The sequence below is a fragment of the Chryseobacterium piscicola genome (assembly GCF_900156685.1).
GTDB lineage: Bacteria > Bacteroidota > Bacteroidia > Flavobacteriales > Weeksellaceae > Chryseobacterium > Chryseobacterium piscicola.
On record NZ_FTOJ01000012.1, the window covers coordinates 1 to 57,671 of the forward strand.

Annotated in this window: 50 protein-coding genes (1 of these 50 running past the window's edge); 23 read left to right on the top strand and 27 right to left on the bottom strand. The window is 34.2% G+C overall.

Translation table 11 applies throughout. The annotated features are described in order from the left end of the window. Positions 1 to 214: 214 nt before the first annotated feature. Both BW939_RS14550 and BW939_RS14555 read left to right on the top strand, forming a co-directional pair. Positions 215 to 1,336 carry a vWA domain-containing protein gene (locus BW939_RS14550; protein WP_076452751.1) on the top strand — a complete coding sequence of 374 codons (1,122 nt, stop codon included), beginning with the start codon at positions 215 to 217 and terminating at the stop codon, positions 1,334 to 1,336. Positions 1,337 to 1,400: 64 nt separating this feature from the next. Then, on the top strand, positions 1,401 to 2,840 hold the full coding sequence (locus BW939_RS14555) for an AAA family ATPase (protein WP_076452752.1): 1,440 nt from the start codon (positions 1,401 to 1,403) through the stop codon (positions 2,838 to 2,840). A 211-nt stretch (positions 2,841 to 3,051) separates the two neighbouring features. On the opposite strand, the gene BW939_RS14560 is transcribed toward BW939_RS14555, so the two are convergent. The 3 genes from BW939_RS14560 to BW939_RS14570 form a co-directional block, all read right to left on the bottom strand. Next, on the bottom strand, positions 3,052 to 3,516 hold the full coding sequence (locus BW939_RS14560; RefSeq protein ID WP_159439281.1) for a VanZ family protein: 465 nt from the start codon (positions 3,514 to 3,516) through the stop codon (positions 3,052 to 3,054). 247 nt (positions 3,517 to 3,763) lie between these two features. Next, positions 3,764 to 4,426, bottom strand: a complete 663-nt coding sequence (locus BW939_RS14565; RefSeq protein WP_123891548.1) for a hypothetical protein — start codon at positions 4,424 to 4,426, stop codon at positions 3,764 to 3,766. 149 nt (positions 4,427 to 4,575) lie between these two features. Then, positions 4,576 to 6,204, bottom strand: coding sequence for an acyl-CoA carboxylase subunit beta (locus BW939_RS14570; protein WP_076452755.1), 1,629 nt, complete (start codon positions 6,202 to 6,204; stop codon positions 4,576 to 4,578). Between the two features lie 370 nt (positions 6,205 to 6,574). On the opposite strand from BW939_RS14570, the gene BW939_RS14575 reads away from it, so the two are divergent. The 3 genes from BW939_RS14575 (at position 6,575) to BW939_RS14585 (ending at position 9,542) form a co-directional block, all read left to right on the top strand. After that, a complete protein-coding gene (locus BW939_RS14575) occupies positions 6,575 to 7,453 on the top strand; it encodes a DMT family transporter (RefSeq protein ID WP_076452756.1) in 879 nt (292 codons plus the stop codon). Positions 7,454 to 7,465: 12 nt separating this feature from the next. Next, entirely contained in the window at positions 7,466 to 8,548 is a 1,083-nt protein-coding gene (locus BW939_RS14580; RefSeq protein WP_076452757.1) for a putative type IX sorting system protein PorV2, read from the top strand. A 178-nt stretch (positions 8,549 to 8,726) separates the two neighbouring features. Then, positions 8,727 to 9,542, top strand: a complete 816-nt coding sequence (locus tag BW939_RS14585; protein WP_076452758.1) for a hypothetical protein — start codon at positions 8,727 to 8,729, stop codon at positions 9,540 to 9,542. Positions 9,543 to 9,596: 54 nt separating this feature from the next. Here BW939_RS14585 and uvrC read toward each other — a convergent pair whose 3' ends face one another. Further along, entirely contained in the window at positions 9,597 to 11,393 is a 1,797-nt protein-coding gene (gene uvrC / locus BW939_RS14590; protein ID WP_076452759.1) for an excinuclease ABC subunit UvrC, read from the bottom strand. A 270-nt stretch (positions 11,394 to 11,663) separates the two neighbouring features. Between uvrC and hutH the strand changes: the two genes are divergently transcribed. Continuing rightward, a complete protein-coding gene (gene hutH / locus BW939_RS14595) occupies positions 11,664 to 13,154 on the top strand; it encodes a histidine ammonia-lyase (RefSeq protein WP_076452760.1) in 1,491 nt (496 codons plus the stop codon). A gap of 9 nt (positions 13,155 to 13,163) precedes the next feature. Further along, complete coding sequence (locus BW939_RS14600) at positions 13,164 to 13,649, top strand: DUF2059 domain-containing protein (RefSeq protein WP_076452761.1); 486 nt, start codon at positions 13,164 to 13,166, stop codon at positions 13,647 to 13,649. 342 nt (positions 13,650 to 13,991) lie between these two features. Here the strand turns inward: BW939_RS14600 and ygiD are convergent, their stop codons facing one another. The 3 genes from ygiD to BW939_RS14615 all read right to left on the bottom strand — a co-directional run bounded on the left by ygiD (position 13,992) and on the right by BW939_RS14615 (position 15,996). Then, positions 13,992 to 14,816 (bottom strand): 4,5-DOPA-extradiol-dioxygenase, encoded by an 825-nt coding sequence (ygiD, locus tag BW939_RS14605; protein WP_076452762.1) that lies wholly within the window; start codon positions 14,814 to 14,816, stop codon positions 13,992 to 13,994. An 86-nt stretch (positions 14,817 to 14,902) separates the two neighbouring features. Then, a complete protein-coding gene (locus BW939_RS14610; RefSeq protein WP_076452763.1) occupies positions 14,903 to 15,415 on the bottom strand; it encodes a YceI family protein in 513 nt (170 codons plus the stop codon). Between the two features lie 389 nt (positions 15,416 to 15,804). Continuing rightward, the gene (locus BW939_RS14615; RefSeq protein ID WP_076452764.1) at positions 15,805 to 15,996 is read right to left on the bottom strand and encodes a cold-shock protein; all 192 of its coding nucleotides are present in this window, start codon (positions 15,994 to 15,996) and stop codon (positions 15,805 to 15,807) included. 578 nt (positions 15,997 to 16,574) lie between these two features. Between BW939_RS14615 and BW939_RS14620 the strand changes: the two genes are divergently transcribed. Further along, positions 16,575 to 18,716 carry a S9 family peptidase gene (locus tag BW939_RS14620; protein WP_076452765.1) on the top strand — a complete coding sequence of 714 codons (2,142 nt, stop codon included), beginning with the start codon at positions 16,575 to 16,577 and terminating at the stop codon, positions 18,714 to 18,716. 202 nt (positions 18,717 to 18,918) lie between these two features. Beyond that, positions 18,919 to 19,938 (top strand): LLM class flavin-dependent oxidoreductase, encoded by a 1,020-nt coding sequence (locus BW939_RS14625; protein WP_076452766.1) that lies wholly within the window; start codon positions 18,919 to 18,921, stop codon positions 19,936 to 19,938. A 58-nt stretch (positions 19,939 to 19,996) separates the two neighbouring features. Here the strand turns inward: BW939_RS14625 and BW939_RS14630 are convergent, their stop codons facing one another. From BW939_RS14630 to BW939_RS15965, 3 genes are read right to left on the bottom strand one after another with little or no spacing between them, the layout of a single operon-like run. Further along, complete coding sequence (locus BW939_RS14630; protein WP_076452767.1) at positions 19,997 to 23,035, bottom strand: SbcC/MukB-like Walker B domain-containing protein; 3,039 nt, start codon at positions 23,033 to 23,035, stop codon at positions 19,997 to 19,999. Between the two features lie 57 nt (positions 23,036 to 23,092). Further along, on the bottom strand, positions 23,093 to 24,292 hold the full coding sequence (sbcD, locus tag BW939_RS14635; RefSeq protein WP_076452768.1) for a metallophosphoesterase family protein: 1,200 nt from the start codon (positions 24,290 to 24,292) through the stop codon (positions 23,093 to 23,095). Beyond that, entirely contained in the window at positions 24,289 to 24,459 is a 171-nt protein-coding gene (locus BW939_RS15965; protein ID WP_165787321.1) for a hypothetical protein, read from the bottom strand. The genes sbcD and BW939_RS15965 overlap by 4 nt, the downstream gene beginning before the upstream one ends. 561 nt (positions 24,460 to 25,020) lie before the next feature. Between BW939_RS15965 and BW939_RS14640 the strand changes: the two genes are divergently transcribed. Further along, positions 25,021 to 25,272: a VF530 family protein gene (locus BW939_RS14640; RefSeq protein ID WP_076452769.1), complete on the top strand. Its 252-nt coding sequence runs from the start codon at positions 25,021 to 25,023 to the stop codon at positions 25,270 to 25,272. Between the two features lie 104 nt (positions 25,273 to 25,376). Continuing rightward, positions 25,377 to 25,877, top strand: a complete 501-nt coding sequence (locus BW939_RS14645) for an FKBP-type peptidyl-prolyl cis-trans isomerase (protein WP_076452770.1) — start codon at positions 25,377 to 25,379, stop codon at positions 25,875 to 25,877. A gap of 169 nt (positions 25,878 to 26,046) precedes the next feature. Here the strand turns inward: BW939_RS14645 and BW939_RS14650 are convergent, their stop codons facing one another. Then, a complete protein-coding gene (locus tag BW939_RS14650; protein WP_228417249.1) occupies positions 26,047 to 26,487 on the bottom strand; it encodes a YchJ family protein in 441 nt (146 codons plus the stop codon). A gap of 274 nt (positions 26,488 to 26,761) precedes the next feature. Next, entirely contained in the window at positions 26,762 to 28,903 is a 2,142-nt protein-coding gene (locus tag BW939_RS14660; protein ID WP_076452772.1) for a M3 family metallopeptidase, read from the bottom strand. 340 nt (positions 28,904 to 29,243) lie between these two features. Between BW939_RS14660 and BW939_RS14665 the strand changes: the two genes are divergently transcribed. Then, a complete protein-coding gene (locus BW939_RS14665; protein WP_076452773.1) occupies positions 29,244 to 30,053 on the top strand; it encodes a head GIN domain-containing protein in 810 nt (269 codons plus the stop codon). A 1-nt stretch (position 30,054) separates the two neighbouring features. On the opposite strand, the gene BW939_RS14670 is transcribed toward BW939_RS14665, so the two are convergent. From BW939_RS14670 to BW939_RS14690, 6 genes are all read right to left on the bottom strand, one after another. Further along, complete coding sequence (locus BW939_RS14670) at positions 30,055 to 31,932, bottom strand: monovalent cation:proton antiporter-2 (CPA2) family protein (protein ID WP_076452774.1); 1,878 nt, start codon at positions 31,930 to 31,932, stop codon at positions 30,055 to 30,057. 1 nt (position 31,933) lies between these two features. After that, on the bottom strand, positions 31,934 to 32,455 hold the full coding sequence (locus tag BW939_RS14675) for an NAD(P)H-dependent oxidoreductase (protein WP_076452775.1): 522 nt from the start codon (positions 32,453 to 32,455) through the stop codon (positions 31,934 to 31,936). Positions 32,456 to 32,595: 140 nt separating this feature from the next. Beyond that, positions 32,596 to 32,763, bottom strand: coding sequence for a hypothetical protein (locus BW939_RS15895; RefSeq protein ID WP_159439282.1), 168 nt, complete (start codon positions 32,761 to 32,763; stop codon positions 32,596 to 32,598). 261 nt (positions 32,764 to 33,024) lie between these two features. Next, positions 33,025 to 33,825, bottom strand: coding sequence for a TPM domain-containing protein (locus BW939_RS14680; RefSeq protein ID WP_076452776.1), 801 nt, complete (start codon positions 33,823 to 33,825; stop codon positions 33,025 to 33,027). Further along, complete coding sequence (locus tag BW939_RS14685; RefSeq protein ID WP_076452777.1) at positions 33,806 to 34,234, bottom strand: TPM domain-containing protein; 429 nt, start codon at positions 34,232 to 34,234, stop codon at positions 33,806 to 33,808. The genes BW939_RS14680 and BW939_RS14685 overlap by 20 nt, the downstream gene beginning before the upstream one ends. 10 nt (positions 34,235 to 34,244) lie before the next feature. After that, entirely contained in the window at positions 34,245 to 34,853 is a 609-nt protein-coding gene (locus BW939_RS14690; protein ID WP_076452835.1) for a LemA family protein, read from the bottom strand. 76 nt (positions 34,854 to 34,929) lie between these two features. On the opposite strand from BW939_RS14690, the gene BW939_RS14695 reads away from it, so the two are divergent. Together BW939_RS14695 and BW939_RS14700 are read left to right on the top strand one after the other, a co-directional pair. Beyond that, a complete protein-coding gene (locus BW939_RS14695; protein ID WP_076452778.1) occupies positions 34,930 to 35,421 on the top strand; it encodes a dihydrofolate reductase in 492 nt (163 codons plus the stop codon). A 512-nt stretch (positions 35,422 to 35,933) separates the two neighbouring features. After that, positions 35,934 to 36,497, top strand: coding sequence for a hypothetical protein (locus tag BW939_RS14700; protein WP_076452779.1), 564 nt, complete (start codon positions 35,934 to 35,936; stop codon positions 36,495 to 36,497). A 45-nt stretch (positions 36,498 to 36,542) separates the two neighbouring features. Here the strand turns inward: BW939_RS14700 and BW939_RS14705 are convergent, their stop codons facing one another. From BW939_RS14705 to BW939_RS14715, 3 genes are all read right to left on the bottom strand, one after another. After that, positions 36,543 to 37,175 (bottom strand): trimeric intracellular cation channel family protein, encoded by a 633-nt coding sequence (locus tag BW939_RS14705; protein ID WP_076452780.1) that lies wholly within the window; start codon positions 37,173 to 37,175, stop codon positions 36,543 to 36,545. Positions 37,176 to 37,253: 78 nt separating this feature from the next. Continuing rightward, positions 37,254 to 37,718 (bottom strand): pantetheine-phosphate adenylyltransferase, encoded by a 465-nt coding sequence (coaD, locus tag BW939_RS14710; RefSeq protein WP_076452781.1) that lies wholly within the window; start codon positions 37,716 to 37,718, stop codon positions 37,254 to 37,256. A gap of 251 nt (positions 37,719 to 37,969) precedes the next feature. Next, entirely contained in the window at positions 37,970 to 38,959 is a 990-nt protein-coding gene (locus tag BW939_RS14715) for a D-alanine--D-alanine ligase (RefSeq protein ID WP_076452782.1), read from the bottom strand. A gap of 155 nt (positions 38,960 to 39,114) precedes the next feature. Between BW939_RS14715 and BW939_RS14720 the strand changes: the two genes are divergently transcribed. From BW939_RS14720 to murI, 5 genes are all read left to right on the top strand, one after another. Next, on the top strand, positions 39,115 to 40,095 hold the full coding sequence (locus BW939_RS14720; protein WP_076452783.1) for a PASTA domain-containing protein: 981 nt from the start codon (positions 39,115 to 39,117) through the stop codon (positions 40,093 to 40,095). Between the two features lie 80 nt (positions 40,096 to 40,175). Further along, positions 40,176 to 41,246 (top strand): RluA family pseudouridine synthase, encoded by a 1,071-nt coding sequence (locus BW939_RS14725; protein WP_076452784.1) that lies wholly within the window; start codon positions 40,176 to 40,178, stop codon positions 41,244 to 41,246. 51 nt (positions 41,247 to 41,297) lie between these two features. Beyond that, complete coding sequence (locus tag BW939_RS14730; protein ID WP_076452785.1) at positions 41,298 to 42,248, top strand: PorP/SprF family type IX secretion system membrane protein; 951 nt, start codon at positions 41,298 to 41,300, stop codon at positions 42,246 to 42,248. Between the two features lie 52 nt (positions 42,249 to 42,300). Continuing rightward, a complete protein-coding gene (hemW, locus tag BW939_RS14735; protein WP_076452786.1) occupies positions 42,301 to 43,425 on the top strand; it encodes a radical SAM family heme chaperone HemW in 1,125 nt (374 codons plus the stop codon). 65 nt (positions 43,426 to 43,490) lie between these two features. Then, positions 43,491 to 44,321, top strand: a complete 831-nt coding sequence (gene murI / locus BW939_RS14740) for a glutamate racemase (RefSeq protein ID WP_076452787.1) — start codon at positions 43,491 to 43,493, stop codon at positions 44,319 to 44,321. Between the two features lie 332 nt (positions 44,322 to 44,653). Here murI and BW939_RS14745 read toward each other — a convergent pair whose 3' ends face one another. The 5 genes from BW939_RS14745 to BW939_RS14765 all read right to left on the bottom strand — a co-directional run bounded on the left by BW939_RS14745 (position 44,654) and on the right by BW939_RS14765 (position 47,695). Then, complete coding sequence (locus BW939_RS14745) at positions 44,654 to 45,241, bottom strand: RsmD family RNA methyltransferase (RefSeq protein ID WP_076452788.1); 588 nt, start codon at positions 45,239 to 45,241, stop codon at positions 44,654 to 44,656. 106 nt (positions 45,242 to 45,347) lie between these two features. Then, complete coding sequence (locus BW939_RS14750; RefSeq protein WP_076452789.1) at positions 45,348 to 46,064, bottom strand: DUF3822 family protein; 717 nt, start codon at positions 46,062 to 46,064, stop codon at positions 45,348 to 45,350. Between the two features lie 18 nt (positions 46,065 to 46,082). After that, complete coding sequence (locus BW939_RS14755; RefSeq protein WP_076452790.1) at positions 46,083 to 46,577, bottom strand: Smr/MutS family protein; 495 nt, start codon at positions 46,575 to 46,577, stop codon at positions 46,083 to 46,085. A gap of 216 nt (positions 46,578 to 46,793) precedes the next feature. Next, entirely contained in the window at positions 46,794 to 47,291 is a 498-nt protein-coding gene (locus BW939_RS14760) for a metallophosphoesterase family protein (RefSeq protein WP_076452791.1), read from the bottom strand. A gap of 62 nt (positions 47,292 to 47,353) precedes the next feature. Then, positions 47,354 to 47,695 (bottom strand): hypothetical protein, encoded by a 342-nt coding sequence (locus tag BW939_RS14765; protein WP_076452792.1) that lies wholly within the window; start codon positions 47,693 to 47,695, stop codon positions 47,354 to 47,356. 118 nt (positions 47,696 to 47,813) lie between these two features. Between BW939_RS14765 and BW939_RS14770 the strand changes: the two genes are divergently transcribed. From BW939_RS14770 to BW939_RS14780, 3 genes are all read left to right on the top strand, one after another. Beyond that, positions 47,814 to 49,355, top strand: a complete 1,542-nt coding sequence (locus BW939_RS14770; protein WP_076452793.1) for a serine hydrolase — start codon at positions 47,814 to 47,816, stop codon at positions 49,353 to 49,355. 55 nt (positions 49,356 to 49,410) lie between these two features. Beyond that, a complete protein-coding gene (locus tag BW939_RS14775; RefSeq protein ID WP_076452794.1) occupies positions 49,411 to 50,067 on the top strand; it encodes a hypothetical protein in 657 nt (218 codons plus the stop codon). A 306-nt stretch (positions 50,068 to 50,373) separates the two neighbouring features. Further along, the gene (locus BW939_RS14780) at positions 50,374 to 52,680 is read left to right on the top strand and encodes a GAF domain-containing protein (RefSeq protein ID WP_084566673.1); all 2,307 of its coding nucleotides are present in this window, start codon (positions 50,374 to 50,376) and stop codon (positions 52,678 to 52,680) included. A gap of 116 nt (positions 52,681 to 52,796) precedes the next feature. Here BW939_RS14780 and BW939_RS14785 read toward each other — a convergent pair whose 3' ends face one another. Then, positions 52,797 to 53,960, bottom strand: coding sequence for a Pycsar system effector family protein (locus BW939_RS14785; RefSeq protein ID WP_076452795.1), 1,164 nt, complete (start codon positions 53,958 to 53,960; stop codon positions 52,797 to 52,799). A 70-nt stretch (positions 53,961 to 54,030) separates the two neighbouring features. Between BW939_RS14785 and BW939_RS14790 the strand changes: the two genes are divergently transcribed. Then, positions 54,031 to 57,671 carry the 5' portion of a metallophosphoesterase gene (locus BW939_RS14790; protein WP_228417251.1) on the top strand. The gene runs 31 nt beyond the window's last position, so only the first 3,641 of its 3,672 coding nucleotides appear in the window; its start codon is at positions 54,031 to 54,033; its stop codon lies beyond the right edge, outside the window.

Consider the following 57,671-nt stretch of genomic DNA (forward strand, 5'->3'; position numbering starts at 1 on the left):
TGCCGAATACCTTAGCCCTGATAGTAGCGGTTACCCCACAGCAAGGGTTGGAGCGCATGGGTTTTGGCGGTGGAGAGTTTTGGAGCGAGGAGTAGTAGCGGATAGCAGGAAATAGCTCCTTAAAAAGAAATATTCAGGTGTTATTTTTAGTTATAAATACTGATATAGAAGAAATCTCTCAAGAACCTTACAATTTATGTTGTAACTTTATTTTATGAAAGAAAGAACTGTAAACGGTTTCAGATTTGAAAATTATAAAGCACCAGAACTCTCAGTTTTCGACAGACTGCTAGAGATTTTTACAGATCTTTTGACTCACACTTCCGGAGATTTTGATGAAGCTATCGAATGGCTGAGGATGCTTGATGAAGAATATAAATTGACCACTCCCGAATATTCAATTGAAGATTTTATTGAAGATTTAAAAAGGAAAGGTTTTATTCGTGAAGAAGTAAGAGCCGATGGCTCAGGTAATGGAGTTTCGCTAAGTGCGAAAATGGAGCAAAATATTCGTAAACAAGCACTAAAACAAATCTTTGGAAATGTTGCTAAAAGCGGAATCGGAAATCACAAAACCAACAAAAGTGGAACCGGAGAAGATACAACCGGAGAATTTAGAAGCTATAATTTTGGTGATTCTTTAGAAAAAATTTCAATAACCGAAAGCCTTAAAAATGCACAAATCAACAACGGAATAGGAGATTTTCATCTTACTGAAGATGATTTGATTGTAGAAGACACCATCCACCAATCTCAGATGAGCACTGTTTTAATGATTGATATTAGCCACAGCATGATTCTCTACGGTGAAGACCGTATTACTCCCGCCAAAAAAGTTGCAATGGCTCTTGTAGAATTAATTACAAGTAGATATCCTAAAGATACTATAGACATTATTGTGTTTGGAGATGACGCATGGCCTGTTAAAATTCAGGAATTGCCGTATTTGCAAGTGGGTCCATTTCATACCAATACCGTTGCAGGACTTCAATTGGCAATGGATATTCTACGTAGAAAGCGAAATACCAACAAACAAATATTCATGATTACTGATGGTAAGCCAAGCTGTGTAAGGGAGCCCGACGGTACTTACTACAAAAATTCTAACGGTCTTGATGAATACGTGGTTCAGAAATGCTACAATATGGCAGCTCAAGCGCGTAGATTGCATATTCCGGTGACAACATTTATGATTGCACAAGATTCTTATCTACAACGTTTTGTGGATGAATTTACACAAGCTAACCAAGGAAAAGCCTTCTATACAGGCTTAAATGGTTTAGGAGAAATGATTTTTCAGGACTATGAGGCTAATCGTAAAAAAAGAATTCGTTAAAAAATCTAATTTTAATGCTAAAACATGCATTTTTAAACTAATATTAAATCATATTTAAAATATTATGACAGCAAAACCAGATATCAAAACATTAGGTTCGCTAAAGGCATCAGGCTATAAGGTAAAAAGTATTAAAGATGAATTAAGAGATAATTTAATAAATAAAATTCAAAAAAAGACAAAGGTCTTTGAAGGTATTTTTGGGTATGAAAGTACAGTAATTCCACAATTGGAACATGCAATTCTCAGTCGCCACAATATCAATTTACTTGGGTTGAGAGGTCAGGCAAAAACTCGTCTTGCAAGAATGATGATTTCTTTACTTGATGATTGGATTCCTTTTGTAAGCGGAAGTGAAATTAATGATGACCCTTTAAAACCCATTTCAAGATTTGCGAAAGAATTAATTGAAAAGGAAGGCGATAATACTCCAATTGATTGGCTTCACCGCGAGGACCGTTTTTTTGAAAAACTGGCTACCCCGGATGTTACGGTTGCGGATTTGATTGGTGATATAGATCCTATTAAGGCGGCTAATCTCAAACTTTCTTATGCAGATGATAGAGTAATTCATTTTGGGATGATTCCTAGAGCAAATAGATGTATTTTTGTGATTAATGAATTGCCAGATTTGCAGGCCAGAATTCAAGTTTCTTTGTTTAATATTTTACAGGAAGGTGACATACAAATTCGTGGTTTCAAAGTAAGAATGCCTTTAGATATTCAGTTTGTTTTTACTGCAAATCCAGAAGATTATACCAATAGAGGGAGTATTGTAACACCATTGAAAGACCGTATCGGATCACAAATTTTAACGCATTATCCTCAAAATATTCATACTGCTAAAGAAATTACAAAATATGAATCTTCGCTTGATGAACGTCAAAATCAAACTGTTTATGTTCCAGAATTGGCGAAAGATCTTTTGGAGCAAATTGGTTTTGAAGCTCGGGAAAGTGAATATGTAGATGCAAAAAGTGGTGTGAGTGCAAGAATGAGCATTACAGCATTTGAAAATCTTTTGAGTACAGCAGAAAGACGAGCTTTAATTGCAGGTGAAGAAAAAACTAAGGTCAGATTAAGTGATTTTGTCGGAATTATTCCTTCCATTACTGGAAAAGTTGAGTTGGTGTATGAAGGTGAACAAGAGGGCGCTGAATTTGTAGCCGAAATACTGATTGATAATGCGGTAAAAACTTTGTTTTCTACTCATTTTCCAAAAATTGAAAAATTACAGAAGAAAACTACAGAAACTGCATACGATTCTTTGATTGCTTGGTTTTTAGGTGATAATGGTTTTTTGGAAATAATAGATGATGCTTCAGATGAAGATTATGCTAATCTGCTTAATAAAATTGAGCCTTTGGATGATTTAATTAATGAATATCAACCTGATACTAAAAAAGAGGATCAACTATTTTTAAAAGAATTTGTTCTTTGGGGATTAGCGGTCAATAAAAAACTAAATAGAGAAAGATTTAAAACGGGAGTTTTCTTTTCATAATAGTTTATCAACTTGTTGTCTTCAATCTGTTCTATTTATAAAAACATAGTATAATTTTTTAATTTTAAGCTGAATTTCCCTAAAGCGGATTTTTAAGCATTTTTGTTAACAATTAATATTATCATAAATAATTATTATTCTTCAATAAAAAAAGGCTTGAAATTATAATTTTTCAAGCCTTTTTTATAGTAAAAAAATAATTTTCAGTTGATTAAGTTGTTTTCAGTACTTTCTTTTCATCAAATATTTCAAAATGAAATTTGATATTGGCAATATTTTTCCAAGTAGCATATTTATAGAACATATATCCCAAACACATGCCCACTGTGTTAAGAAAAACGTCGTCTATATCTGCCACCCCTCGCCCTGAGAAATATTGTATAGTTTCTATAACGGTAATGGTAAAAAGGAAAGACATTGTAATAGGTATGAAAGAATTGAATCTTCGTAAACACAAGCCTAGCCAACCAAATGGACTGAAAACCAATACATTTCCTATAATGTTTACCATGAAGGCTTCTCCATCAACATCATCTGTGAAAAAATGACGAATTGTTATAAATGGTCTCATCTGTAAATAAGAAATTTCTGAAGCCTCTCTACCAGAAGCGAAAAACATCATATAAAGTAAAAATAAAGTATAAAGGAAGATGAACACTGCAAAATATCTTTTCATAAAATCCGATTTCATTAGACATAACTAGAGTGTTATTAGTTTGAGTTGTAATGAAACAAATATCTTTCCCTTTTAAATTTTAGGTAAGAACTTTATGATTTATTAAAATTGTTTAACATAATATATGAACTTTGCAAGAGAGTCGTTTTGAATTTTCCCTTTAAATAAAGGTTTTCATTCTTTCGCTAAAATAATTTTAAAACTTAACATAATAATATTACTAAATAAATATTTCTTGAATGATAGGTTATTTTTGGTCCTTAATCTTCAAATAGCTTTCCTGAATGTATTTTCTTTGTTCTACTTTATCTATTTTCTGAAACCAATATTTTTCACCATAAGTTCTTGTAATGATAGATGAGCAGAGTGATGATTTATTGATGATGTGCACCACTACAGAAGTAATTATTGTATTTGGATTATTAATGAACTGTGGAATTTTTTCTTCGGATTCTTTCCTCGTGCCGTCTGCATAGGTTGCTTTCCATAAATAAGAATATTTTTGAGAAATCTTATTTGGGAAAAATGACATGGTATCGTCATCCACTTTCACATCTTTGAAATTCGTGATTTCTACATCACATTGTTTTTCTTTTTGATCTGTTGCATTTTGTATACTGATGTTTTTCTCACAAACAAAGCTTTCATTTTCGGTTTCAATCGTTAAGCTAATTTTTGCAGTACCTAAGTGTGATCCTTTCAAAGTAATTTGACCTTCATTATTGCTTTCAACTGAAATAATTTCTTCAGGCGAAATTTTCCAAATGTAGCAATCTTCGCATTTGCCAGCTAAATCAGCTGAAAATTTTTGCGTTTCACCTATTTTGATAATTTCTGAACCAAGAATATTGCACTGCGCAAATATTCCGGCACTCATCAAGCCGAGCGTTAAAATTAAATGTTTTCTCATAGTTTTTAGTTCAAGTAATATAGAATTGATATTTTACGACGTATCGTTACAATAGTAAAGCAAAAACCATACATTTAACATAAAATAAATCTCAAAAAAAAAAGCCTTACAGAGAAGTAAGGCTTTTAAGATAATTATTTTTCGGTAAATCAAACCTGAATCACACCTAAATTAAATTTTTCAGTAATCGGTGAATGATCTGCTGCTTCAATTCCCATAGAAATCCATTTTCTGGTGTCTACAGGGTTGATGATGGCATCTGTCCACAATCTTGAGGCAGCATAAGTTGCTTCAGTTTGTTTCTGATATTTTTTTGTGATAGAATCTAAAATCTCTTGGCGTTCTTCGTCAGAAATTTCTTTTCCTTGTTTTTTTAATGTAGATTCTTGAATTTGTGCCAGAACTTTTGCAGCCTGAGTTCCACCCATTACCGCTAAATCTGCCCATGGCCAAGCTACAATCAGTCTCGGATCGTATGCTTTTCCACACATTGCATAGTTTCCTGCACCATAAGAATTTCCGGTAATAATCGTAAATTTAGGAACAACAGAATTGGAAACAGCATTTACCATTTTGGCCCCGTCTTTAATGATTCCGCCGTGTTCAGATTTTGAACCGACCATAAAACCTGTTACATCCTGTAAAAAGATTAATGGTATTTTTCTTTGGTTGCAATTCGCAATAAATCGGGTTGCTTTATCGGCAGAGTCAGAATAAATTACGCCGCCAAATTGCATTTCGCCTTTACCGCTTTTTACCAATTTTCTTTGGTTTGCAACAATTCCTACAGACCATCCGTCAACTCTTGCCGTTGCACAGATAATAGTTTTACCGTAGTCTGGTTTATATTCTTCAAATTCAGAATTGTCTACGATACATTTGATGATTTCTAAAGTATCATATTGCTCAGCTCTAGAAACCGGCATGATTCCGAAAATATTTTCAGGATTTAATTTCGGAGGGAAACTTTCAATTCTGTCAAAGCCTGCTTTTTCATAGCTCCCGACAGATTTCATAATATTTTTTATTCTGTTTAAAGCGTCTTTATCGTCTTTAGCCTTAAAATCGGTCACTCCAGAAATTGAACAGTGTGTGGTTGCACCACCCAAAGTTTCGTTATCAATACTTTCACCAATTGCAGCTTTTACCAGATAACTTCCTGCTAAGAAAATAGATCCAGTTTTGTCAACAATCATAGCCTCATCACTCATAATTGGAAGATAAGCGCCACCTGCAACACAGCTACCCATCACGGCAGAAATTTGAATAATTCCTGCAGCACTCATTTTTGCGTTATTTCTAAAGATTCTTCCAAACATTTCTTTGTCTGGGAAAATCTCATCTTGCATCGGAAGATAAACACCTGCGGAGTCTACCAGATAAATAATGGGAAGTCTGTTTTCCATAGCGATTTCCTGTGCTCTGAGATTTTTCTTACCTGTAATAGGAAACCAAGCTCCTGCTTTTACAGAAGCGTCATTGGCAACTACCAAACACTGTCTTCCAGAAACATATCCCATTACCACAACTACTCCGCCACTTGGGCAGCCGCCATGTTCTTCATACATTTCGTAGCCTGCAAAACCTCCTATTTCTATAGAATCTGAATCTTTATCCAGAAGATATTCAATTCTTTCTCTGGCAGTCATTTTTCCTTCATCACGTAACTTTTGAAGTCGTTTTTCGCCGCCTCCTTGTTTTATTTCTTTAAATAATCTGTTGATTTCAGAAAGTTTGAGTTTATTTTGATCTTCTCTTTTATTGAATTCTAAATCCATTAAATTTTATTTTATTGCGTTTTTAAATATACTACTTTTAGATAAATGTTATAAATAGTAATTTTTTTGAATTAAATATGTGGTATTCAGAAATTTATGAAATTTTTAACTATGTGATGCTTTTATTTTGGCAGTACTTTTGCTATTTTTACACTAGAGGAAAACGAGATGATGTCTCTATAAGTACTCTAAGTTCCTAGTTTATTTTTTAATAGTTTATTATTTGAAGGCCCTGAAAGTTCCCAAGACTTTCAGGGTTTTTTGTTGGTTTTAATTTAAATCTGATATTTTGCAATTTAACGAATAAAATATCATTATTTTAATGAAACCGATTTGTAAATTTGCTCAATAAAATTTGATAAATAAAAGCATGCAAAAATTAGCACTTTTCAGATTGCATTTGATTGTATTTTTATGGGGATTCACTGCAATTCTAGGAAAAATGATTACTGCTAATGCCCAAATTCTGGTATTTTATAGAATGCTGTTTGCGGCGGTATGTTTATTTATTTTCATCAGAGTTTTTAAGAAAGAAAGCATCAAAATTTCAAAAAAACTTTTCTTTCAGCTATCGGCAATTGGTTTTGCGATGGCTTTGCATTGGCTTTGTTTTTTTTATTCAATAAAAGTTTCCAATGTTTCTATTGCCTTAAGTTGTCTTTCTTTGTCTACATTATTTGCGGCAATTTTAGAGCCTTTGGTTTTTAAAAGAAAAGTAGATATCTCTGAAATTGTGATGGGAACTGTCATTGTATCTTGTATCCTTCTTATTTTCAAAACAGAATTTCAGTATAAAGAAGGGATTTTCTTCGGTATTTTATGCGCAGTTTTCGGGACAATATTTTCGGTTTTTAACGGCAAAATGTTTGGGAAAACCAGCTCGGGAAATATTATTTTTTACGAAATTTTCAGCGGATGGTTTATTTTGGCGTTAATTTATTTGTTTTCTGGGCAACTATTTCAATTAAATGAAATAAATTACCGAGATTTGGCGTTAATAGCCTTATTGGCAAGTGTTTTCACTGCGTTCCCGATGCTAGAATCCGTAAGTTTGATGAAATATATTTCGCCATTTACTTTAATTTTAACAGTAAATTTAGAACCAGTCTACGGAATTATATTAGCTTTCTTTATCTTTGGTGAATCGGAACACATGAGCCCAGTATTTTACATCGCCTCATTGGTTATGATTTTGGCTATATTAGTTAACGGTTTTATAAAAGCAAAAAAACAAAAACAACTCAAATAAGCATCTATTTATATGATGAAAAAATATTTTTTACTGGCTTTCTCATTGGTTTTTGGGATTTATCAGTCACAGATTATAAGAAAATACTCCAATGAATTCTTGAACATAGGAGCAGGAGGAAGAGGTTTAGCAATGGGTGGAGCTGTCATCAGTAATCAGGATGACGTATACTCACCAATGTGGAATCCCGCTGGTTTACTTGGAATTCAAAAAGATTGGCAAGGAGCAGCAATGCATGCAGAATATTTTGAGTCGATTGCAAAATACGATTACCTTGCCTACGCCAAAGTTTTAGAGAACGGAGTCTTTGGAGTTTCTGTTGTAAGATTGGGTGTTGATAATATTTTGAACACTACTCAATTAATTGATACGGAAGGGAACATAGATTACGATAAAATAACGCAGTTTTCACAATCCGATTATGCAGGGATTCTTTCTTACGCATTCTGTCCTGGTGCAAATCAAAATCTTGATGTAGGTGTGAATGCGAAAATTGTGTACAGAAATGTTGGGAAGTTTGCAAGTGGCTATGGTTTTGGTTTTGACGTGGGAGCGATCTACAGACTAGACAGCGGTTACAAAATCGGTGCAATGCTGAGAGATGCCACCACAACGGTAAACTTTTGGAATGTGAATCAGAAAGAGTTGTCTACTGTGGTCAACGGAGAAGAATTCAACCCGGCACCTACTGATAAAATGGAATTAACAATGCCTAAACTCAACATGGGTGTAAGCAAAAATTTCGCTATCAACAATACCATGTATGTTCTTCCGGAAGCAGGGATTAATGTGGATTTTGCTAAAACAGCTGCATTACTGTCAACCGATTTCGCAAGTATTACGCCTTATGCCGGAGCAGAATTTGGTTATCAGAAGATGATTTTTGTACGTGTGGGGGTCAATAGATTTCAATCTATTACTGATATTGAAGACCTGAGCAGAAAAGTTTCTTTCCAGCCGAGTGCAGGTATTGGTATCCGCTACAGGGGTTTAACTTTAGATTATGCCATCAGCAATTCAGGAATTGGAGCTTCTAATTTTTACTCAAATTTCTTTTCTTTAAAGCTAGACATCGGAGAATTTAGAAATGATTAATAATGCTTCCTGCAAATTGTTAGTAACATAATAAAGTCTTGAATTTAAATTTTATTAAAATTTCATTCCTAAGCCTTAAAGGTTAGAAATTTTCTTAAAATTAAACAAAATTATTCCCCTTTGAGTCGTGGTACATAATTTAATTGATTTGCAAAAGACTCTTATTTAAATTTTAAAAATGAAAAAATTAGTATTTGCTTTTACGATTCTCAGCTTTACCGCAGTTTTTGCACAGAAAGTTTCTGATTATAAATACATCAGCCTTCCAGAAAAGTTAGAAGGTTTCAAAGACAGTAACTACGGTTTAGATAAGGCTCTGACAAATTCTCTTAAAGCAAAAAAGTACATTCTTTTACCTGATAACCGTGCCGGATGGCCTGCGGGAGCAAATCAGTATCCATGTGAGGTTTTATCTGTGGATGTGTTAAATGACAGTGGAATATTTAGAAATAAAGTCATTCTCTTATTTAAAGATTGCAATAGTAAAGTGATGATGTCCCAAAAAGGATCTTCATCAATCAAAGAATTTGAAGCAGGCTTTCAAGATGCTTTGAAGCAGGCCCTGAAAGAAGTGCCGGTATCCGACGGCAAAGAGATCAGCAATATTCCTGTACCTCCTGCATTTGGAACAATAACATCATCTGGCAATAAAATAAATGAAGTTGCTACTCTTGAAGCGGTAAAAGATGATACGATTCAGAAAGCCTCGAAGGTAACTGCAGAAAAAGCATCAAATTCGTTTTCAAAAGCTGATAAATACGATAACGGTGTTATCAGTCTTCAGAAAGTTCAGATTGCGAAAGATCAGTTTATTCTGCTAGAGGACAACAGTTCAGTACCCTATGCCACATTTAAAGAGACAACTAAAAAAGATGTTTTCCGGGTAACAATGAAATCAGGAGACGCTACCATTGGATATATTGAGAATGGAAGTATTGTAATTGAAATTCCGATGGGGAATGACCGTTACTTTAAAGAAGTATTTTCTCTTTAAAAATATTACAATCAAATAGAAAAAAGGCAATCTTCTTTGGAGATTGCCTTTTTTTTATTGTGAATTATTATAAAATTCCCAAACCATTTTTGCTTTAGATTTTCCTAAAATCTCCTCTAAAGTTTCCAAACTAGATTCTTTTATTCTTTTTACAGATTTTAATTTAGACAAAAGCAATTCGATTGTTTTTCCACCAATACCGGGAATTTCCTCGAGTTCAGATTTTATTGTTGAGTTGGATCGTCTTGTTCTGTGATGTTTTACTCCAAAACGATGGGCTTCATCCCGTACACGCTGTAGAATCTTTAATGTTTCAGATTTTTTATCAAGGTATAAAGGAATAGGGTCTTCGGGGAAGAAAATTTCTTCCAATCTTTTGGCAATCCCGACGATGGTGATTTTTCCGTATAAACCTAGTAGCTTTAAGCTTTTAATTGCTGATGAAAGTTGTCCTTTGCCACCATCAATTAAGATTAATTGTGGTAAATCTTCGCCTTCGTCTAGCATTCTTTTGTAACGTCTGAAAATCACTTCTTCCATTGTTTTAAAATCGTCTGGGCCAACGACGGTTTTAGGATGAAAAATTCTGTAATCTGCTTTGCTGGGTTTTCCGTCTTTAAAAACAACACATGCCGAAACAGGATTCGTTCCTTGAATATTTGAGTTGTCAAAACCTTCAATATGTCTTGGTTCTACTGGCATCCTCAAGAGTTTCTGCATCTCTGCCATAATTCTGTTTGAATGTCTTTCTGGATCTACGATTTGTACTTGTTTCAGTTTTTCAATTCTGTATTCTTTGGCATTTTTTTCCGAAAGTTCTACGATACGTTTTTTATCGCCCATTTTAGGAACAATCAACTTCACATTCGGAATTTCTACTGTCAAATGAAAAGGAATCAAGACTTCTTTAGAATTCGATTCAAATTTCTGGCGAATTTCAATCAAGGCTTCTTCCAGAATATCTTCATCACTTTCTTCAATGATTTTTTTGATTTCTGTAGTGAAACTCTGGATGATATTTCCGTTTCGTATTTTAAAATAATTCACGTATGCTGCCGTCTCATCACTCGTCATCCCAAAGACATCTACGTCGTCAATACTAGGATTTACCACCGTATTTTTCACTTGGTAATCTTCCAGAATATTCAATCTTTCTTTGATGGTTTGTGCGTTTTCGAACTGTAGATTTTCGGCATATTTCATCATTTGATTTACCAGAAATTTCTTTGCAGTCTGGAAGTCTCCTTTGATGATCCCGCGGATGGCATCTATTTTTTCATCATAATCTTCTTTGCTTTCTAGATCTTCGCAAGGGCCTTCGCAGTTTTTAATATGATATTCTAAACAAACCTTGTATTTGCCTTCATCAATTTTTTTCGGAGCTAAATTTAAATTACAAGTTCGGAGTTTATAAATATGTTTAATGGTATCCAGAAGAATCTTCGCCGGACGCACTTTAGCATAAGGGCCATAATATTCGGACCCATCTTTAATTTTTGTACGCGTAAGAAAAATTCTTGGGAAATCTTCATTTTTAATGCAAATCCAAGGGTAGGTTTTATCGTCTTTCAACATCACGTTGTAGAAAGGCTGGTGTTCTTTAATGAGATTGTTTTCCAGCAAAAGAGCGTCGTACTCGCTGTTGACGATGGTGGTCTCCAGTCGGTGGATCTTCCCCACCATTATTTTTATTCTGTATCCTGGCAGATTCTTATTGAAGTAGGAGAGTACCCTTTTCTTTAGATTTTTTGCCTTTCCTACATACAGCAGGTTTTCGTTTTTATCATAGTATCGGTAAACACCAGGATCAGAAGGCAAAGTTTTCAGTTGTAATTCTAAAGAAGGATTCATAGAACAAAATTAGGCAATTCTAAATACAAAAAAAAGCTTCAGAGCATTCTACGTCTTTCCTATTTATTTTAAGATTCAATTTTTACCTTTTGCAGATGTCTGTATCTTCATTGATGAGGAAGCTTTGGAAATCTCATTTGATAGTTTTTTCAAGGGTAATTTTTGATAAACTGATCATTTCGCCGAATAGAATATCACAATTATCTTCGAGTGTTAAATATGAATTTCCAATTCGTTTCAAAATGTGTATTTTTAGGCAAATTTTTTAGAATGATATACGGTATAGACACCTTCGGTTTCCACGATGTTTTGGAAATCTGCAAGACCCCAAATAAAGCTATGCTTAACCAAGCAGCAAAAGATCAGATTATCAAATCTCAGAATAATGTAAAGCAGATTGTAGAGTCAGACCGTTGTGTTTACGGGATTAATACTGGGTTTGGGCCACTTTGTGATGTTAAAATTTCGGCTGATGAAACGGCTCAGTTGCAATATAATTTAATTATTTCTCATGCAGTAGGAGTGGGAAAACCTATTGATAAAGAGTTTTCAAAAATCATGATGATTACGAAGGTTCATGCATTGTCTAAAGGTTTTTCGGGCGTTTCACTGGAAGTGATCGAAAGATTGATTTTGATGTTGGAGAAAGACATTATTCCCGTAGTTCCAGAGCAAGGTTCTGTAGGAGCTTCAGGTGATTTGGCGCCTTTGTCACACTTGGTTTTGCCGCTTTTAGGCTTAGGACAGGTTTGGGTAGGAAATGAAATTTTCGAAACTGCTGAAATTCTGGAGAAAAATAATCTCGAACCTTTGGTTTTAGGTCCTAAAGAAGGTTTGGGCTTAATCAACGGAACTCAGTTTATATTGGCTCATGCCATAAAAGGATTAGAAAAATTTGAATATCTTTTAGACTTAGCAGATATGACGGCGGCGATGAGTCTTGAGGCTTATAGAGGTTCTGCAAGTCCGTTTAAAAAAGAACTTCACGACATTAGACCTTTTGCAGGAAGCAAAAAAGTAGCCGCTAGAATGCTTAAATTCTTAAAGAATTCAGACAATTTGCAAGCTCACGAATATTGCGACAGAGTACAAGATCCGTATTCTATGAGATGCGTTCCGCAGGTTCATGGTGCGAGCAGAAATGCTTTTGAACATCTTAAAATGTTAGCAGAAACAGAATTGAATTCTGTAACTGATAATCCCATTGTTTTAAGTGCCGAAGAATCTATTTCTGGTGGTAACTTCCATGGGCAATTGTTGGCGATGCCTCTAGATTATGCAACTTTGGCGGTGGCTGAATTGGGTAATATTTCAGATAGAAGAAGTTATTTGTTGCTTGAAGGAAAATACGGTTTGCCAAGATTGTTAACAGAAAGTTCAGGTTTAAATTCAGGATTTATGATTCCTCAATATACCTCTGCAGCATTGGTTACAGAGAACAAAACGCTTTGTTTCCCTGCTTCTGCAGATTCTATCCCAACAAGTTTGGGCCAGGAAGATCATGTTTCTATGGGAAGTATTTCGGGGAGAAAATTCAATCAGGTTTTAGGGAATTTAGTTAATATTTTAGCCGTTGAATTGATGTTTGCAGCACAAGGTTTAGAATTCAGAAGACCTGCGAAATGCTCAAAAATAATTGAAGATAACCACGCAATTCTCCGAACAAAAGTTGATAAGTTGGAAGACGACAGATTGATAGGGAAAGATATGCTGGCAATTGCTGAATTGATTAATGAAAGAAAATTTATTGTAAATTTTTAATTAAAAAAAATGAAAAAAATAATATTGGCTGGCTTTCTAGCAATCTCTACAATGGGATGGTCACAAGCCAAAAACGGTAAAATTCTGGAGTTGATGGAAGTAATGGGAACAAAACAGAATCTTCATAATGTATTGAATACTATGGTTGCTCAGTACAAAACTTCTTATCCGGATATTCCTTCTGAGTTTTGGAAAAAGGCGATATCAGAAGAAAATGTAAATGATTTATTTAACAAAATGATTCCTTTATATTCAAAATATTACACAGAAAAGGAAATTAACGACCTGATTGTTTTTTATAAAACGCCAACAGGTAAAAAAATGGTTGAAACAATGCCTTTGGTAATGAATGAAAGTATGGAAATTGGTCAAAAATGGGGTATGGAAATTGGTTCAAAAATTCAAGCTGAAGTAGATGCGCAAATGGTAACCACAGAAGAAGTGTCTTATTCTCCGCCACCGCCGCCAGCACCAGCAAATCCAAAAAGAAAATAAAGAAAAAAGCTTCCAACTCGGGAGCTTTTTTTGGCTTTAAATTAATCTCTCAACCGATATTCTAGCGGTAATAATTTTTCTATTTTATCATTTTAAAATTCTCTCTGATGGGTCAGTTGACCAGTGTTTGAGGTGTTTCGTTGTATCTAGGGAGTTGGTAAATGGTGAAAATTAGGGTTTCAAATGTGATGCTGCACTGCAGCTATAAGACACGGTTTGGGAAGCGGTTGTAGAAGTTTAGGCTCTAATAAATGGTCAGCCGCACGTAGTTTCTATTACAAGAATTTAAGTAAAAACATTTTTTTTTGCACGAATCGTGTTGTTGTCTTCCGTTTTTTGTGTCTAGCCGATCCTCAAACTCGTCATGCTGAGTGATCCTGCAATGAGTTCATCATTGAAAAGCTTCAGATCTTCTGTTTTTTCTTTTAAACCTAAAGCATAAAGCAAAGGAAAATAATGATCAGGCGTAGGGATGGCATATTCCAAAGCAAGGCCATGAATGTTGTAGTCGATGATGTTTTGAAAGTTTCCGTGGATAAGCCAATTGTTGGTCTTCTCTCGAGCTTCAATCGCCCAATCCCAGCCGGCTCCTACGGTGTTAATGTTTTTCCAATCGATCATTCTAAGATTGTGAACGATGTTTCCGCTTCCAATAATTAAAATTCCTTTTTCTCTAAGTTTTGATAGTTTCTTACCTAAATCAAAATGATATTGTGGTGGCTTATTATAGTCAATACTCATTTGTATTACAGGGATATCTGCATTTGGATACATGTGTTTGATGACAGACCATGCGCCGTGATCTAGGCCCCAGCTATGATCATCTTTGGCAATAGGATTTAAAATGCTGATCACTTCATCGGCTAGTTCCGGACTTCCTTGTGCGGGATATTGTACATCGAAAAGAGCCTGCGGAAAACCACTGAAATCATGTATTGTTTTGGGCATTTCCATTGCGGTTACAAACGTTCCTCTCGTTAGCCAATGAGCCGAAATACATAGAATAGCATTTGGTTTTTCAATTTCTGCAGCAGCTTTTCGAAATCCTTGTACAAATTGATTTTCTTCAATGGCATTCATTGGTGAGCCATGCCCAAGAAAAAGAACCGGCATTTTTTTACTTGCTTTATAGCTACTGCTGATTTTTTCGAGATCGTGAAGATTCATTAGAAATTATTTAGAATTGAAAAAGGTTCAGGGATTTATAAAAATACACTGAACCTTTTAGTAATGATTAAAATTTTTTCAGAAAATTAAGCCTGTTTTACAAACTGAAGTTCTCCTGCAATTTTCACTTCTTCACTTACCATTACACCACCTGCTTCAAGAGCAGCATTCCAGTTCAGTCCAAAATCTTTTCTGTTGATTTTTGCTTCAAAAGAGAAGCCTGCTTTTGTATTTCCCCATGGGTCAACATTTACACCCCCAAATTCTACATTCAATTTGATTGGTTTTGTAACCCCGTTTACGGTAAGATTTCCTTCCACTTCGTTGTTTAAAGAAGAAGATTCAAAAGTAATAGTAGGATTGGCCTCTGCATTAAAAAATTCCGCAGATTTCAGATGGTTGTCTCTGTCTGTATTGTTGGTAAAGATAGAATCTACATCGATAGTTGCATTCACTTTTGCGCTTTTGAAAGTGTCATCATCCGCTTCAATTTCTGCATTGAAATTTTTAAACTGCCCTTTTATGTTAGAAATCATCATGTGTTTTACTTTGAAAGTAACTTCACTATGCGTAGGGTCTAGGTTCCATTTTGTAGCCATAATATTTTGAATTTTAATTGTTATTTAATGAAGCAAATGTAGTGCGAGAATGATTTTTATCCATTGATTTATGATAAGAAATAGATGTTTAATAAAAAATTAACTTCAATTAAAAACACATAATCATTTATTCATCACTCATCGTTCCGGCTTCCATATCCATTTGTTTCTGGGTAACCGCTATTTTTGAAGTTAAATTTTAAACTATTTGTAATTGCCAAGTTTTAAATTAGTACGAATTGTTGTGCGGTAACGCAAGGGCTTTGAGACTTTTACTACAATTGCATAAAGAATAGGAGGCGAATAAAACGTGGTTTTATTACATAAAAAAAGCAGATAAAATAAATTATCTGCTTGTATCACGATTGAAGATGATTAATCTCCTAAAATTAAGCTTTTCTTACGTTAACTGCGTTAACTCCTTTCGCTCCGTTTTGTAAATCAAATGTTACTACATCATTTTCACGAATAGTATCTACTAAACCTGAAGAGTGTACGAAAACATCTTGACCACCTGTTGATGGTGTAATAAAACCAAATCCTTTGGTATCGTTAAAGAATTTTACTGTTCCTTGTTGCATTGTAATGTATTAAAAAAATTATTGTATTAAATTGATCAATTGTTTGGCTGTTGCCATTACTGCATTTTTAATTTTATTATGCAGTAATAAATCTATTTGTAAGCAAAAAAATGATGTTGAGGTTTTTTTAGAATCTTGAAATTACTCAAGTTGAAAAAAGGTACTGCATCTGTTATATTGATGACAAAAATGAGCGACCGTAATAGCGAAAACTGATAAAAGAGTAAACTCGAAATTTTCAGAAAAAGCATTATCAGAAGCCTGATTATTTTACAAATATACACATAATATATTGAATACAAGTACTTTTTTTATTTTTTTATTAATTCGTCTATAATTGGATTTAAAAAAAACACATAATTTTAGAGATTTCAATTGTTTTAAAATCATTTTTTTTATTATGAAAAAATAGACTCTCTGGTCTTTTTTTAAATTTGTAAATGATGGTAAGGTATTTACAACTGTATATGCTTTATAGAATACTAAAAATAGGATTTGTGGTAAAAGTCTTAATAAAGAAATGGTTGTTTAATGGCTGATATTTATTTCTTATTTTTGACAGATTCAATTTTCACACAATGAAATTACATAAATTTTCTTTATTAATGATTGTTTTGGGCGGAACTGCTTTTGCACAAACCCAGAAATTCACAATGGCAGAGGCTGTTAACGGGCTGCGAAGCAATTTGGCTATCAAAAATATCTCTCAGTTTTCATGGTCTACAGACGGCAAATCTTACATCAACGCAGTAAAAAATGCTTATCTCATTACCGATATCAAAACCGGAAAACAAGATACCCTGATTTCCCTTAACCAATTGAATAAAGGATTGGCAGATAATAAGCTCAAAAATATTCCACAAGTAAAATTTGCGGATGCTTCCAAAGGGTATTATATCTCGAATGGGAAAATGGTTTGGGTAGAAAAATCAGGAAGCGAATGGAGGATAAAAAAATCCGCAGATATTCCGAAAAAGGCAGAGAATCTGAAAGTATTTAATGATAATCAAACTTTTGCATTTACAGATAATAACAATTTATTTGTCAACAAAAACGGCAAAAAGATTGCGGTTAGCAATGAATCCAATGAGAATATTCTGTTTGGAGCATCTAATGTTCACCGAAACGAATTCGGAATTGATGCCGGTATTTTCCCAGCACCAAATTCTGAATCTTTAGCTTTCTATAGAATGGATCAAACTATGGTTGCAGATTATCCTATCATAGACTGGTCTGTAAGGCCCGCTGTAAATGCAAATATTAAATATCCGATGGCAGGAAAAACTTCTCATGAAGTGACTTTGGGTATCTTTAATATTAAAACTGAAGCAACTACATATCTAAAAATTGAAGGCGAAAAAGATCAGTATTTAACAGCAGTTACTTGGAGCCCAGATTCTAAATTTGTTTTCGTGGGAGTTTTAAACAGAGCTCAGAATCATTTAAAGATGAATCAGTATGACGCGCATACAGGAAATCTAGTGAAAACTCTATTCGAAGAAACCGACAGCAAATATGTGGAGCCACAGCATCCGTTATTGTTTTTCCCAAATTCAAACACAGATTTTATTTGGCAAAGTCAGAGAACAGGTTACAACCACCTATTTCATTACAATTTAGAAAAAGGTTTAATTGCTCAGATTACTAAGGGAGATTGGCTTGTGACCGAAGTTTTGGGGTTTAATGACAAGAAAAAAGATATTTATTATACCTCAACAGAAGTAAGCCCAACTGAGAGGCACTTGTACAGAATCAATTGGAATTCATACAAAAAACAAAGGCTGGATGATGCAGAGGGAACACATGCAGGAGTACTGAGTGCCGATGGAAATTACCTTTATGACTCTTATTCCAACGCAACAACGCCAAGAAAGGTAAATGCTATAAACACTACAACTCTAAAAATTCAAAACTTACTGACTTCAGAAAACCCGTTGAAGAATTATGACAGACCTGAAATTAAAAGTATCAACCTGAAGGCAGACGACGGGACGATTTTGTATGGGAAAATAATACTTCCCACAAATTTTGATGCCGCCAAAAAATACCCTACAATTGTTTATCTTTATAATGGGCCACATTTACAGCTCATCAATAATACTTTTCCGGCTTCAGGAAATCTTTGGTACGAATATATGGCTCAAAACGGCTATATTATTTTCACAATGGATGGAAGAGGTTCTTCAAACCGGGGGATGAAATTTGAACAAGCGGTTTTTAGAAATCTTGGAACAACTGAAATGAACGACCAGTTGCAGGGTGTAAAATATCTGAAATCTCTTCCGTATGTAGATTCTGATAGATTAGGGATTCACGGATGGAGCTTTGGGGGTTTTATGACGACAAGCTTTATGCTTCGTCAACCTGATGTTTTCAAAGTAGGTGTTGCAGGTGGCCCTGTAATAGATTGGAGCATGTACGAAATCATGTACGGCGAAAGATATATGGATTCTCCTCAAGAAAATCCTCAAGGTTATGCAGCTTCAAATCTTTTAGATAAAGTTCAGAATCTTAAAGGAAAACTTTTGATGATTCACGGTGCGCAAGATGATGTAGTGGTTTGGCAACATTCTATGAAATTCATCAAATCTTCGGTTGATAACGGGGTGCAAGTAGATTACTTCGTGTATCCGGGTCATCCACACAATGTTGGCGGAAAAGACAGAGTGCATCTAATGCAGAAAGTGACTGATTATTTTGATCAGAATTTAAAGAAATAAAATTGATGCTAGCAAATGGCTTTTTGCGAACAACTCTCATTATATAGTAATTCCAGTCTGAATAGGCTGGAATTTTTATTTCAATACTAGTATAGATATTGAATCGTGTGATGTGTGAAATGTTCATAGTTAATCGTTCTTACCAAACATCAACGTTTGTAATCGTTCGTTAAACTAATTTTGTCCCATAAATATCAACAATATGGAATTAGGAATAGGAATGTTTGGCGACTTGGCTTTTGACCAAGCCACCGGAAAATATAGAGATGCGGGAATCAAAATAAGAGAAATACTTGAACAAGTAAAGCTAATGGATGAGGTGGGAATTGATGTTTTTGCAATGGGAGAACATCACCGTGCAGATTACGCCGTTTCTTCACCTGAAATGGTTTTGGCTGCTGCGGCAAGCATCACAAAAAATATAAAATTAGCGAGTGGTGTAACAGTTCTAAGTTCATCCGAACCCGTAAAAGTATATGAAGATTTTTCAACTTTAGATTTAATCTCAGACGGAAGGGCAGAAATATATGTAGGTCGTGGAAGTTTTATAGAATCTTTTCCTTTGTACGGATATTCTTTAAATGATTATGAAGAATTATTTGACGAAAAATTAGAATTATTATTAAAAATAAATTCTGAAGAAAACGTTTCTTGGTCAGGAAAACTTCGTGCTCCGATGCAAAATCAAACGGTATATCCGAGAGCGAAAAACAAGGGTAAGCTTCCCATCTGGAGAGCGGTTGGTGGAACTCCGCAATCTGTTTTAAGTGCAGCGCAACTGGGAATGCCTTTGGTAGTTGCAATCATTGGCGGAATGCCGGTTCAGTTTAAAAATTTAATTGATTTTTACAAACAAGAGTATCTAAAAGCAGGTCATGACGAATCTAAAATGCAGATTGCGATTCATTCTCATACCTTTGTGAGTGAAGATGAAAATGTGATTGAAGGATATTTTCATACCTACAAATCTCAGATGGACAGAATAGGAAAGTCCCGAGGTTGGGCACCGTACACAAAAATGCAGTACGATGGTGGAAAAGCCAGAGAAGGTGCTTTATTTATTGGGAATGCAGATCATGTTACAGATAAAATAAACTATATGAAAGAAATTTTCGGGATTACAAGATTTATCGGACACATGGATGTCGGAGATCCTGCTCACGATATAATGATGAAATCTATAGCGTTGTTTGGCGAAAAAGTAGCTCCCAAAGTGAAATAGTATTAATTACAATAACATTGGCCCTTTCTGTATTTCAAATACAAGAAGGGCTTTTTAGTTAAACAATCTCAATCAAACTTCCCCGTTCCTCATCCTTTGTGATATGCAGCGAAACAGGGATTTTCTCTTTCAGTTCTTCCACATGAGAAATAATTCCCACAATTCTGTTTTCTTTCTGCAGATTCATTAGTGTTTCAAAAACAATATTCACCGATTCTACATCCTGAGTTCCGAAACCTTCATCGATGAAAAAGAAATTTTTCTCCGATTGCGCATTGGTTTGTACACTCTCTGCCAAAGCCAACGCAAGACTCAAAGAAACCTGAAATGCCTGTCCGCCAGACAAAGTTTTTACACTTCTGCTTCTCCCTTCATTCAGGTAATCAATGATTTCAAAATCATTGTTTTCGTTCAACTGTAAACTTAGTTGATTTCTCGTCATTCGGTGAAAGCGAACGTTGGCGTGGTCGCATAATTGTCTTAGGTAAATAGACGAAATATACCGTACAAAACCCGCTCCATTAAAGAGATTTTGCATTATCGCAAGATTCTCACGACGCTTTTGAGCTTTCGCCAAATCTAGCAAAAGATTTTCTTTTTTCTTAAATTCTTTCTCAAGCCTTTCAATCTCTGAGCTTATTTTCACCACAGAATCGTTGGCGATTTTCAAATCATTTTCAATTGTTTTAAACTGATTTTCTGCTACAGCAAACTGTTCTTCATCAAAAGAAAAATCTTTTAGCTTAATTTCCAATTCAGAAATTACATTCCTCAAAGTTTCAAATTGTATTCTGAAATTTTGAATTGTATTTCTCATTTGTTGCACATTAATTTCCTGCAACAGAATATTTTGAACTGCATTGACATCGATGAAATTATTTTCAACTAAGGATTCCGTTAAATAATCTTCATTCTCTGAAACTTCTTTTTCCAATTCTGAAATTCGGGTTTCTAATTGATTAACGATTGTTTTTTGCTCGGCTAATTTTGGTGAAATTTCTTTTTCATCTTTTATGAGCTGCTGATAGTTTTGCTCAGTTTCAAGATTAGATTGTGCAAGTTTCTTATAAACATCTTCAATCTCTGCAATTTCTTTTCCCTGATAATCTAGCCATTGTAAAATTTTCAGATTGGATTCGCTAGTTTTAATTTGAGTTTCAACTTCTCTTTCTTTAAGTTTAAATTCTTCTAAAGCTTTCTTGTATTTTTCTAAATTTCCACGCTCTTTTTCCAATAATTTTTGTTGTTCGGAAATTTGTCTACTCTGTTCTTCAATTTGCTTTTCAATTTCAAAAGACTGCTGACGTTTTTGTTCAAATTCCGCTTCATTTTCTGCATTAAAATCTTTCCAAACAAAGTTTTTTCTATGATTATCAGTAATGATTTTAATTTGATTTAAATTTTCCTGCTCAGCTTTTTCCTGTTCTTCAAAAATCTTTTTTCGGTCTAAAATCTTTTCAATTTCAGAAACTTGTTTCAGGTGTAAACCTTTTTGAATTTCAATTTGCTCAATCTGTTTTTTAATAACATTTACTTCAGCATTCACATCATCAAATTCCACAATATTCGGATGTTCCAGCGCGCCACAAAGCGGGCAAGATTCTCCGTCGTGCAATTCTCCCGCAAAATGAGCCAACTTCTGCTGAACTTCAAGCTGATTTCTTCCCTCAGAAAGTTTTTTCATTTCAGTTTCTAAAGCTTCAGATTTCAGTTTAAAATCTTCTTTGTAGGTTTCAGTATTTACAGAAAAAGAAATGAGTTCAGCATTTAGTTTCTCAATTTTTATCTGAGCTTCTTCAATCTTCCCGGTTTGATTTTTTGCTGATTCCGCTAAGTTTTTCTGCTCCAAAAACCAATTTCCAACATGAATTAAAGTATTTGAATCTATTTTTTTAGGTTTTAAAGCTTCAGCACTTTCGGTGAGTTCACTTATTTTTTTCTGAATTAAAAGATGCACAGCTTCAACTTCTAATACTTTATCCGAACCTTTATCAGTTCGATCTTTTAAAGTTTTAATATCACTTGAAAACTCAAGCATTTTCAGAATCAAACCTAAATCATTTGCCTGAATTTTAGATTGCTCTAAAGCTTCAAATTTCGGTAAAATGACAGCTAATTTATTTTTAATATCTTCAAATCTGGTAGCGGTTTCTTGTAGAATTTTAAACTGATTGTCTTTGTTTTTCAATTGCTCTGAAATTTCTTTCTGCAGTTTATTTTTCTCCGCAATAATCGGTGTGAAAATTCTGAAAACTTTATCAAAAAGTTCCGTTTTTATTTCTAATTCATCTACTTCCGCTTTCTGCAAACGGAGTTTTTCAAAATCAAATTTTTTCTGTTTTAGCGATTCGAAATCGGTCTTTAAATTTTTTAGTTGTTGGTATTTTTCTTCAATATTTTTAAACTGAATTTTTATTTCCTCAAATTTTTGCTGTTCGGTTTTTAAATTTTCTTTTTCAAACAAAATCTGCTCTTCATTTACTTCTTCAAAACCTTTCAGCTGACCATCCAGCTGATCGAGCTCAGATTTGTTTTTAGTATTTAAAACAGACACATTATTTTGCAAATCAAACCGATGAAGACTGAAAATCTCCTTCATCATATTCGTACGCTCGGTGGCTCCCAGTTCAAGAAACTCTTTAAACTGACCTTGCGGAATGATGATCGTCCTCTTAAAATTGGCATAACTCAACCCAATAATTTTCTCAGCTTTAGAATGCTCTAACGGAATCCAGGTTTCATTTTTCCATTCATAGAAACTAACTTCTGGCGTTTTCACATCTTCAAAATTCTTTGAATTCCTTTTGAATTCTCTTTTTGCTCGAAATTTTTTATTTTCATAATTAATAAAATCAAATTCAATCAAAGATTTATTTGATTTTAAATTCATCATATTATAGGCGCGCTTATCTCTTGAATTCAGACGCTCAGTTTCGCCGTAGAGCGCAAAAGAAATCGCTTCCAGGATAGAAGATTTCCCAGAACCTACAGACCCGAAAATACCGAACAAACCGGCTTCCGTCAGGTTTTCAAAATCGATTTTCTGGCGTTCCTGATAAGAATAAAGACCTTCTAATGTGAGTTGAATTGGAATCATTGGGTATGGTTGATAGTTAACAGATGATGTTTTTTGGTTAGATAGATTGAAGTTTTCCTAAAGTAATTCAGTAAAAATTTTTATTAAATCTTCATTCGGTTCTTGTCCGTTATTTTTAGATTTAAAATAATCTTTAAACAACGCTTGAATATCCTGATTGAGGTTGATTTCACTCAATTGTTTTTCGTTAAAATTCTGATTTTTTACTTTCGGAATCAAGTGTACAATGCCGCCATGAGACTGATAGATTAATTTTCTTTCTTCGGCTTTTAAAAAAGTTTCGCTTTCCAAAGTGAGTTCAACCAGTGTGTCCGGATTTTCCTGAAGCCATTCAATGGTTTTTTCTACCGAATCAAAGGTTTTTCTAACCAAAGGTTTCCCGTTTTCCAAAGCAATTTTATCATACGAAATGGCTTTGTTGGGTTCTGCTTCTATGATGGAAACATATTTCGTTTGCCCAGCCTCGCTAAAGCTGTAGCACAAAGGCGAAGACGAATAAACAACAGGTTTTTCAGCCGTTCCGATGTTCTGAAAACCATGCAGATGCCCCAAAGCTGTATATTGAATCTGATGCGGAATAATATCCGACCAGATCAGGTCTGCATTTCCAATCTTAATTGGTTTTTCGCCTTCCGGTTCCTCCACCATTGGCGCGCCTTTTTTGTTCATATACAAATGCGCCATCAACAGATTGATTCCATTTTCATCGCAGAATTTATCGGCAATTTGCTTCCAGTTTTCTCTCAAAACTTGGTTGAGCTCCTCATCCTTATTTTCTCCCAAATATTCTTTCAGACGGACTTCATTCGCATAAGGCGTGTGCAAAATTCTAACAGGGAAGTTCTTATTTTTAAATTCCAGTTCAATAAAACCAGCGGCAGATTTTGAAATTTTAAAATGTTCAAGTTCAAAAGGTGCAATGTGAGCTTTCGGATGACCGATTAAAATTATACCGCATTCTCTTGCCAACGGATCTGGCGCATCAATCAAACTTGGTGCATCGTGATTTCCCGAAATGGCGACCACAGGACGTTTTCCATTTAATGATAAACGTTTTAAAGTCTTATAAAAAAGTTCTGTCGCTTCTACACTCGGATTAAAATTATCGTACAAATCTCCGGCAATCAAAACCAGATCTACGTTTTCACGGTCTGCGATGTCAACGATTTCGTTCATCACCAAAACCTGTTCTTCCATGCGTGAAAAACGGTCAAGGCGTTTGCCCAAATGCCAATCGGCGGTGTGGAGGATTTTCATTTTATTTCGTCTTCTTGTTCCTTTTCTGTGGCTAATTTGGCTTTCGTGTTTTCACGCATTTCCTTCAAACGGTTCTTTCTTTTCAGCTCAGCTTCCTGAATTTTTCGCTTCTTATTGGCGATAATTTTATTGTATGTTTTCTTATTGGCGTCTGTATTTCTACTCATCTCAATTTATTGTATGTTCATTCAACTTTGAAATCGGTTTAGCTAAATTAATCTATTCTTGAGAGAAAACATTAATTTGAAACTAATTTAGATGTTCTATTCTGTATTTGAACTTATTAGATTTTTAATTCTAATTTTCGCTGAACACAATCATTTAATCTACTGTTTTTTCAAATTTGTCGGCATAAAAAAATAAAAATTTCTCTTTTCTATAAAACATACCTATTTATAATTTCAGAAGTACTCCGTTGGTTTCAAACGTCAGTGTTTTTCACTTCCAGAGATCTCCGTTGGATTAAAACATCCCTGTTTGTAACCTCCGGAGTCTGCATTTTGTTTAAAACAAGCCTGTTTGTAATAAAATGCGGTTGCAGTTGATTTGCTTCAATGCTGTTTGTGACCAAAAGCAATTTTGAAACATCAAACCTAATGGGTTTCTAAAACCCGTTAGGTTTAAGAACTGCATATCTCGCATTTTTACAGGCAAGTTTGAAGCATGAAACCTCATAGGTTTTGAAAACCTATGAGGTTTAGAGATGAAATAATTAACTTTACAAAATTATGGAGCAACAATCAAAAGATCCTTTACACGGAAAACGTCTCGATGCCATTCTTGAGGAATTGGTAGAATATTATCAGGGTTTTGAAGAATTGGGAAAACAAATCAACATCAAATGTTTTACAGATAATCCTAGCATCAATTCGTCATTGAAGTTTTTACGAAAGACAGATTGGGCAAGAGCGAAAGTGGAAAGTCTGTATCTGTATGTTTTGAGACAGAAAAAAAAGCAAGAATCAAAAAACAGAAACTAGTATGTTGAAGATGATTCTTTACAGATATTTAATGAATCAATTCTTTCAAAAACAGTATATTTGTGCCGTTTAATCGTGAAAAAAATTCACGCAAAAAAAGAAATATGACTATTGATAACAATCATGTGGTAGCTGTAAAGTACATTCTTCACACTATCGAAGAGGATGGAAGTAAAATCCTTGTAGAAGAAACGACAGCAGAAAATCCGCTTACATTTTTATATGGTGTAGGAATGATGATTCCTAAATTTGAACAAAACATCCACGGATTAACAGCTGGTGATACCGCAGCTTTTGTAATTCAGGCTGAGGAAGCTTACGGTGAAAAACAAGAAGATGCGATTGCACAATTGCCAATCGATATGTTTGGTGACGCAGGAATTCCTCCAGTGGGAGCTATTTTGCCTCTTACGGATAATGAAGGAAATAATTTCCAGGCTTTTGTAGTAGAAGTAACTCCGGAAGCTGTAATTGCAGACCTTAATCATCCAATGGCGGGGAAAGTTTTAGATTTCCAAGTTGAGATCTTAAATACGCGTCCTGCAACAGAAGAAGAATTGTCTCACGGTCATGCTCACGGTATTGACGGAAACGAGGCTCACTAAGAGTTTTTCAAAAAAAATAAGAATATCCATCAGAAATGTTGGATATTTTTTTTGATAATAGAGTAGGATTAAAATTGATCAAAATTCATTTCTCCAGGTCAAAAGAGTGTGATATTAATTAATTTTGAAGAAATTTTCTTTACTTTAGGACTGGAAAAAAATCTATATTTCATTCTAAAAATTCTCCTGAAACATAATACCAGCGGTTTTGAATCATTTTAAATTTTGATAATTCGTGGTGAACTTGTTTTTGGCCGTCCTCATCGGTGTAGAATGCCTTAAACTCTACTTTGCTGAGGGAGGGTTTGTTTACAATTTCCAAATTTGTCCATTCATTTATTTCTCCCCACTGCTGCAAATCTTTTGTATTGTGAAATTGTCTTTTGCTTGGCGATGTGGTTTCCATTAAATATTTTCCGTTCGAAATGGCAAATGCCGAAAATCTAGAACGCATCAAAGCCTCTGCAGTGGGAGCGTGTTTTTCTCCTTTGTGAAAAGGTTTGCAGCATTCTTCATAAGTTTTTCCGGAGCAACAAGGGCAGTTCATTTCTTTTGATTTTTTTGAAATACAAATGTACACGATTATTTTTTCACGAATTACAAAAGGCATGATTCAATAGTGACGGGCTTTATTCTGTTTACAATTTAAATTAATTCCATTGGCTTTAGTCAAAATTTATTTCACACTGATTTTGCAATGAAGCAGATTTAAATTTGTGTCAGTAGCGAAATGATTTGTGCCATTTGTGTTTGAAAAATTTCCCACAGATTGCACAGATTCTAATTGAAATATCTGCTCGGTCAGCAAAATCTGCATAAAACCAATTCGAGCCAGTTGTATTAATAAAAAAAGCATCCAAACGAATGAATGCTTTCTTAAAAATTTATTTAATAAATCCTCTGTTTCTCAACAACGGTTTGATATCTGGATCGTGTCCTGTGAAATCTCTGAACGCCTGATTGAGATCAACAGAATTTCCTACAGAAAGAATATATTTTCTGAAACGGTCACCGTTTTCTCTTGTTAATCCTCCATTTTTTTCAATCCATTCCCATGCATCACTGTCTAAAGTTTCAGACCATAAATAAGCGTAATATCCTGCCGAATAACCGCCACCCCAAATGTGTGCAAAGTAAGGAGTATGGTATCTTGGCGGAACGGTTGATAAAGTAAATCCGTGGTTATTTAAAGACTGTTTTTCGAAATCTAAAACAGGAAGCAATTGATTTTCGCTTGTTACAGAATGCCAATCCATATCCACAGCAGCTGCAGAAACCAATTCAGTCGTCATATAACCCTGATTGAAAGTGGCTGCTTTTTTAATTTTATCAACCAACGCTTGCGGAATTGGCTTTTTCGTTTCATAATGAAGAGCATAATTTTTTAAAACTACAGGATCTAAAGCCCAATGTTCGTTAATCTGCGAAGGAAATTCCACAAAATCTCTCGGAACATTGGTTCCTGAAAGAGATGGGTATTTCTGATTGGCAAATATTCCGTGGATAGAATGACCAAACTCATGGAAAATAGTGGTTACATCATCATAGCTGATTAATGAGGGTTTTCCTGGCGCAGGTTTTTGGTAATTGTAGCAATTCACAATCACGGGTTTTGTTCCCAATAAATAAGATTGCTCAACAAAATTACTCATCCATGCACCTCCATTTTTAGAATCTCTGGTGTAAAAATCAAGATAATAAATGGCTAAAGATTTTCCGTCATGGTCAAAGACTTCATATGTCACAACATCAGGATGATACACCGGAAGGTCGGTTCTTTTTTTAAATGTCAATCCGTAGAATTTTTCGGCGGCAAAGAAAACGCCTTTTTCCAAAACGGTTGTAATTTCAAAATATGGCTTAATTTCGTTTTCATCTAAATCGAATTTTGCTTTTCTCACTTGTTCAGCATAGAAATTCCAGTCCCAAGGTTCTAGTTTGAAACCACCTTTTTGCTGATCTATTAAATCTTGAATATCTTTTGCTTCACGTTTTGCGGTTTCTACAGCGGGAGTTGCCAATTGATTCATCAATTTTACAGCTGCATCAGGAGTTTTTGCCATTTGATCCTGTAGTTTCCATTCTGCAAAGCTTTTTTTGCCTAAAATTTGGGCTTTTTTGAGTCTTAGTTTTGCCAACTTTTCGATGGTTTCTCTCGTATCGCTGTTTCCACCTTTTTCTGCTCTCATCCACGAAGCTTTGAAAACTTTTTCACGGGTAGCGCGGTTGGTTAGGTTTTGTAAAACAGGTTGTTGCGTCGTGTTTTGAAGGGCTAAAAGATATTTTCCGTCTTTCCCTGCAGTTTTTGCATCAGCGGCGGCGGCGGCAATTTCGTCCGCCGAAAGTCCGTCTAATTCTTTTACATTATCTATGATAATTCCTCCTTCTTTTCTCGCTTCCAATAATTTATTTGAATATTGGGTTGAAAGAGAAGCCATTTCTTGATTCACTTGTTTCAATTTCTCTTTATCAGCCGCAGAAAGATTGGCTCCTGCGATTTCAAAGTTTTGTTTGTAAAACTGTAAAAGTTTTGTGCTTTCAGGGTCTAAGTCTTTATCCGAAATAGATTTTATTCTTTTGTACAAATTTTCATTTAGGTACATTTTATCAGAATGTGCTGCGAAAATCGGGGCAAATTCTTCGTCTAAAGCCTGTAGAGTGGGGTTTGTATTCGCACTCGTTAAATTAGAAAAAACAGTTACGGCTCTTTTTAAAACTTCGCCACTTTTTTCTAAAGCCACGATGGTATTTTCAAAAGTTGCAGTTTCAGAATTGTTGGCAATTTTCAGAATTTCGGCGTCGTGTTGTTTTAAACCAAATTCAAAAGCGGGTTTGAAATGTTCGTTTTTAATTTTATCAAATTCCGGAGCTTCATATTGAAGTTTGCTTTTCTTCATCAATGGGTTGGAAGAAAGTGCAGCGTCAGGAACTATAGTTTCCTGTTTTACGTCGTTTGTTTTCATTGTGGTACAAGAATAATTGAATGCCAGGGCAGAAATTAATAATGCTGATGAAATGTTTTTCATATATAGAATTTATTTTTTTTATTGTTTTTCCCGCATTGTTGGGACAGATAATGTTACCACTTGTCTTCATCGATTGTTGAATTTTAAATAGTGTGACAAGGTGATTGTAGGGATAGATATTTATTGCTTTAAAGATAATACAAACTATTTTTTGATTTTAAAATTCGATTTTCTTGCCAGTTGTAATAGATTTCATAATTTAGTTGTTATTAAAATATAAAGATATTAAAAACTAAACTTGTAAACATCAAAACATGAAATCGCTATAATTTTTGAATCCAAACAAGGATGACGATGACGTGAGTGGCTGTGTACAAAAAAAATACTAAAAAATTTATATATGAAATACCCATCAATTTTACTTTTATCCGGAATTATTACGATATCGTCTTGCCAAAAAAGTGAGAACAGAAACGGAGAGTCAACCTGGCTTCCGGATGTTACAAATAAAGATCACGGACCTCTGAAGCAGAAGGAGTTTAAAGGAGATTTTGATGAAATTGAAGTTTCTCAGGCGATAGAAGCTGATGTTATTAAGTCTGATGTGGAAAGAGTTGTGATTTCTGCACCTGCCAATATTATTGATGAGGTTTTAGTAGATAATAACGGTGGCGAACTTCATATTCATTATAAAACAGGTTTTCGGGTAATGAATACAAATAATGTGAAAGCGAAAATTTATACCAAAGATTTCTCTAGATTGGAGGCTAATTCTGCTGCAATTATCGTGGTAAGAGATAAGTTTACACAAGATAAGACAGATATAGAGATATCAAGTTCGGGACATATTTCAGGAAAAATGGAAGCAAATGATATGGGGATTGATGCAGGAAGCAGTGGATCTTTTAAAGGAAATATCTGGGCAGTTAATCTGGATATTGAAGCTTCTTCAGCTGGAGAAGTTACTATTTCAGGAAAAAGTAAAAATGCTGATTTAACTTCATCGTCGGGAAGCAGTATTTCGGCAAATGATGTTGTTGCAGAAAATGTAAAAGCTGAAGCATCTAGTGGTGCAAATATAGAAATAGGAGTTACTTCAAAATTTGAAGGCAGTGCATCTTCTGGTGGAAGTATTAAAGGAATTAAAAAAGGAAATGTGACGACTGTAAACAAAGAAGAAAGCAGTGGTGGAAGTGTAAATTTACAGTAAACTATACTGCATTTTCTTCTTCTTCATCTGTTGAAGAGGTCTCCCAATCTTTATTTTCAAAGTTTAAATTATCGTAAGCCAATAAATCCTCCTCCCGCTGGAGGATTTCTTTTGTAGTGAAAAGACGAATGTCTTCATCATCCTTTGATTTCGCTAATTTACGTATGGACGCTTTGTCTATGGCCATAAACCTTTGCCCGAGACGACGGGCTGCGTATTTTCGCATTCCGGTTTCTTGAAGAACGTCTACGGCCATATCTACAGCAGTTCCTAAAGTTTCACGGTAAATATTGTCGATTCCGTTGTCAAGATAAGCATAAGCATCAATTCTGTTTTTTGCACGAACAAATATTTTCACATCTGGATATTGTTCACGAACCAAATCCGCAACAAATCTATTATCATCTGGATCATCAAGACAGAGTACTAAAACCTCAGCATCTTCAATTCCCGCAGCTCTTAGTATGGGAAGTCTTTTAGCATCACCATAGTATACTTTAAAACCATAGCTTCTCAATAGTTTCACACGGTCAGAATCTCTGTCGAGAACAGTTGCTGAGATTTTATTAGCTTTCAGAAGTCGTCCCACGGTACTTCCGAAATGCCCGAAACCTACAATGATTATTTTTTTCTGGGAAATATCAATGTCTAATATATTGAAATCTGATTTGGTCTCTGGAATTTCCTTGATGAATTTTGGAGTGATTATTTTATCATTAATAATTAAAAGAATCGGAGTGATACACATTGTAATCGCTGTCACGGCAATCATTTGAGCATTCATTTCTGCACTGAAGAGATATAGATCGGAAGCGTAATTGATTAAAACAAAAGCAAATTCTCCGACCTGAGAAAGTGCAAAGGCATAAAAGAAACTTTGAGGAGTATCAATTTTAAAGAATTTTCCGATAGCAAAAAGAACAAAAAATTTAACGGCTAAAACTATAAAAACGGTACTGAAAATAAAAACAGGATCAGCAGCAATAACGTTGAAATTCATAGTAGAGCCCACGCTTACGAAAAATACGGCAAGTAAAAGTCCTTTAAAAGGATCAATGTGTGCTTCCAATTCATGACGGAATTCACTGTTTGCCAACATTACGCCAGCCAAAAACGCTCCTAATGCAGGAGACAAGCCAATGGCAACCATTAATTCTGAAACTCCAATAACGAGAAATAGCGAAGTTGCAGTGAGTAATTCGTTCATTCCTGCTTTTGAAACATAACGCAAGAAGGGTACGAAAACATATCTTCCTAATAAAATTAATGCTACAACACCAAAAATTACGGTTCCCGCCTGCAGCCAATCGGGAAGTTTTTGAATTAAAATCTGAACTTCATTATCACTGTGTTTTACTTTTGAATGAGCCAGAACAGGCAAAATGGCCAAAATCGGAATAACGGCAATATCCTGAAATAAAAGCGTAGAAAATGATGCTTCTCCGGCTAAGGTTTTCAGGTTGTTTTTTTCTTGTAAAGTCTGTAAAACGATTGCAGTTGAGGATAGTGCAAAACACATGGCTACAGCAATGGCTTTGTTCGTATTCCAGCCAGCTAAAGTGAAGAGGATAAATAAAATTAATACAGTAAGAACCATCTGCGTTAATCCTAGTCCGACGATTTTCTTCCGCATTTCCCAAAATTTTCGGGGTTCTAATTCTAATCCAACCAAAAAAAGCAGCATGATCACTCCGAATTCACTGGCGTGCATAATGTCGTTAACATCGTTTCCTGTAAGTTTTAAGACGTAAGGGCCAATGATGATACCCCCTAAAATATAGCCAATCACTGAGCTTAATCCCAATTTTCTTGCGAGCGGAACCATAATAATGGCAACGCCCAAAAAAATCAGGGTGTTCATGGCTAAAGTTGATTCCATATTATTGATTTAGGATTTCTACAAATTTCTTTTTTTGAAGAATAATTTCTTTTTTTGACAGTTTATTAGCTTCGTAAACAATTGTGATGTCTTTGATATTTGCTCCGAAAACATTCAGAGAAACAATCAATCCGCTAATGATTTCTTCGATGGTGTATTTATAAGAGCCGTCTTTGGTGAAAGATCGTTCTTTTCCTCCGGTTGTTACAACGATGTAAACTTCTTTGTTTTTGAGGGGGTTATTTTCGCCTTCTTTTACCCAATTTCGGTCGAAAACTTCATCAATCCACAATTTTAGTAAAGGCGGAATTCCAAACCAGATAATCGGAAACTGAAATATAAAACGGTCATATTGCTGCAATCTTTTCCTTTCTCTGAAAGCGGCAATATGAAAATCAGGATATTCTTCGTACAAATCACGAAGTGTAAAATGCTGATGACGAACGTAGAAATTAATCAGTTCTACATTAGAGGTAGAATGTTCCAGATAAGGATGGGCAAAAACCACCAGTGTTTTCTTCATAAACCCGTTTTCAGTAAATATAATGAAAATTTGCTGAAATATTTTTGGCTGTGGGAGGTTTTAATGAAATTTTAATGGAAGAGTTTTTTTAAAACACTATTTTTTTTGTGGTAAATACAACCATATTGCCTCTCTAATCTTTATTTGGGAATACCTAGTTGTAATTTTTCTTTTTTCATGGTGAGAGCTTCGCTCATGGGATTTAAATCAAAAAATAAATTACCCATTTTGCTATCATAAACTTCTCCATCAATAACAAATAATTCAAGATAAGAAATATTAAACTTTTCCTTCAGAATTGCCAACATTTAAGCACCATTAATAATCTGTGATGAGTAATTTGAATTTACCTGAATTGTTTTGATCTTCTTGTCTTGAGTTACAGAAGTAATATTGTATAAATCAATCAAAAATTCTTGAAATCACTAGCTTGCTTATTAAATATTACTTTATAACCAGCTTCCTCAAGTTTAGTAATTTTTTTAGGGTTAAAACTAGTTTTTTGTGTCTGACAGGAAACTATTGAAAATAGAGAAATGATAAGTAATGATTTTAAGAATATTTTAAAATTACCACCCTCCCGAAGCACCACCGCCTCCGAAACTTCCGCCACCGCCGAAGCCTCCAAAACCGCCACCGCCTGAACTTCCACCACCGAAACCACCGCCGCCAAAACTGCCAGGGAAAGGGAATGGGAAAAAGCCTCCGGGATAGTTTCTTCTGCCCCGTCTTGTGATAATAACATCGTCGTCATCGTCATTCCCGCCACCACCACGGTTTTTGAAAATAATGATGAGAATTACGATAATTATAAATGCAATTAGAATTAGTTTTCCAAAATCAACGTCTTTTTCTTTCTTTTCAATGGGTTTAAATTTACCCTGAACTGCTTCCATAATGGCTGCCGTTCCGCGGTTGATGCCTTCGTACCAATTTCCTTCACGGAAATGTGGCGTTACGATGTAATCAATAATTTGTTTTGAAACGGATGCTGGAAGATACTGTTCCACAGATCTTCCCTGCTGAATAGCCAATTTTCTATCTTCAGTAGCAATAAGAAATACAACGCCGTTATCGACTCCTTTTTGCCCGATTCCCCATTTTTCTCCAATCATCGTAGCGACAAAATTAATGTCTTCGCCTTTTGTTGAAGGAATAATGATCACTTCAATTTCTGTAGAGGTAGAGTCAGAAAATGCAATCAGTTTTTTGTTTAACTCGTCAGTTTCTTTTTTAGACAAAAGATTTACTTCATCATAAACGGGATAAAGTAGTTTTGGCTTTTCCGGAATACTGTATTGTGCCGATACGAAAACGTAAAAGCATAGTAAGATGAATGAAAATACTGATTTATGAAAATGTAATTTCATTGGAAATTTCGTTGGTATTTTCTCCCGTTACCGGAAAATGTTTTTTGAGTTCTAAGCCTGTTTTTAAAATAGCATCACGAAGGGCTTCGAAAAATTTACCATTAGCAAATTTTATTGTAATCTCATCATGCAAAGCATCCCAATAGGATTGATTTACTCTTTCATGAATGCCCTTATCACCAATGATGGTTAAATATTTTTGTTCAAAATTAACATGAAAAAGAACCGCATTGAGTTCTGCGGTCTTATTCATGCAAAGTTCTTTGAAAACATCGTAGGCTCTTTCAGCATTGTTGGTTTCTGTATTTGAGTCGATATGCACCCTGATCTCTCCCGTAGAATGATCTTCTGCGGATTGTATGGCATCTACAAGTAATGCAATGTGTTGATCTGTAAGGAAGTTGCTCACGCTTTTTTAATTATTCTGAAAATACATCCGGTGCTTTTTCTGCTCCTGCAGCTGCTTTGAAAGATGGTTTTTCTTTGAAGTTGGTAAAGTTGGCAATAATATTTCCGGGGAATTGCTTGATTGATGTGTTGTAATCTCTCACAGCATCGTTGTAGTAAACGGTTTCTGATCTTATGCTGTTTTCTATAGCAATATATTCGCTTTGGAAATTAATATATTGTTGGTCTGCTTTCAAATTAGGATAAGATTCTACAACCGCCATTAATCTACTTAAAGCACCAGATAATTCTCCTTGTGCAGCCTGGAATTTTGCCAAATCCTGCTCTGTCATATTAGTAGGGTCAATGTTTATAGACGTTGCTTTAGATCTAGCTTCAATTACTTTCGTTAAAGTTTCTTGTTCAAATTTAGAATAAGCTTTTACAGTTCTTTCAAGATTTGGGATTAAATTAGCTCTTTTTTGATAAACGGTTTCTACGTTAGACCATTTGTTGTCTACAATTGCTTCTTTGGCAACAAAATTATTGTACCCGTTTTTTCCCCAAAAGAAAATAATTGCAACAATTACCAAAAGTGCAATTCCGATAGTTCCTGCGCTAAGGCAGCCTTTGTTTTTCATAGTCTGTATGTTTTTTTTAATTTTTGCGTTTTCCAAATATACAAATTATGTGCTATTTTTGTAAAAAATATTAAAAATGACAACAATTGTGGTGGCGATGGGCGAGAAAAACGAAATTGGAGTAGATAATAAGCTCCTTTGGCATCTTCCGAAAGATTTAAAACATTTTAAAGAACTCACATCCGGATATCCGATTATTATGGGCAGAAAAACCTACGAGAGTATCGGGAAAGCACTTCCAAACCGCACTAATATTGTTGTTTCGAGAAAGAAAAATTGGTTTCAGGAAGGTATTTTAATTGTAGGAAGTATAAAAGAAGCCGTGAAATTTGCTAAAAAAATCGATGATAACATATTCATTATCGGTGGAGGAAATATTTATGAGCAAACCATAGAAATTGCAGACAGATTAGAGGTTACTTTAGTAAAAGCGCAGTTGGATGCAGATACTTTTTTCCCTAAAATCGATACTAAAATATGGAAGTTAACAGAAGATGTTTTTCATGAGAAAGATGAGAAGAATAATTACGACTTCAGTTTTCAAACCTATGAAAGAATTGAAAACTGAATATAAAAAATTCTGATTGTCTGCAATCTGTCATCATTGAAAACCCTTTGTATTCTTTGCTAAGTTTTCGCTTTCACCGGTAAATTTTTAAAATCTTATTGCAATCGGTGGGTTTTTTGCCAGCGTTAAAAACGGATAGTAGTTTTTTTTTAAAAAAACTTTGTCAATCTTTGTTTAAAATTGGCAATATGATTAATAACGGACAATTAAATAAAAAAATGATATTCTTAGAGTCCGTTTAAATTTCATCAAAATTAATTTCCCCAACCCTAAAGGGAGTTAATTTTGATGAAATTTTCAAGGCATTTTTCCACCCTTTAGGGTTGGGGAAAAGAAAAATGCCTGGAAAATTTGTTTTTTAATCATTTTTAAACAGACTCTTAGATTCTAAAATTAATTTTTAAGTTCAATGAAATTAAAATCATTACCAATCTTATTTCAGCCAATTCATGGCTTTAAATTTTAAATTTTAAATCTTGAATTTACTATCTTTGCATTTCTAAAATTTAAACATGAACAAATACATAAAATTTGTTATCTCTGCGCTGATGATTGCAGCAGCAGTTTATTTGATGATGAACAGAAATATCGGTTGGGGAATCGTTTTGGTAATTCTTTCCGCAGTTCCTATTTTCCTGTATTTTAAAAACGAATATATTTTATTGGCTTTCTGGCAATTAAGAAAGCAAAATATGGAGAAAGCAGGTCTTTGGCTAAGAAAAATAACGAACTATACTTCGCAATTGGATAAAAACCAATATGGGTATTTTCATTATTTACAAGGTTTAACTTTAGCCCAAGACAACCCAACGAAAATAGAACCCTATATGAAAAAAGCGTTGGATTATGGTTTGAATATGAAGCACGACAGAGCAATGGCAACCCTTAATCTTGCTGCAGCTGCACTTTCTAAAGGAAGAAAGCAGGAAGGGCAGAAACTTTTGGAAGAAGCAAAAAGACTTGATACCGCAGGAATGATGACGGAGCACATTAAAACGATGAAGGCTCAGCTGAAAATGCCAACGATGCAAAAACACGTTCACAATCCTCACATGAGACAGAGAGGGAAGTTTTAAAATAAAAGCTAAATAAAATGCACTTGAGAAATCAGGTGCATTTTTTTACATTTCTGAATTATTTTCGTAGCCGTAGAATTTAGGCATTTGCCACTGGTACTTTACAGCCAATGTTCTAATGGCAACAATTAATAGAATAGTGAAAATTTGGATAATTGTATAAGACAGATTGGTGAAAGTGGTGAGTAGCAGAAATATTGCCCCACCAATAATACAAGCACTTGCGTAAATTTCTTTTCTAAAAATTAAAGGGATTCTGTTCAGTAATATATCCCGAATAATTCCTCCGAAACATCCTGTAATTGTTCCCAATCCGATGCAAATCAAAGGATGGATATCTGCATTTAAACCCTTTTGAACACCGATAATTGTAAACAGTCCCAACCCGAAACTGTCAAAGATAAATAGGGTAACTTTAAAGTTTTTCTCGATAGATTTAAAAACCATAGAAAAAATACTTGTCGCCAAAATTAATCCACACATTAAAAGATCGTGCATCCAAAAAACAGGAATGTCTAACAATAAATCCCGTATTGTTCCGCCTCCAACAGAGGTTACAAAGGCAATAATCAAAACTCCAAACGGATCAAGCCGTTTTTGCATCGCAGCAAAACTTCCCGACATTGAAAAAGAGATTGTCCCAAGGATTTCTATTAGAAAATTGAATTGCTCGTGCATTGATTGTAAATGATGATTTGTAATGTGGTATTGATAAGAAATTCAGGAATGAACAAATTATCAACAATCATTTATCGGTTATTTTTCAACTCTTACCGCTTCGGGAACCAAGAGTTCGTACTCGCCTCGATGGTTGATGATTTCTCTTACAATGCTGCTGCTGATGAAAGATTTTCCAGATGAGGTTAACAGAAAAACGGTTTCAAGTTTTTTATGGGCCAAAGTTCTATTGGTATGAGCAATAGCTTTTTCAAATTCAAAATCGGCAGGATTTCTAAGGCCTCTTAGGATGAACTGGGCATTTTTTGCGAAGCAATAATCAACAGTTAAGCCTTCAAAATAATCTACTTCTACGTTGGGAAATTCGGCAACAGAATTTTGTATGAATTCCATTCTTTTATCAATAGGAAACATATATTTCTTCTGAGAATTTTGACCAATAGCAATGATTACTTTGTCGAAAAGTGCGGCAGCTCTTTCTATAATGTCGTAATGTCCTAGCGTAATAGGATCAAAAGACCCTGGGAAAACAGCAATTTTCATGCGTGAAAGGTTTTGGGTTTGGGTTTTGGGTTTAAGAGCAGCTCAAAAACCCTAACTAATTATTTTTAAAATGATAATTTATATACCTGTCCGTTTTTCAGACGGATTCTATTTTTCAGCATAAATCCTCGAATATTTAGATTTAAAATCGTTTAAAATTTTCATTAAAGCACTATTTAAAAATCAAATTCGGGCATTCATAGCTGATTATTTTTATTTTACAAGTAGTAAAAGCAATATGAGAAGCCTTCCTATTTCTGCTTATTCAGAGCTTTCTCAACTTCATTTCCACAAAGATCTTTTATAGAAATTCCGTAGATTTTTGCTTGTTGAGGAAGTATGCTTGCAGGAGAGAAACCTGGGTTGGTATTCATTTCCAGCATATAAGGAACTCCGTTCATCAAGATAAATTCACTTCTAGAAAAACCACTCATTCCCAAAGAATTATAGGCTTTTTTGGAGATTTCTTCTACTTTAATTCTTGTTTCATCGTCTATTCTTGCAGGAGTAATTTCTTCTGAAGCACCCTCGTACTTGGCTTCGTAATCAAAAAATTCATTTTGAGGAACAATTTCTGTTATACCCAAAACAATGGTTTCTCCTTTGAAATCTATTACACCCACAGAAACCTCCATGCCGTCTAGGAAACTTTCAATTAAAATTTCATCATCTTCTTTAAAAGCGAATTCAGTAGCAGCAATCAGTTCAGATTTTTCTTTCACTTTAGAAATTCCTAAAGAAGATCCAGATTGGTTGGGTTTTACAAATAAAGGGAGTTTTAGATTTTCAATAATTTCATCTACATTGATCGCTTCTCCTTTTCTTAAATAAATGCTTTTAGCAGAAGGTATTCCGTATTTAGAAAGAACAGCTAAAGTATCTTTTTTATTGAATGTTAACGCACTTTGATAAAAATCACAACCTGTATATTTTTGCCCGATTGCGTCCCAGTAAGCTTGCAAAATTCCATTTTCGCCAGGTGTTCCGTGGATGGTATTGAAGCAAACATCAAATTTCAGAATAGATTCATCAGATTTTTTTACTGAGAAATTTTCTTTATTGATTTCATATTTATTTTCATTTTCATCCAAAAAATACCATTCGTCTTTCAGGATTACGATTTTATATACTTCATAAAGGTCTCTGTCTAAAGAGTCAAAAATCAGCTGTCCGCTTTTAAGAGAAACCTTATATTCTTCGGAATAGCCGCCCATTACTACGGCTACATTTTTTTTGTTCATATCTAAATGCATCTTTCAAGTAAGGCAAATTTAATGATTTTAGGTAATGGTATAGCTTATTTTTGAAAAATTTAAGTGTTAACCAAAAAATCTTAAATAAATTCTATTCTAAAATTATTAATTATATTTGCCATTACAAATAAGAGTTTATAAGCATGCTCAAATCATTTTTCAATTGGAGGGTTCTCCTGAATTTAATTCTTGCAGCCGGGGTTTTTGTAGGTTTAGTTTACCTTACATTCCGTTGGCTTGAGATTCATACACATCATGGAGATGAATTGCAGGTTCCTAATGTAGTCAATAAATCTGTACACGATGCCGTGAAAATTCTGGATGATTCTGGATTAGAATACGAAGTCGACAGCTTTAAATATGATCCTCGATATAGGCCTTTTCAGGTTTTGCAAATTTATCCTGCACCAGGATCTCGTGTGAAAAACGGAAGGTCTGTTACCTTAAAAGTAAACCCAAGAAGTTGGGCTCCAGTTTCTGTACCTGATGTTATCAATAAATATTCAGGTCTTGGTTTTCAGCGTTTAGATCAGGTGGGTCTTAAGGTAGGGGATACTATTTATGAGCCGAGTATTCAAAAAGATGCTATTTTAAGGATTTTATTTAAAGGAAGTACAATAAAACCAGGAACAAAAATCCCTAGGTTCTCAATTATTGATGTTGTAATTGGTAGTGGACCGATGCGGAATATTGGAATTCCGAATGTTGTGGGCCTTACTGTAAAAGAAGCAAAAGCAGTTATAGCCAGAAATCTTTTTGAAATTGGAGTAATAGACTATGAAGATGGAGGGCGTGATGATAATGACATTGTTTATTACCAAGATCCAGCTTCTGGCGACATTCGTGATCAAGGAATGCAAATTGATCTTTGGGCCAGTAAAAAAACACCAGCAGAATTAATGGATAAAATAAATGAACTTAATTCTACTTACAGAATGAAAGTTGACACTACTTTGCCACCAGTGAGGTATGAGGAAGTGTCTAGTTTCCAAGATACTGCACCGATAGAAACAGCTCCCGTAGCAGATCCTCCGAGGAGAGAGACGCCGAAGAATGATGCGACAAAGCCTAAAACGTCTACTCCGGCAAATGATAAACCGAAGGCCAAAAAGGTAATCGTGTAAAAATAAAAGATTTAAAATTCAACAATAATAATCAGGCTTCAACGGTAAATCAACGTTGAAGCTTTTTATATAAATTAAAAATGATAGAAGACAACGAAGAATTTTTTGAAGAAGAAATAGAATCTTCTGGTGAAGAAAATCTTGATATAGATGAAGAGAATAAAGGGCTTTATGAGCATGTCAATATCACTGCAGATCCCAAACAAGAACCTTTAAGGATAGATAAATTTCTTCTGAATTATCGTCAAAATTCTTCTAGAAACAAAATATCCCAGACATGCCGCGCTGGCAATGTAGTGGTTAACGGAGTTTCGGTAAAACAAAATTACCGTGTTAAACCGGGAGATCAAATTTCGGTTCTTTTGGCTCACCCGCCGAGGCAAAATGTTATTATTCCTCAAGATATTCCGATTGATATTATTTATGAAGATGATGACGTGGTTGTGGTAGACAAAAAGGCAGGGATGGTGGTGCATCCTGGTCATGGAAATTGGGATAAAACTTTGATTAACGCCCTTGCCTATCATTTTGAAAAAAACGGAGCTAAATCTGACCTTGATAGAGTGGGATTGGTACACCGTATTGATAAAGATACTTCGGGTCTTTTGGTTATTGCTAAAAATGAATATGCCCTAAGTTTTCTTGCTAAACAATTTTTTGAGAGAAAAACCAAGCGTCTTTATTGGGCTTTTGTTTGGGGGAATGTGAAAGATGACGAGGGCACAATACGTGGTCATATTGGTAGACATCCGAAAAATAGAATGCAAATGTACACCTATGAAGATGGAAGTCAGGGTAAACATGCTGTTACCCACTACAAAGTTTTAGAAAGGTTTAGATATATGACGTGGGTAGAATGCAAATTAGAAACCGGTAGAACGCATCAGATAAGGGCTCACTTCAAACATATCGGTCACACATTGTTTAACGACGAAAGGTATGAGGGGCATACGCCTCTCCGAGGTGTGAATCTTCCTAAGTATAAGCAGTTTATAAAAAATGTCTTCGAAGTTTTACCAAGACATGCATTGCATGCCCATACCCTCGGTTTTATACATCCCACTACAAAAAAGGAATTGTATTTTGAAAGCCCAATGCCACAAGATATGACGGATGCTGTAAAAAAATGGAGAAATTATTCAGAAAACTAAAAATATATTGAGAATTTTTTTATATTTGTTGAATTGAAATCAAGATTTGTTATGAGAAAACTATATGCTATCGTATGTTTAGCTCTTTTGTCTAATGCATACAAAGCACAAGAATCACTACCATACTATCAACAATATCTTTTGGATGGTGAGTTCCTGTTCAACCCTGCTCAATACGGTAAAACGGACTATGTTCAGCTTAATCTTAACTATCAGCAACAATTTTCGAAGTTTAGTGAATCCCCAAATGTACAATCAGTAGGGATTAATGCTAATATCTTTGATAGAGTAGGTGCTGGTATTTCTGTCTTTAGAGACAGCAACGGACCAATTTCAGCTGGAGGTATTACAGCTGGTGCGTCTTATTTTATTCCGCTAAGCAGTGAAGGAGAGAGAAAAGATCAGTTTTCTTTTGGTACAAGTGTTAATTTTTATAATATGAATTTCGATTATACAAAAATTAATACTGAAGACGGCTACGACCCTTTGCTACAAGGTAACGAAAGTAATATCTTTATGGTGTATGCCAACTTTGGTATGGCTGCAACGTACAAAGGTTTATTTGGAGGTGTTTCCGTAAACGATATTGCTTTAAGCAACGATGAAGCCATTGTAAATAACTATGAGCCTTCACCAATTAAATTCTTTTTAAACTTAGGATACGATTGGAATTTAGCAGATAATATCGCTTTAACGCCATCTGTATTAGTAAATCTTAATACCAACTCTACAAGAATGATGGATTTGAACCTTATGGCGACATTCTCAAACGAGGTAAATGCATTCTCAGTAGGAGCAAGCTATAGAACTGTGCAAAACAGATTTGACAGCCAAACACTACAAGTTGCACCAGTGGTAAAAGTAAGGTTAAACAAACTAATGATTGGAGCAACTTACAATCTTGGTCTTTCTGATATCCAGGAGTATGGTGGAAACAGTTTCATGATTGGTCTTGGTTATAACTTCGACAACTTTATTAATCGTAGAGGTTTTAGATACTAATATGATTTAATTTAAATAAATTTGAGCTCTGAAATTTTTCAGAGCTTTTTTTATGATTTACATTCACATTCCTTTTTGCAAACAGAAATGCAGTTACTGCAATTTTCATTTTTCTACATCCTTAAATTTTAAAGATGATATGCTTTCTGCAATGAAGAAGGAAATTTTTTTGCGCAAAGATGAACTTCAAAACAAAAATTTAAATTCTCTTTATTTTGGTGGAGGAACACCATCAATTCTAAGCTCAGATGAAATAAAGTCTTTGATTGATGAGGTCTTAAAATACTTTAGTTTTAATTCTGATATTGAAATCACACTCGAAGCTAATCCCGATGATCTAGATAAAGCCTTTTTAAGAGGCATTGCTGATTCTCCGATTAATCGTTTGTCAATCGGAACTCAAAGTTTTTTCGAAGAAGATTTAAAATTAATGAACCGTGCACATTCTGCGTCAGAAGCTGAAAGCTCTATCAAAAGAGCACAAGACTTTGGTTTAGAAAACATTAGTATAGATTTAATTTATGGTTCGCCAACTTCTAGCCTAGAAATCTGGAAAGATAATTTAAATAAAACCATAGCCCTCGAGGTGCCACATATTTCTTCTTATGCTCTTACGGTTGAGCCAAAAACGGCGCTAGAAAACTGGATAGAAAACGGAAAAGTAGAATCCCCAAAAGAAGCGGAGCAAAATCGTGAATTTTTTTACATGAAAGATTTTCTGAAAAATCATAATTTTGATCATTATGAAATTTCAAATTTTGGAAAGCCCGGTTTTCATTCTAAGCATAATTCTTCTTATTGGAAATATTGTGAATATCTTGGTATAGGCCCTTCTGCACATTCTTATAACGGAAATGAAATCAGAAGCTGGAATGTAGCTAGCAATCATCAATATATTAAAAAAATAAATCTCAATACTTTAGCTAAAGAAGAAGAAATACTATCGCCAAAAGATCAATTTAACGAAATGATTATGATTGGGCTAAGAACAACTTGGGGCGTAGATTTATTAAATTTAAAAGAAAAATTCAATGAAGAAATTTTGGAGCAATTTCAAAATGATATAAAGTTGAATATAGAAGAGGGAATTTTAGTAATTGAAAATAATCATCTTAAAATTTCTGATAAAAATTGGTTTATGGCAGACGGAATAGCTTCAAATTTATTTCAGGTTTAAAAAATTCACATCTTGAATCTTAAATCTAAAATCTTTGAGTATTTTTGCACAAAATTTAATCAGTTTTGAAAACAAAAAAACACGATTATTCTCATCTTTCCGCAAAACAACCAATCGGTATCTTTGATAGTGGCGTGGGTGGATTGACGGTAGCCAAAGAAATTAAAAGACTTCTTCCCAACGAAGATCTTATCTATTATGGCGATACAAAACACCTTCCATACGGGGAAAAATCCAAAGAAGCAATAGTAGGTTATTGCGAGAAAATAACGAATTTTTTGCTCGAGAAAAATTGCAAAGCCATTGTCATTGCATGCAATTCTGCAACGGCAAATGCGTTGAAAGAAGTTCTTGATTTGGTGGCAGATCAAGTACCTGTAATAGATGTAATTAATCCAGTTGCCGAAAAAGTTTCTTATGAAATTCACAATAATATTGGAGTAATAGCAACTAAAGCTACTGTAAATTCAGGATTGTACAGGAAAAGCATACGAAAACATAATAAATGGATAAAAGTAGACGAGCTTGCAACTCCGCTTTTGGTGCCTGCGATTGAAGAGGGCTTCAAAAACCATCCTATTACGCATTCTATTATTTATAATTATCTGAGCAATGCAAAATTGAAAAATATTGAAACTTTAATCTTAGGATGCACCCATTATCCGCTTTTGATTGATGAAATCAAACAATATTACGGAAACCGTGTCCGGGTAATAGATTCACCAAATATCGTAGCAAATCATTTGAAGATTATTTTAGATAAATACCATCTGCTGAATAATCATAATCCAAAACCAAACTATCATTTTTACCTCTCAGATCTCACTAAAAATTTTGAGAAAATATCTAAAAAATTCTTTGGTAAAACAATCGATCTTGAGTTGAAAGTTTTATAAATTAAAAAGCTGTTTCAAATTCTGGAGCAGCTTTTTTTGTCTTTTTAAAATAGCTTTATCACTTTTCAAGCCTTCGTTTGGGTGTGTTCAGATAATTCGTCTTTAATGTTTTTGTAAATACAAAATTCCAAAGTTGGCTATTGATGGAGGAGAGGCCTTAATTTAATATCGTCTATAACTCTCTACCTTTTGGTATATATATCTTTTTCAGAATTCTGTTTTCTGTCGTATACCAGGTATTTGTTTTTTGTAGAAAACCGATTGTTGAATTGGTTTTAAAATTTCAATAAGTTTAAGTCTTGCTTTAGATAATTAACAAAAAAAATCAGGAATTAATTTTCCTGATTACTTATTTCTTCCTGCACTTCGGTATTGGGTTCGTAGAAACTAAAACTTACATTTCCATATTTTCGGGTAAATTTAAAATTGGGATGATCAAGTTTTAATCTGCTTTGATGCTCGATAATTAAAATTCCGTTCGGTTTCAAATATTTATTTTTTAGAACCAAAGAAAGCAATTCTTGGTATTTTTTTTCTTCGGTTTCAAACGGAGCGTCGGCAAAAACGATTTCGTAAGATTTATTATTTCTGAATTTTTTCAACCAGTCAAAAACATCACCTCTCTGGGTATTCACCTGCAGACTCATGCCCAATTCTGAAGCAGTTGCATTGATGAAAGAGGTGTGCTTAGGATTCATTTCTACAGAAGTTACATCTTGGCAGCCTCTGGAAGCAAATTCTAAAGAAATAGACCCTATTCCTGCAAATAGATCAAGAACGGAAATCGACTGCATGTCGTATGTGTTTTCTAAAATACTGAAAAGCGCTTCTTTGGCAAAGTCGGTGGTAGGTCTTACATCAAAGTTTCTGGGAGCGGCTATTTTTTTTGCCTTCCACTTGCCTGCAATTATTCTGTACATGTATTGTTATAGGTTTAAGGTTGGGTTGCTAGTTTTTGATGAAAAGCAGAACTTAAGGATTTATTAATATAAATGTAAGTTGCAGCTTCAAAATCTAGGATACAACTTAATTAAGAATGAAATTTTTTGTTGGTGAATTGTTATAAACAATCTTTAAAGTTTTTACAAATTTTTGAAGTTCCGAAATAAAAGTTTCGTTTTCTGTAGTTTCTCCGTAAGCGAAAAACTTGGTCTCATTGATTCCAAAACCTATTTTGCTTAAAGTAAACATTACGAAATAAAGGAAATCTACCTCAGAATTTACATCAAGATTGTTATAAAGAATAACTTTTTTGTCATCAATTGCAAAAAACTCGCATTGGTTGTGATATAAGTTGATATGAATTTCTTTATTGTTTTTAAAACTGATAGAATTTAAAAACTTTTCTCCCGAAAAATTAAAGAAAACAGGAATAGACAAAGCCTTTATTTTTTGATAATACTCTTTCGGAAAAGTGTAATAAAACTGCACTTTAAACTTGCGATTTACAGATAGCATCAATTCCTCTTTTTCTCTATCTACCGGACTGTTGTAGGCTATTAAATCATATCCTGAATTGTGATCTTTGAAACCTTCGGGCATCAAAGTAAAATTGTTCAGTGCTGAAACAACATGTATTTCGTCGAATCTTTGCTTGATTAAAATTTCATCAAGCGTGTTGAGTAGGTGGTTTTCTGGTGATTCTTCATCAGAGAAACAAGACTTTTCTTCCACAATGCTTTTATTTTTAGCAATCTGGTATATTAATGCGTCTTTTGTGAAAAGTAAATGTAGTACGTTCATAAGTCAATTCCTGCAAATTTAATGAAAATCTACCATTACCGCACCCGATTGATGGTGAAGTATTTCTTTGTTGTAAAAATCAAGATTAGTCTGGCTTTCAAGTGTGTCCAAAACTAATCTTTGTAGAGTTCCGTCGCCAATTCCGTGTACAATTTCCAACCTCTTGAGATTGTTTTTTCGGCAAAAATTAACTGTTTCAATCAGCTTTTCCTTTTGTAAGAATAGTCGCTCAAAACCTTCATAATCATTAGGGTTGTTAACCATATTTTCAAAATGAAGATCCAAGATAAATGGGTTTTTATCGTGTTTTTTAGAAAATATTTTTTTAGGCTCGGGCTTTTTTATAATTTTAATATTTTCATAAATTTCAGCATTCTTAGGAACTAGTTTTTCTTTAGGATAAGGATATGTAAAACCATATTCATCTTTAAAAACTACAGTATTCCCATTGACCGAAGTGATTACTCCGCTCAAATCTTCATCTAAAACTGAAACTTTATCTCCTATTTTCATAATTTTTTCATATTTGATACTACAAATAACTTAATAATTTTCATATTTGTTTTTTTTGCCAAAGAAGGATGACACTTCTATCGTGGCTAAAACCAACTCCGTCAAAAATCCTGTCGAATTTGGAATCGCGCTAATGCAAAAAAAAACATTTTACTTAAATTTGAGTATAGCTTAATTTTTGTTAAGTATATTATCTCTCAACGGATTATATTTAAACTAAACCTTCGCTCCCAATTCAATCACCTCCAAATCTTTTATTTCTTCCCCATCAATCACAAAGCGCATCATCGTCCTCATTTTGTGCCATCCTTGTTTCCCACAAGCTCCGGGATTCAAATGTAAAAGATTGTTTTTCTGATCATACATCGCCTTCAAAATATGAGAATGCCCCGAAATAAATAGCTTTGGCGCTTTTGTAGAAATCTCTTTATTGGCTAATGGTGTATATTTTCCGGGATAGCCACCGATGTGAATCATTAGAACTTCCACTTTTTCACAGAAAAAACGATTCACTTCAGGAAATTCAGAACGAATTTTTGTTCCATCAATATTTCCCCAAACACCTTTTAGTGGTTTTATTTTTTCAAGTTGCTCAATGATTTCAAAGCTTCCGAAATCACCGCAATGCCATATTTCATCAGCTTGTTTTGCGTAATCTAAAATTCTGTCATCTATATAAGAATGAGAATCGGAGAGGAGAAGAATCTTGGTCATTTGTAAATAATTCTTTGCAAAGATAGTCTTTAAAATATTTTTTTTCTTTTTTTGAAGTACAATCAAAGCTTATATTTATGAATAATAATACTATCTTTTTTATGAATACGAAATACCAGCTGACCTTTTTTTTTCACAATTGTATCTCCTATTTCTATTTCGTTTTTATATGAAGACCACCATCTGTTATGATGAATGTATTTACAAGATTTTTTATTTTTTGGTTGATATCCTTGTGTTTTAAACCCATCTGAAGTGAACTTTGCAGATGGAATTTCAACAACTAGAATACACTCTTCCTCAGCAAGTCGATCAGCATTGCCTTCATGGTCAATTTTGTTTGCAATAATAAATACAACAAACAAAATAATGAAGCAAATTATCCAACCTTTATTTTCCTTCATGCTAGATTTATTTTAAATCTCAAGAATAGAATAAGAAAGAAAGAAATTATCGACTTCTGATTAGATCAAATTTACTCAATAATCCCGAATTGATTAACTTTGGAAAAATTAAAAAAAAATGAAGCAAAAGCTATCTCTATTCTTTGTTCTCGTGTCTTTTATCTCGTTTGCGCAGGTTGAAGAAAAAAAACTGGATGATTTGATTCAGAATACTTTAACAACCTTCAATGTTCCCGGAATGTCGGTTGGTGTTATCAAAGACGGAAAAATCATTTATTCTAAAGGTTTTGGTGTTCGCTCATTAACCTCAAAACAGCCGATGGATGATACTACTCTGGTGGGAATTGCTTCCAACTCAAAAGGGTTCACGTGTACCGCATTAGCGATTTTGGCAGACGAAGGAAAATTGGATTGGGACGATAAAGTGTCAAAATACATTCCTGAGTTTCAAATGTATGATCCTTATGTTTCTCAGAATGTAACGATCAAAGATTTGGTAACGCATAGAGCCGGATTGGGGCTTGGACAAGGTGATTTGATGTTTTTTCCAGAAGGTGGAAATCTTACGGTAAACGATATTGTTCACAATGTGAGATATTTGAAACCCGAAAATCCTTTCAGAACGACTTTGGATTATAATAATGTGATGTTCATCGTTGCTGGTGAAATAATTCATCGTGTTTCTGGATTAAATTGGGCAGAATTTATCGAACAGAGAATCTTGAAACCAGTAGGAATGAATTCAAGTTTCGGAAGTTACAACCGAGCAAAAGCTGTTACCAATAAAATTGACGCTCATGCCCCTGCAGAAGGTAAAGTAATTGCCGTTCCACACGACTGGAACGAAACGGCCAACGCAGCGGGAGGAATTATGAGTAACATCATAGATATGACGACTTGGGCAGAATGTTTGATGAATAATTTCACGACTAAAGATGGTAAAAAATTGGTTTCTGATAAAAATATTATGCAGCTCTGGAATCTTCAGATTGCTAGTGGAGTAGCTCTGAAAAATCCTTATGACACTGGTTTTTATGGCTATGGATTAGGTTGGTTTTTGAGTGATGTGAAAGGTCACAAACAAGTACAACATACAGGTGGATTAATCGGAACGGTTACCCAGTTTACATTAATCCCGGATATGAAATTAGGAATTGTGGTATTGACGAATCAACAATCTGGCGCAGCTTTCAATACGATTACAAATACAGTGAAAGATTCCTATCTCGGTGTTGCAGATAAAAACTGGCTGAAAATATATGGTGACAGAATGAAAAAAATGGATGAAAATTTTGATAAGCAGAAGAAAGAAGTTTTTGCAAAATCTGATGCCTTTAAAAAAGACAAAAATCTGCAGCCTAAAGCAGAACAATTTGTCGGGAAATACAATGATTTGTGGTTTGGTGATGTAGAAATTGCTCAGCAAGGAAATACGTACAGAATTTCTTGCAAAAATTCTCCGAGGTTAAAAGGAGAGTTGCTGCCATATTCCAACAATACATTTATAGTGAAATGGGATGATAGAAGTTATGATGCAGACGCATATATCATCTTTAATTATGACGAAAACGGAAAAGCAGAATCCGCAAAAATGAAAGCGATTTCAGATATTACAGATTTTAGTTTTGATTTTGATGATCTGGATTTTAAACGAAAATAATTTTCAGACCCAAAAATCTTCTTATCTTTAAAAAATAAATATTTAAATTAAAATTATGAAATCACTTGTTCTTGCACTTTTACTCATCATTTCAATCGGTAAATTTTCAGCACAAACTACCGAAGGACAAATTACCTACAAAATGGATTTCTCCAGCGACAACCCAGAAATGGCAGTGGCGCTTCCAATGATGCAGGGCTCTACCATGCAACTGTATTTTACAAAAGATAAATCTGCAGCTAATGTTGAAATGGGTAGCATTATGAAAATGAAAAGCGTGATGGATACCAAACTAGATAAAGGAATTATCTTAATCGACGTTATGGGACAACAAATTGCCAATAATATTGAATCTATCTCTAAAACAAAAGTAGATACTGATAAAATAGGAAAGCCAGTGCTTACATCTGAAACAAAACAAATTTTGGGTTTCAACTGCAAAAAATATACAGTGAAAGACCCATCCGGTGAAGGTAATGACTCTGTTTTGTGGATTACAACTGACATTAAAACAACATTGGCAGGACAAAAACAATTCACCAACGGTCTTGAAGGCGTTCCTTTAGAATTTTCTACAATGCAGCAAGGAATGAATGTGCATTTCGAGGCAACCAACTTCATTAAAACACTAGATCATGAAGTATTTAGCACTAAAATACCTGAAGGATACAAAATAATGACAGAGGAAGAAATGAAAAGAATAGGAGCTTAATCTTTATTCCTTTTTAGGAAATAGAATACAGTCAAAAAAAATACAATTCTCGGATTGTATTTTTTTTTATCTTTAAACCAAAGTTTTCGCTATGCAGTGAAGGCTGATTCTATATTTTTTTTCATTAGGAATTTACTATAAAATATTTAAAACATAATTTGAAAAAAAATTCAGATTTGTTTCATAATACAATGACCGTATTGTAAGATATCAGCAAAAAACTAAATGATTTAGAGAAAATTTGCAATACAGATCAACTTCAAAAAACTTTTTAATTCCCTATCTTTAGCATCAAATTTTTCATTAGTGCCAGAATTTTTGCAGGAAGACAGTCCGTTTCAGGTTTTTTTATCATTCAAAAAATATTTGGATGTATTAGAGCATATCCGCTACAACGACAGGCTAGAATATCGGGTAAACTATGCAGAATCTGTCATACAAAGATTTAAAAAAATCCCTGAGCTTTGTGAAGGTTCTCAGGATTTTAGTTTACTTACAAAGCATAAAGAACTTATCAGTATGCTGTTGGCAGATTTGTTCCCAACGGGTCTTACGCACAATGAAATAAAAGCTGCAAGTATTCCATTTACAGATATTACATTTAATTATACAGAGAGATTCAGAAAAATACTTTCAGATGCGGGTCATAATTTTGTTTTAGAATTTCGGGATATGTCTAATGATGAAATGTACGTACTTTGTTGCTGCATTATCATTCAGGTTTACTTTAAAAAAGACGTGAAAATTACCATTCCGTTCTATTACGATATTCCAGACCAGCATGGTATTTTGAGACATTATAAAATTACAGTTAACTCAGATTTTTCTGAAATTGCGCCAATTAATAAAAACAAATTACCCAACGATAAGGAAATTGACGCTCTCCTCGAAAACCTTGATGACTTAAGCCTTTGGAAAAAACATTTCCCACCACAATCTTGGACACTGAAGGGGTTTAATATATTTTCTCTTATTGATTGTACCACTGAAGTGGCCCTTTCTGATCTGAAGTCTACAATGATTCAAATTGATCCGGAAAACCCGCTTCCAAATGAAAATTTACAGGAAATATTTAAGTCTTACTTTGATGTTGCCCAGCTCAATTTCGGTTTGATGCTTATGGATCATCAACATCAGAAATTGGAGAAACTTCCCATCTATGAAAATGTTTTCAGCAATTATCTTCTAGATTTTTGGATAAATCTATACGATGAAAAGATGCAAAAAACAGCTTTCCAAAATCTGAAATACAACCCGAAACCCATTGTGATTTCAGACGTTGATCATTTTGATGATGAGATTCAAAACGCTCCCAACTTTTCTGTACTGGCCAAAAACAACATCAAAAGTTTTATGGTTATCCCCATTGTACATGAAGGTGAAGTATTAGCTTTAATGGAGTTTACATCAGAGATTGCCAAAAGTTTTAATGGTCTTAAATTAAAAAAATTAGATTCACTAAGTGATATTTTGGTTTTTTCACTCAATCGTTTCAAGCATGAAAGAGATAACCAGATTGAGGCTATCATACAGCGGGAATATACTACGATTCACAATTCTGTCATCTGGAAATTTAGAAATGAAGCCGAAAAATATTTCAATGCTTCACTTCAGCGCAAATTATACACTTTGAGGGAAATAAGTTTCAAAAATCTAAGCCCGCTTTTTGGGGTTTCAGACATTCGTTCTTCTTCAGACAAACGTTTTCAGTTGATGCTTGATGATCTCAATGAGCAAATAGATTATCTGCATAAGCTTTTTTCCTCTTCAAATTTTCTGGAAAATGAAAAATATATTTTAGCACTGGATGTTTTCGAAAATGAACTCAATCATGATTTTAAAGCAGACACCGAGCAAAGATTTCAGCGTCTTTTGAGAGAAGAAATTCACCCGTTACTTCAAGCAGAGCTAGAAATTCGTTCTACAGAAGCTATAAAAGATTATTTTTCTAGAGTTTATACTGTCAACAGTTTGTTTTATTCAAATAGACGAAATTTGGATGAATCTATCACGTTGATCAACCGTAAAATCACAGATATTTTAGATGAAAGCCAGGCGGAAGCTCAAGAAATTTTTCCTCATTATTACGAGAGATTTAAATCTGATGGCGTAGAGCATAATCTATACATTGGGCAAAACCTCAATCCTTCAATCCCATATACTTCAAAACATCTTAGCGAATTGCGTTACTGGCAACTGAAAACAATTTGCAAAATAGAGCATGAATTTGAAAATTTCACCAAAGAACTTCCAATTTCACTGGAAATTGCTTCCCTTATTTTTGTTTATAATGAAAGAATAGACATTCGCTTCCGAATGGATGAAAAAAGATTTGATGTAGACGGTGCTCATAATTCTTTCTACGAGATTATTAAAAAACGACTTGAGAAAGCCAAAATTAAAGATTCAGCCGAAAGAATTACCAGTCCCGGCAAAATCACCATAGTCTATTTCGGAATGGAAAACCAGAAAGAATATCTAGGTTATATTTCCAGACTTCAAAAAATGGGAATTCTTAAAAATAATGTAGAATTATTGAGGGTTGAGGATTTGCAGGGAGCTTCAGGGCTTTTGGCAATGCGTGTCTCTTTAGCTTTCAATTTTAAACTTTAAAGCCATTCCCATAAAACGAATGAAAGAGCAATGTAAAAACATTTGGTAAAATTCTATGACCAAAAATCAGGCTATTTCAAGAAAGCTCCAGAAAGGGTGACGCAAGCCTAAACAAATCAAAGACTCAAAAAAGCATACGCAAAAGACAGTACAGAAATAATAATTCCGGCCATAAAAATCTTGTAGGTAATTGAAAGAAGTTTGTATTTTCTATCCAAAACTTTACCCAAAAAATAAAGGTCTTTCATCATAGAATCATAAATGTATTCCCTGTCTTTAATTAAATCACGCATCGAATTTTGAAAATCTTCAAAAAGCATTTGATGAAAATTTCCAAAAAATAGCAGATTTACCTTTCTTTCGGAAATATCCTGTTTTGTGAAATTGGTTTTAGTGACATTTGGTTTTGTAGAAAGAATGGCAAAAATAATAGTCATTACACTAGACAGCAAAAGTAAAAACGTAGGAATAATAAGGTGTGTGTTTTTCGGAGTATCTAATTTCGGAACCAAAACAGAGAGACCAACCGAAATAATAATTGCATTTACAGAAAGTAAAATATTCGCTTTGCTGTCGGCAATATCGCTCAATCTTGTGTGATTATTTAAGGTGACTCTAAAAAGTGTATCTACGCTACGATCCGATTTTTCTTCTTTCTTTTCAGATTTTTCTTTTTTTGGTTTGTCTTCTTTTTCCAGTTTTTTCTCGATTTTTTTTACGTTTTTAAGCTTTAGCGGTTCCCAATTTTCTTTGGCATAATCGGTAAAATACTGGTGCTTATTCTTTAGAAAATCAAGATTCAATTCATTCCATTCATCTGTTGAAAAGCATGGGCCACCTGTTAATTCCCATTCTTTTCGCAAAGCTTCCGCAGAATCATTGTAAAAAGGGCTTGCAAAATGACTGAAATCTGCATCTTTCATGATCATTTCTAAAAAATCTTTCGGCTGATGGTATTTCTGGGTAGCAAGAATTAAACTTGAAACTTCTTCAATATATTCATCAGAAAAATTATCTTTTTTAAGAAAATCTTTCATCAAAACAGCTCCTCTTTCCTCGTGTCCTTCGGCATTACAGTCGGTAAACCCTACATCGTGAAACCATAGAGCAAGAATTATTTTTTCTCTCTCAGTTTCTGAAATTTTACTATGTTTAATGATTTCTTCTCCTTTCTGCACAGCAAAAGAAGTGTGAATAAAATTATGGTAAAAGTAAACCGAAGATAACTTATCTTTGAATAAGCTTTCTACGTGATTTTTAGCCTTATCTAAAATATTCATTGCAGATTTTTCTTAATGTAAATGTATGAATTTATCTTGTATTAAATCTCTTAAAAATAGCTCTGTCATTATGAGCTTTACTGTATCATCTTTGCTTTTTTATTCTTGTGCTACTTACAAAGTTCAAAAAGGAAAAGAGCTGCCGGAAATTCCTGTTTTGCAGGCAAAAAATAAAAATGATTTTAAGATTTTCCTCATTGGGGATGCAGGAAATGCCAATGAAAAACAGGCTCAGTATACCCTAGATTTACTTAAAAACAAACTTGATTCAGCTGATGAAAATTCTGTGCTGATGTTTTTAGGTGACAATATCTATCCTCTCGGAATGCCGAAAAAAGATGACAAAGAATATGATTCGGCCAAAGTAAAATTGGAAAACCAATTAAAAATCACAAAAAATTTTAAAGGTAAAACAATTGTTATTCCAGGAAATCATGATTGGTATCACGGTTTGGAAGGCTTAAAAGCTCAAGAGGAATTTGTAAAATCGTATCTAAAGGACAACAAATCTTTTCTGCCCAGAAATTCTTGTCCGATTGATGATATTAATCTAAGTAAAGACATTAAACTCATTGTTTTAGATACAGAATGGGCTTTAATAAATTGGGACAACTATCCGGGAATTAATAAAAATTGCGATATTAAGACCAAAGAAGATTTTTATGCAGAGTTTAAAGATTTGATTACAAAAAATCAAGATAAAAGAATTATTGTTGCATTACATCATCCTATTATAAGTTCTGGCGTTCATGCGGGATTCAATTCTGCTAAATCTCATCTTTCTTCATTTCAAGGTAAGCTACCGGTTCCCGGTGTTGCTACACTCATTCACACATTAAGAAGCTCGTCTGGTGCAAGCATGGAAGACTTTAGCAACAATCATTATGCTGAATTGGCCGGAAGAATAAAAAACATCGTTCAAGATAAAGAAAACGTGATTTTTGTTTCTGGGCACGATCATAATCTGCAATATCATTCAGAAAAAAACATCCAGCAAATCATCAGCGGAGCTGGCTCAAAAACTGATCCTGTTACGATTACTTCAAAAGCAGATTTTTCTTATGGCGGAAGTGGTTTTGCTGTTTTGAATTTAAGAATAGATCAAAGCGCAGATGTAGAATATTTCTCAACAAAAAATAATGACTTAAAAAATCTTACAAATATTCAGGTAAAAAATAGAACAAAAGAATTTGTTAATAATTTCCCATCTCATCTTTCATCTACTTTTACAAGTGCTGTTTATTCTGAAAAAATGACAACTAAAGGTGAATTCTACACATGGCTATGGGGAAATCATTACAGAAAATATTACGCAACCCCAATTACCAATAAAACTGCAGATTTATCTACTCTAAATGGCGGCTACACTCCTTTTCGTGAAGGTGGCGGAAATCAATCGAACAGTTTAAGGTTACAATCTAAAGACGGACAAGAATTTGTAATGCGTGGTGTAAAGAAAAATGCCATCCGATTTTTAAATAATCAGGGATTTAAAAAAAATAGTTTCGGCTCTGAACTTTCCAATACTTTTCCTGAAAGATTTTTAATGGATTTTTATACAACGAGCCATCCTTTCACCTCATTTTCGGTGAATAATCTTGCAGATAAAATTGATCTGTTTCATAGTAATCCCCAACTTTATTATGTTCCGAAACAAAGGCAATTAGGTCATTTTAACCAAAATTATGGTGATGAAATGTACATGATTGAAGAACGCTTTTCTTCTGACCCAAAAACATTGGCTTCATTAGATAATGCTACTGATATTGTTTCTACCTCTGAGCTTATTAAAAACCTTCAGAAAAACAGCAATTATACTGTTGATCAGGATTTATACATCAGAGCAAGGCTTTTTGATATGCTCATCGGCGACTGGGACAGGCATGAAGATCAATGGAAATGGGCAGCATATAAAAATGGCAAAAATACAGTATACAAACCTATCCCGAGAGATCACGATCAGGCGTTCAGCAACTACGACGGCGCAGCTTTTAAACTGATTATGAATATCCCGATGATCCGTCACATGAAATCTTTTAAAGATGAAATAAAAAATGTGAAATGGATGAATATGGAACCCTATCCTTTAGATCTCATTATTCTGAAAGCAGCCAACGAAAAACAGTGGAACGAACAGGCAAAATATATTCAGGATAATATCAGCGATAGAGATATTAATGAAGCTTTCAAAAACCTGCCAAAAGAAGTGCAGGATGATACTATAGCAGATATCCAGAGAAAACTGAAAATCAGAAAACAAGATCTTGGAAAATATGCGAAGGATTATTATTTTAATTTAATTGAAAAAGTTCCTATAGCAGGTACCGTTAATAAAGATAAGTTTGTGATTTTAAAAAATACAGACGGCCTGGTTAATGTAAAACAATACGAAATTGAAGACAAAAACCAGATCGAAAAATTGGTTTTCGAAAAAACCTACAACGATACGGTAACTAAAGAAATCTGGGTGTACGGACTTGAAGAAGATGATATTTATGAAGTAGCCGGAAACGGGAATTCTAAAATCAACATTCGTTTGATTGGAGGTTATAACCACGATGTCTACAAAGTTGCCAACGGGAATAAAGTGAAAATATATGATTTCAAATCTCAAAAAAATACCTACGAAACCAAAGGAGCTTCAAAATATTTAACTAACGACTACCAGGCCAATACCTACAATTGGAAACACCCGAAATACAACTTTTTTGCAGGTTATCCGAATGCAGATTTCAATCCAGATGATGGGTTAATATTGGGATTTGTAGCCAACTATACCGTTAATAATTTTATTCGTGATCCGTTTACCCAAAAGCATTCTTTGAGTGCCAATTTATATACTGCCACCGGAGGTTTTAATTTGGGATATAAAGGGATATTCAAAAAAACAATTTTCGGATGGGATGCACAGGTTGATGCGCTTTTTACCACTCCACATTTTGCCAGAACTTTCTTCGGATTGTCTAATGACAGTGAATTTGATGAAGAAATCAGCAGAAATTATAATCGTGTAAGAATTTCTCAAATCAAATTTGCTCCATCTATTTCAAAAACGAGTTGGTTGAATTTGAAAAACCAATTTCAATTGACTTTTGAGCATTCTAAGGTGCAAAGAAATGATGATCGCTTCATTTCAATTTCTCCGGATGTGAATCCTGAGGTTTTCAACGGGCAACAATTCGGAGGAGCTAATTATACGTTTAGTTTTAAAAATTCCGATAGCAAAGCTTTTCCTACTTTGGGAATGGAGCTTATTCTAAACGCAGGCTGGAAAACAAATCTATCCAACTTCAACCAGAATTTTGTTGCTTATCAAGGAACATTAAACTTATTCAGAAGAATTGATAAAAAAGGGAAATTTGTATTTGCCAATTCAGCCAACGCGATGATCATCAATAACAATAATTTCGAATTTTATCAGGCAGCGAGCATCGGCGGACGAAACGGAATGCGTGCTTACAGAAACGAAAGGTTTTCAGGGAAATCATACTTTATCAACAGTGCAGAAGTTCGATGGGATTTTGGGCGTGTAAAAAACAGTATTGTTCCTGCGAATATGGGAATTTTAATCGGCTATGATTTGGGAAGGGTATGGAACGATAATGAAAATTCAAACACTTGGCATCAAGGCGTGGGTTCGGGTTTCTGGCTCGGTATTCTAGATATGATCTCCGCAAGAGTTGATTATTTTATTGGTTCTGATGGCGGAAG

What these genes read in the sequence shown, in the direction of transcription:
- BW939_RS14550 (WP_076452751.1), top strand. Translation starts at nt 215, where the DNA reads ATGAAAGAAAGAACTGTAAACGGTTTCAGATTTGAAAATTATAAAGCA.
- BW939_RS14555 (WP_076452752.1), top strand. Translation starts at nt 1,401, where the DNA reads ATGACAGCAAAACCAGATATCAAAACATTAGGTTCGCTAAAGGCATCA.
- BW939_RS14560 (WP_159439281.1), bottom strand. Translation starts at nt 3,516, where the DNA reads ATGAAAAGATATTTTGCAGTGTTCATCTTCCTTTATACTTTATTTTTA.
- BW939_RS14565 (WP_123891548.1), bottom strand. Translation starts at nt 4,426, where the DNA reads ATGAGAAAACATTTAATTTTAACGCTCGGCTTGATGAGTGCCGGAATA.
- BW939_RS14570 (WP_076452755.1), bottom strand. Translation starts at nt 6,204, where the DNA reads ATGGATTTAGAATTCAATAAAAGAGAAGATCAAAATAAACTCAAACTT.
- BW939_RS14575 (WP_076452756.1), top strand. Translation starts at nt 6,575, where the DNA reads ATGCAAAAATTAGCACTTTTCAGATTGCATTTGATTGTATTTTTATGG.
- BW939_RS14580 (WP_076452757.1), top strand. Translation starts at nt 7,466, where the DNA reads ATGATGAAAAAATATTTTTTACTGGCTTTCTCATTGGTTTTTGGGATT.
- BW939_RS14585 (WP_076452758.1), top strand. Translation starts at nt 8,727, where the DNA reads ATGAAAAAATTAGTATTTGCTTTTACGATTCTCAGCTTTACCGCAGTT.
- uvrC (WP_076452759.1), bottom strand. Translation starts at nt 11,393, where the DNA reads ATGAATCCTTCTTTAGAATTACAACTGAAAACTTTGCCTTCTGATCCT.
- hutH (WP_076452760.1), top strand. Translation starts at nt 11,664, where the DNA reads ATGATATACGGTATAGACACCTTCGGTTTCCACGATGTTTTGGAAATC.
- BW939_RS14600 (WP_076452761.1), top strand. Translation starts at nt 13,164, where the DNA reads ATGAAAAAAATAATATTGGCTGGCTTTCTAGCAATCTCTACAATGGGA.
- ygiD (WP_076452762.1), bottom strand. Translation starts at nt 14,816, where the DNA reads ATGAATCTTCACGATCTCGAAAAAATCAGCAGTAGCTATAAAGCAAGT.
- BW939_RS14610 (WP_076452763.1), bottom strand. Translation starts at nt 15,415, where the DNA reads ATGGCTACAAAATGGAACCTAGACCCTACGCATAGTGAAGTTACTTTC.
- BW939_RS14615 (WP_076452764.1), bottom strand. Translation starts at nt 15,996, where the DNA reads ATGCAACAAGGAACAGTAAAATTCTTTAACGATACCAAAGGATTTGGT.
- BW939_RS14620 (WP_076452765.1), top strand. Translation starts at nt 16,575, where the DNA reads ATGAAATTACATAAATTTTCTTTATTAATGATTGTTTTGGGCGGAACT.
- BW939_RS14625 (WP_076452766.1), top strand. Translation starts at nt 18,919, where the DNA reads ATGGAATTAGGAATAGGAATGTTTGGCGACTTGGCTTTTGACCAAGCC.
- BW939_RS14630 (WP_076452767.1), bottom strand. Translation starts at nt 23,035, where the DNA reads ATGATTCCAATTCAACTCACATTAGAAGGTCTTTATTCTTATCAGGAA.
- sbcD (WP_076452768.1), bottom strand. Translation starts at nt 24,292, where the DNA reads ATGAAAATCCTCCACACCGCCGATTGGCATTTGGGCAAACGCCTTGAC.
- BW939_RS15965 (WP_165787321.1), bottom strand. Translation starts at nt 24,459, where the DNA reads ATGAGTAGAAATACAGACGCCAATAAGAAAACATACAATAAAATTATC.
- BW939_RS14640 (WP_076452769.1), top strand. Translation starts at nt 25,021, where the DNA reads ATGGAGCAACAATCAAAAGATCCTTTACACGGAAAACGTCTCGATGCC.
- BW939_RS14645 (WP_076452770.1), top strand. Translation starts at nt 25,377, where the DNA reads ATGACTATTGATAACAATCATGTGGTAGCTGTAAAGTACATTCTTCAC.
- BW939_RS14650 (WP_228417249.1), bottom strand. Translation starts at nt 26,487, where the DNA reads ATGCCTTTTGTAATTCGTGAAAAAATAATCGTGTACATTTGTATTTCA.
- BW939_RS14660 (WP_076452772.1), bottom strand. Translation starts at nt 28,903, where the DNA reads ATGAAAAACATTTCATCAGCATTATTAATTTCTGCCCTGGCATTCAAT.
- BW939_RS14665 (WP_076452773.1), top strand. Translation starts at nt 29,244, where the DNA reads ATGAAATACCCATCAATTTTACTTTTATCCGGAATTATTACGATATCG.
- BW939_RS14670 (WP_076452774.1), bottom strand. Translation starts at nt 31,932, where the DNA reads ATGGAATCAACTTTAGCCATGAACACCCTGATTTTTTTGGGCGTTGCC.
- BW939_RS14675 (WP_076452775.1), bottom strand. Translation starts at nt 32,455, where the DNA reads ATGAAGAAAACACTGGTGGTTTTTGCCCATCCTTATCTGGAACATTCT.
- BW939_RS15895 (WP_159439282.1), bottom strand. Translation starts at nt 32,763, where the DNA reads ATGTTGGCAATTCTGAAGGAAAAGTTTAATATTTCTTATCTTGAATTA.
- BW939_RS14680 (WP_076452776.1), bottom strand. Translation starts at nt 33,825, where the DNA reads ATGAAATTACATTTTCATAAATCAGTATTTTCATTCATCTTACTATGC.
- BW939_RS14690 (WP_076452835.1), bottom strand. Translation starts at nt 34,853, where the DNA reads ATGAAAAACAAAGGCTGCCTTAGCGCAGGAACTATCGGAATTGCACTT.
- BW939_RS14695 (WP_076452778.1), top strand. Translation starts at nt 34,930, where the DNA reads ATGACAACAATTGTGGTGGCGATGGGCGAGAAAAACGAAATTGGAGTA.
- BW939_RS14700 (WP_076452779.1), top strand. Translation starts at nt 35,934, where the DNA reads ATGAACAAATACATAAAATTTGTTATCTCTGCGCTGATGATTGCAGCA.
- BW939_RS14705 (WP_076452780.1), bottom strand. Translation starts at nt 37,175, where the DNA reads ATGCACGAGCAATTCAATTTTCTAATAGAAATCCTTGGGACAATCTCT.
- coaD (WP_076452781.1), bottom strand. Translation starts at nt 37,718, where the DNA reads ATGAAAATTGCTGTTTTCCCAGGGTCTTTTGATCCTATTACGCTAGGA.
- BW939_RS14715 (WP_076452782.1), bottom strand. Translation starts at nt 38,959, where the DNA reads ATGAACAAAAAAAATGTAGCCGTAGTAATGGGCGGCTATTCCGAAGAA.
- BW939_RS14720 (WP_076452783.1), top strand. Translation starts at nt 39,115, where the DNA reads ATGCTCAAATCATTTTTCAATTGGAGGGTTCTCCTGAATTTAATTCTT.
- BW939_RS14725 (WP_076452784.1), top strand. Translation starts at nt 40,176, where the DNA reads ATGATAGAAGACAACGAAGAATTTTTTGAAGAAGAAATAGAATCTTCT.
- BW939_RS14730 (WP_076452785.1), top strand. Translation starts at nt 41,298, where the DNA reads ATGAGAAAACTATATGCTATCGTATGTTTAGCTCTTTTGTCTAATGCA.
- hemW (WP_076452786.1), top strand. Translation starts at nt 42,301, where the DNA reads ATGATTTACATTCACATTCCTTTTTGCAAACAGAAATGCAGTTACTGC.
- BW939_RS14745 (WP_076452788.1), bottom strand. Translation starts at nt 45,241, where the DNA reads ATGTACAGAATAATTGCAGGCAAGTGGAAGGCAAAAAAAATAGCCGCT.
- BW939_RS14750 (WP_076452789.1), bottom strand. Translation starts at nt 46,064, where the DNA reads ATGAACGTACTACATTTACTTTTCACAAAAGACGCATTAATATACCAG.
- BW939_RS14755 (WP_076452790.1), bottom strand. Translation starts at nt 46,577, where the DNA reads ATGAAAATAGGAGATAAAGTTTCAGTTTTAGATGAAGATTTGAGCGGA.
- BW939_RS14760 (WP_076452791.1), bottom strand. Translation starts at nt 47,291, where the DNA reads ATGACCAAGATTCTTCTCCTCTCCGATTCTCATTCTTATATAGATGAC.
- BW939_RS14765 (WP_076452792.1), bottom strand. Translation starts at nt 47,695, where the DNA reads ATGAAGGAAAATAAAGGTTGGATAATTTGCTTCATTATTTTGTTTGTT.
- BW939_RS14770 (WP_076452793.1), top strand. Translation starts at nt 47,814, where the DNA reads ATGAAGCAAAAGCTATCTCTATTCTTTGTTCTCGTGTCTTTTATCTCG.
- BW939_RS14775 (WP_076452794.1), top strand. Translation starts at nt 49,411, where the DNA reads ATGAAATCACTTGTTCTTGCACTTTTACTCATCATTTCAATCGGTAAA.
- BW939_RS14785 (WP_076452795.1), bottom strand. Translation starts at nt 53,960, where the DNA reads ATGAATATTTTAGATAAGGCTAAAAATCACGTAGAAAGCTTATTCAAA.